Source organism: Maribacter halichondriae (assembly GCF_027474825.1).
Taxonomy (GTDB): Bacteria; Bacteroidota; Bacteroidia; order Flavobacteriales; family Flavobacteriaceae; genus Meishania; species Meishania halichondriae.
In genome coordinates, this window is sequence record NZ_CP107030.1 from 922,745 (window position 1) to 980,415 (window position 57,671).

The window sequence follows — 57,671 nt, forward strand, 5'->3', positions numbered from 1 at the left end:
CCCAAGTATCTGGCAGGGTGTTGATAAAAGAGGAATCTATGATATACCATTTTTCGGTATCGTTTTGGTATTTCTGTTCTAAAACTTTGAAAATAACTCCGCCGCTTTCTCCCACGGTAAAACTTCCAAACTCGGTAAAAATATCGGGATAGGGTATCTTGGCTTTAGTACATACAGTGCCTATCAAATCTACAATCGACTGAATTATTCCTTGGTAGTCGTAATCAAAGCCAAGGGAGTTTTTAATGGGGAGGCCTCCTCCTATGTTAAGGCTGTTTAATGACGGGCAAATCCTTTTGAGTTCCACATATATACGTAAACATTTTTTGAGTTCGCTCCAATAATAGCTGCTGTCACTGATACCTGTGTTGATAAAAAAGTGTAGCATCTTAAGTGTTACTTTATTGTTGTCTTTTATACTATACTTATAAAAAGGAACAATGTCTTGATAGCCGATTCCGAGTCTAGAGGTCCGGAATTCGAATTTTGGCTTTTCTTCGGAGGCAATTCGTAGACCAATAGATAGCTTACCAACTACCGTACGGCACAGGTGGGTCAATTCTTCAAAATTATCGAGAACGGGAATACAGCGATCATGACCACCATTGATTAAGCTGGCAATACTATTCACGTATTCGGGCTGTTTAAATCCATTGCAAATAATGTAGGTATTTCGATCTATTTTGTTCTGCCTGATCAATCGACCGACAATATCAATATCGAAATTTGACGATATTTCTATATGTACATCATTCTTTATGACCTCTTGGATTATCGGTTCAAAATGGGAACTCTTTGTACAATAGCAGTAATGGTACCTTGCACGGTAATCGGTCTTTTCAAAAGCGGTACGAAACCATGCTTTGGTTTTGTTAATGTTTTCAGGTATTTTGGGCAAAAGGGTAAATTTTAATGGACTCCCATATTGTCCGACCAAACTCATAAGGTCTATGCCATGAAACAAGAGGTTGGATCCCTTCAAGGAAATATTTTCCTGTGGAAATTCAAAGGTTTGGTCTATGAAATCTATGTATTTGGTATTCATTACCGATAGGGCTTTGAGATAGAATTGTTCTTTTCTTTAAAAGTTGGGGGAGTGGTAATTAAATGAATGCTTAATTCTTTACAACCTTCAAGCTTATTAGCTTTTTGCCATTTGCTATGACTTCAATAAAGTACATCCCGGGACTACTGTTGATGTCAAAGTCAATTTTGTCCGTTTTGTTATAGTTCGCTTTTGAAACAAGCTCTCCAGAAAAATTTCTTACATTAAGAGTTACCGTATCGTACAGTTGACCCAAATCAAGGGTTAAGTTATCTGTTGTTGGGTTTGGAAATATCAGGGGCAGACTAAGCATTTCATTTTTTGAAGGGATTGAAAGGTAATTGCTTAGTTTTTGTACAAAAATATCTGATAACCCATTGGAAAGAAGATTATCCACTCCGGTTCCAGGGTCAAAATCAGCTTCTTCTTCAAAAGATCCTGTGGAATAAACATTAAAATTAGGATCTACGGCTATGGACGACCCGCTATCATTTCCTGCTGCTCCCATGCTTTTTGCCGATTTAAAATTACCCGAAGCACTTAGTTTTGAAATGAAAATATCCAGCCCTCCCTGCGAATCAAGATTTTGGATTCCTAGCCCGGGATCAAAATCTGCGGCAATTCCCGTAAAATACCCTGTGGTATATACATTTCCCCATGGGTCAACGTTTATGGAGGACCCACTGTCCAGCCCTGAACCTCCCATGTTCTTTGCCCATTTAAAATTACCCGACTTATCCAATTTGGAAACAAAAATATCAATGGCTCCAGGATAGCCCCCGGTAACAGTGAGGTCAAAAGTTGCAACTGCATCCGGGTCAAAGTCGGCTGTTCCGTCAAAAAAGCCGGTCGTATAAATATTTCCTGCGATCCCGAGGGCAATGGAAGTCCCCTCATCATCCAATGGTCCTCCCATGCGCCTTGCTCCCACAAAATTACCTGAGGCATCCAGTTTGGAGATAAAAATATCACGGCCTCCTTCCGATTCAAGAAAATTCATTCCGGCTTTGGGGTCGAAATACGCTCTTGCTTGGAAAGAACCTGTAGTATAGATATTCCCTAATTCGTCGAGGGCTATGGAGTTACCCACATCATACAAATCTCCTCCCATTTTTCCTGCACCCACAAAATTGCCTGAGGCATCCAATTTGGAGATAAAAATATCCGTGGCTCCCGATGAACTGAGGTTGTGGATTCCTGTAATATCTGGGTCAAAGTCGGCCGTATCTCGAAAAAAACCGGTGGTATGCACATTTCCGGTGTCATCAACAGCTACGGAGTTCCCTTGATCCCCTAATATTCCACCAATTCTTTTTGCCCACACCAAATTGCCCAAGACATCTAATTTAGAGATAAATATGTCCTCCTCTCCTTCCGAAACGAGGTCCAAGACCCCGACATCATCTGGGTCAAAGTCGGCCGTACCCGTAAAATACCCTGTGATATACACATTCTCGAATACATCGACGGCTATGGAGTAACCTGCATCGGCGTCTTCTCCCCCATTTTTTTGCCCATACAAAATTGCCCGAGGCATCCAATTTGCAGACAAAAATATCATAGCTTCCTGCAGATTCAAGTTCATGGACCACTAGATCATCAGGGTCAAAGTCAACAATTCCATCAAAAAAACCAGTAGTATATATATTTCCTGAGACATCAACAGCTATGGCTTTTCCCCCATCAACTGAGGTGTCTCCCATACTTCTTGCCCAATCATAGGTTTGCAAATTAGCTGGCACCAAAGTTTGGGCAGTTAGGGTAGTTGTAAGCAAAAAGCCAAAGCAAACAAGGCTATATATTCTATATGAATTTTTCATCTTTTAAATTTTTAGGGTTTCTGAATCATTGAGACATAAAAACAGTGCATTCGTATGAATAAATTTGTATTGATTTATTTTAAGAATTAAAAACCAATATCATTTTTGGATTTAGTCAAACCATTCTATTGATGGATCCACATTAGTCCTCCATGCTTTTTCATAGATTCTCACTAACCCTTCCCCTGGGCCTCCCTCAACATTTCCCCTTCTTTCTTCTATGAAATGGTTACTTAAAATTTGATATTCAACCATTGATCCCGAGCCCATATAAATTGGTAAGGGGAAAAACCCAAGAGACGTACCATTCTCTGTAAAGAGTTCTTCTTCATTGCCAACCATATTATCCAAATAAAATGTGCAACTGCTTTGGTCGAAGTAATAATCTGCATCAAAAACATTATGAACATTATTATCAGTATACGACACAGAGGCGCCACAAAAATCTGTATTTAATATGTCCAAATTAAGAGCATTCTCACTCATCTCCCCCGAAATTTTATCTGCACTAATAAATGAGAATTCGTCCCAGGTTACTACATACGAAGATTCATAATGAAGCGATACATTGTCCGGGTTTCCGACGGGGCAAAACGGTCCATAATAACTTCCACTATCGCCACAACAACCAACAACATCACCTTCAAAAAACGAAAATTCATATGGCCCAGTATGATAATCTTCGTTTACATAAGTCCCGTCCCATCTCCAAAACGGAATATTTTTTGTACCACTAGCTATGTCAATAGCACATGCGCCGCCACCGTCGTTACGTTTTTCAATAACTACGGGTTTTTCAAATACATCAATAGGTTCTGTACCGGTATCATCGGCTGGGACAAACTTTAGATTAAATGAAAATGGTGGATCCCATGAGGTAACATCAAAATCAAAATTCAGAATAAGAATAGTGTCGTTTTCCTGTTCTTGTTCAAACTCAGCTTCTATATACGAATCACTGCCCTCCACTTGTGTCCACACTAAAGAGGAGAATATCTTTGGACTCTGGGGCTTTAAGATTTTTATGCGATTAACAATCCCTTCTACCCAAAAAATGGTATCGGTATCTATTTTTAGATCTGCTACAGCTGATTTAGCACTTTTGGCGGTAGGTAAAGTACCTTTTATAACCCGGCCATTCCGGAATTTTAAGCTTTGGGTTATTTTGTTGGCATCCAGATTCACAGGGTCTACCGGTTCTTCTGGTGTTCCCTGTTCTTCGGGGGTTGGATCGGGATTTTTGACGTCGGGGGTATCATCCTTACTGCAGGCTGCGATAATCAAAAAGATCAAAGCAAACCTTAAAATCTGAATTCCAAATTTTTGTACTGGCTTTTTCATGATAGATACATTTAAAGATTAAACTTGTTTAAATGTATTGTTCTTTTAAGCCGGCCGCTATTCGGACTTTATAACTGGGAAGTATTTCAAATAAGTGTGTGCGGGAATTTGATAAGTGGTATTATATTTTGTGTAGTAATTTTATAAAACCCTCCTTTTTTCTGCGGGATACATCCAAATGACCTCCGCCGGTCACCATAACATAGCCCCCTTCGCCCTTGATGTATTTAATTACATGATCGATATTGACAATGGTCGAGTGGTGTATTCTACAAAAATCGGATTCCGGTAACATCATTTCGAATTCCTTTAAGATTTTGGACACCATTATTTTTTTATTGTTCACTAAATGCAGAATTGTGTAACTGCCATCAGCTTCACAATAGACAATATCGTCGAGCTTTTGTACAACAATTTCATTGTCGGAAGGAATGGCCAAACGCGTCAACTTTTCATTGCCGTATTTAATATTGTTCAACAGGGACCTGTAATGAACGCTGTTGCTTTTTTGTTTCTCTTTCACTCTTTCCACGGCAGAGACCAGATCATCTACTTCAATGGGTTTTAACAAATAATCCAGGGCGCTGAATCTAATCGCTTTAATGGCATAACGGTTAAAGGCTGTCACAAAGATTACATCAAAATTAATGTCAGTAACCTTTTCCAAAAGGTCAAAACCTGACATATTGGGCATTTGTACGTCTAAAAAAACAAGGCTTGGCCCTAAGTTGTTTATTTTATCAAGTCCTTCTTCAGGCGATCCGCAAAGTGCGATGACCTCTATTTCCGGGCAAAATTTTTGAAGCGTAAGGGAAAGTACCTCCCTGGCATCTTCTTCGTCATCGATTATAATAGCCCTGATCATGATTTAATTTATGAAATTGGGATTAGGATATTCACCTGAGTACCTATAGGGTTGTTCTGACTGTCCTTTAGATCCAATATTTTAATGGCCTCGGTTATCTTTTGTTTGGTCAATAATTTTAGGCGGTCCGTGGTGATTTTTATGCCCATGGACGACTTTTTATGACCACTTTGTTTTTGAAGTTTCAGTGATTGTTCCCTTCCCACACCATTGTCCGTAATACTGCAATGTAGATTGTCATCCTCTTCTTTGATATTGATTGTCAGCAATCCTTTGGTGTCCTTATGTAGCAGGCCGTGCCAGATGGCGTTTTCTACAAAAGGTTGCAACACCATGGAAGGGATGTAGGTACTTTCCTGATCTATGGTTTTGGAAACGTTGATTTTGTATTCCATTTTATTCTTAAAACGAATCACTTCCAATTCAATATAGGATTTTAGCATTGCCAATTCATCTTTTAACGAAACCTTGGGGTTTTCAGAATTTTCAAGCATAAGCCTTACCAATTTGGAGAATTTAGTCAGGTATTTGCTCGCCATGTCGTTATCCTCACTGATGATCATCCTATTGATCGAGTTCATGCAATTAAATAGAAAATGGGGGTTCATTTGGGCACGCAGCGCTTTCATCTCCAAAGTACCCAGCCGTTCCTTTAAATTGGCCATTTTTATTTCCTCATTTTTTACAGCGAGCAATTTTTGGTTTTTTAGTCGCGCCCGCATCGAATAGAAGATCAGCCCTGCAATGATGGCCAACAAGAGTAGCCCTCCGATCAAGGCATTTCGTAGCGTAGACTCCTTTGCTGCGTTTGCCTGTTGAATCTCGTTTTCTTTGGTCAGTAAGGTTATTTCCTGGTCTTTTTGTGCGGTTTCGTATTTGGTTTGCAGTTCGACTAATTGTTTGTTTTTTTCCTCGGTAAACATGGAATCCTTAATAGCAATATATAATTTTTGATATTCAAAGGCTTCATTTTTATTATTTATTGATTCGTAGAAATTCGTTAGAGCCTTATAGTTTTCCCTAAGTAATGCTCCATTCTTTATCTCCTTAGAAATCACGAGACTTTTGTGCAAATAACTCTTCGCAAGTTCTTTTTTTTCCAAATTCAAATAGGTACTTCCAACTTTATTTAAACTTAATGCCAAATTTCTCCGTGAAGGAAGACTTTCTCGAATATTTAGAGATTCCAAATGATGCTCCAGAGCCTTTTTATAATTGCCCATTCTTCCATACAATGTTCCCAAGTTTTCCAGAACTGTAGCAATTCCATAATTTCTTTTCTCACCTTTTACAATTTCAAGTGCCTTCAGTAGATACCTTTCTGCTTCCGCATACTTTTTCATCTCTTCATAGGCGTTACCAATTCCCTCCAGAGTCATTGATTGGCCCTCTTTATCCCCTAGCTCATCCCATATTTTAAGTGCTTCCTCGTAAGTTTTAATTGCTTTATGCTTGTCAATATTTCGTTGCACGTGGCCCATAGCCAATAACACATTGGCAATGGTCGGTTTAAACTCATTTCTCCTTTCCATATGAATGGCCAATACCCGTTGATAGGCCGCTAAACTTTCGACATAATTACCCAAATTTTCATGCATTGTTGCAATTTGAAATAGTATTATTCCCACTTTCGTACTGTCTCCTCTTTTTTTATGATAGTCAACACTCTTTTGCATATGCTGGATACCTTCATGAAATTTTCCTTCAAATCTATCTGCTAATCCATAGTAAAAATGAGAGAGTACAAGACCTTTTTCATCATTGAGATCGAGGGCTAATAATTTAATGCTATCGGCATACAATCTTGATGAATCCAATTTTGTTCGAGTATCGGCATAATACCAGCTAAGATCAGCATATCCTCGATATTTGATTGAATCAGATGTAGTAGACATTAGTACCTGTTTAATACTATCTATAATTTTCTTTGGTTGAGCTGAACCCTTGTGCCAAAAGAGAAATATAAAAAGTGTGAAGAGTAATAAAGACCTATACCGTTTCATAGAAGTGTATGTTAATGGGGGAAGGTTTTATTAAATTTAAGGAATTTTCATCCAAAAACACTTGCCAGGCCAACAAACTTGGTTAGGTAGTTAAGCCCTTGCCCTTTTGCCCATAAAATAACGACTATGGCAATACATCAACAATCGAAAACATACATCTGGCGAATAGAACGCTATAAGTGGTCTTGAATTATTTTTAAATGGTAAAAAACCTAAGGGAACGTTGGCAATATAAGAGAATATAAGATTGTCCCTTAAAACGAAATATTTATGGGACATTACCAATTATTATCGGTTGTTGCTTTTAATGGCCGTTTTATGGGGCTCCAAAGATGACCTCGTATAAAACTTATATAAGTTGGATATAATCATTAACTATATATCCCTATATTAGTTAATAACTATATTCCCTTGTTGGCGGTAATTAGAAAAAACAAGAAGACTACGATTTGAACATAAGTACATCAGAATACAAACAGAGAATACAGTTAGTTCAGAAGACCATTAAAGCTAGCGGAATTGACACACTTATCATTTCGGAAGAAGAGGATATTTACTACTTAACCGGCTTGACTTATAAAAGCCTTGAAAGATTATTTTTATTAATAATTAAAGCAAATAACGTGAGTTTTATTGTTCCTAAAATGGAACTCGCTCACCTTAACAAAGTTGACAATGTCAATGAAATAAAAAGTTACTGGGAATATCCTGCGCCACAACCAGAACGTTGGCAAGATATTCTTTTAGAGCAAGTAAAGGACAGTAAACTAATTGGCATTGGTGGTAAAACGCCTTATGAAATTTCGGCTTTTTTAACTTCGGTTAATCTTAATGTTGTAGAAAATTCAATATTAGAAGAACAAAGGTGGATTAAAAGTGATGCGGAAATTGAATTAATAAAACAAGCCTCGAAATATTGTGATATTAGTATCGAGCAGTTAAATAAGAATGCCTACTTCGGAATGTCGGAATTGGAGGTTTTTTCAATTGGACGTTTTATTCAACAAAAAGTAATTAAAGAAACACCTTTTGACTATTTAGCAACAAATATTTTAGTTGCGGCTTGGCCTAGTCGAATTTCTTATCAACCACACGGAATTCCGAAAGTATCAGATGTTTTAGTTGAAGGTTCACATATTAGTTTGGCTTTTTTAAGAGTAAATGGATATTCGGCTGAACTGGAAAGAACATTTTTTACAAGCAAGCCATCAAAAGAACAAGAGGAAGCTTTTGAACTAATGATAGAAGCGAGAAGGAGAAGTTATGCTGTTTTAAAATCTGGCACAGTTGCAGAGGATGTAGATTTAGCTGCCAAACAATTTTTAATTGACCAAGGATTAAAAGAGAATTTGATGCATAGAACTGGTCACGGAATAGGTTTAGGGAATCACGAAGGTCCTTATTTAGCAGAGGGAGACAAAACAGTTCTAAAAGAAAATATGGTTGTTAGCATTGAACCTGGAATTTATATCGAAGGCGTTGGAGGTTTTAGACATTCTGACACCGTATTAATAACAAAAAACGGTTATCAGATATTAACGAACTGTCCTGATGATATAAAAAGTTTAACTTTTACAAACTCAAAACCATTGCAAAAGTTAAAGGGAAATATTATCAAGAAAATGTTTGGAATATAAATAACTACCGCCAACACGGTGTATAAGTAATAGCGGTTTAAGTGATATAACGAAAGTAAAAACATAAAACAAAGGTCTGTGCAAAACTGAAAAGTTAGTGAGTAGAAACCCGCTACTACTCATATACTAGACCGTTCTCAGCAAGCATGCATAATTTTTTAAAAAATATAATATAAAAATATGTTCTACCTAACACAAGCTGTCCATAGAAATGCCCAAATAAGAAAAGATAAGATTGCGACTATAAATGGTAATCGGCAAAGAAATTGGGCCGAATTGAAAGAAAGAGTGGCTCGATTTGCATCTGGCCTGCATTCACTTGGTGTGGATACGGGCGATCGGGTAGCAATACTTTCTCTCAACTCAGATCGTTATTTTGAATATTATTTTGGTGTGCCATGGGCAGGTGCCTGTGTGGTGCCACTTAATATTAGATGGTCACTGAAAGAGAATGCGTACTCCCTCAAAGATGCCGGCGTAAATATTTTGCTTGTTGATGACGCTTTTGCTGAAATGGCTCTTGCCCTATTATTGGAGGATCTGGAATTAGAACATATTATATACATCGGTGATAAAAATACTCCAGAGGGAATGGTAAATTATGAAGACCTGATAAGCAACAATGAAGTTGTGGAAGATGCTTACAGAAGCAATGATGATCTCGCAGGGATATTCTACACTGGTGGCACAACCGGTTTCCCGAAAGGAGTAATGCTGACCCATACCAACTTGTGGTCATCTGCCATATGCCTTTTGAACAGCATAAACTTAAAGGAGTATGCGCGTATTTTACATACCGCCCCGATGTTCCATATAGCGGATGGGGCTATGACACATGCAGGAATGCTAGCAGGATCGACCCATGTATTTATACCCATGTTCACTCCCCTAGGAACTATTGAGGCAATGGATAACCAAAAGATTACCCATACTTTGATGGTACCCATAATGATTCAAATGACCGTTAACGAACCGGCAGTTAAAAGTGCGGATTTATCACACCTTGAATTTGTAATCTATGGAGCCTCGCCTATTTCAGAGTCAGTTTTGGTTCGGGCGATGGATACATTTTCAAATGCAAAATTCTGTCAGGGTTATGGACAAACTGAATTATCTCCTTTGGCAACACTCTTGACACACGAATATCATGTTATTGAAGGACCTAATTCTGGAAAACTCAAATCTGCTGGTAAAGCAGTAACCTGTACAGAAGTTCGCATAGCCGATGTTGACGGAAAAGAAGTCGCTACCGGTATAATAGGAGAAATAATTGTAAAAGGATCCAATGCCATGGCAGGTTATTGGAACAAACCAGAGGAGACGGCCACTTCTCTCAGAAACGGATGGGTACATACCGGAGATGCCGGTTTTATGGATGAAGATGGCTTTGTCTTTTTAGTCGATAGGGTTAAAGATATGATTGTATCTGGAGGCGAGAACGTATACTCGGCAGAAACGGAGAATGCCGTGATGAATCATCCGGCGGTGCAAGAAGTGGTGGTCATCGGCATCCCCTCTGATAAATGGGGAGAACAAGTCCACGCTGAGGTCATTCTAAAGGAAGGCCACACCGCGACTGAAGCTGAAATAATTTCCAAAGCGAGTGAATATATTGCAAATTACAAGTGCCCAAGAAGCATAAAATTTAGAACCGAACCATTCCCGTTATCGGGTGCCGGCAAGCTCCTAAAAAAAGACGTTAGAAAAGTGTATTGGGAAGGGAAGGATCGACAAATAAATTAAAGTCCTGTATAGATGGTATATTTATTAGCATTTCTGAAAATTAAGGCCAGCCGAGAACATCCTGTATATTGCATATGCACCCTGAGGGATGTAAACGCATCATACACAAACACGTTGTGTTTAATTTTTTCGAATCGTAAAAGGAACGTTTTAAGACACCTTAAGGAAGCAGTGCTTACCAAACTTTCTTAAAAATCCAGATAAGAAACCTCAGCGACATCGCTGTCCTTTAAAAAATTCTCCAAAACTGTAAGGTTTCCATTGGTGCGAAAAATTGCAGTACCTTTTTTATTCGATTCGTTCAATAAATCGCGCTGTTCCAGTATCGATTTCGTCTGCCGTGCCACTGCTTCCCCAGAATCGATAATCATTACATGGTCGGGAAGCATTTTTTCGAGCATCGGTATTAGATAGGGATAATGCGTACACCCCAATACCAAATAGTCGATTCCTTCGGCCAACATTGGAGCTAGAAACTTTTTTAGAAGCTCATGCATTTCTGGGCTATCTATTTTACCTGCTTCTATCAACTCTACTAAACCACTTCCCTCTCGTTCGATAATTGTTATTCCATTAGCATGATTTTCCGAAGTACTATGAAAAAGACTGCTGGATAATGTTCCCTTTGTGGCCAAAACCCCGACTGTTTTCGATTTCGATTGTAAGGCAGCGGGCTTTATGGCAGGTTCGATACCGATAAAAGGAACATCGTAATTTTCCCTCAGGTAATCGATAGCATTTGTGGTTGCCGTATTACAGGCGACTACAATTAATTTGCAACCTTGGTCCAGTAAAAACTCGGTATTTTTAATACTAAGACGGACAATTTCGTTTTTTGATTTTTCACCATAGGGGGCATTTGCACTATCTGCCAAATAAAGTGTACTCTCTTTGGGCATTAGGGCTTGGATTTCCTTCCAAATCGAAGTTCCCCCAACCCCGGAATCAAAAATACCAATGGGATCTGCTTTCATCTAGTTCAGCGAATTATTCCAATACCTGTGGAATCGGTTTCCCGGTGGTGCCATTCGGAAAAGAAATTCCCAATAACGCCGCTAGTGTCGGTGCAATATCTGGGATTTCCGTACGCTCAACGGTACTTCCCTTTTTTATTCCCTTCCCGTAGAAAAGTAATGGAGAATGCGTATCGTATACCTGAGGGGAACCGTGTGTCGATCCAGTAGTTGCATAGGTAATAATACCAGGTCGCAATACCAAAAGGATATCTCCAGAGCGTTTTAGGTTATATCCGTTCTGCAGTATGTTTGGAATGCCCTCGGTGTATTCGTTCTGCCACATTTGATGGCCAGTATACACCCTATCGATATTATCGTAGGTCAATAGCTCTTTTGCTATGGTCTGTTGTACTTCGGCAACGTCCATATCCAAATTTTGAATAATTTTATGATCTAAGAACAATTGATAATTTGAGCTGTTTCTGATCAAATCGGTAGTGCCGAACTTATAATTTAGAAACTCGTTGAATCGGGTGACCATTGCCGCCCAATCAAAATAACCAGCAGGTATCTTTTGATCTCTTAAATAGGAGGGTACTTCAACGGCTCCGTGATCAGCCGTCAAGAAGACCGTATATTCTTCCTTGCCTACTTTTTTGTCAAGTGCCTTGAACAAACGGGCCAAATCTTCATCCAATCTTAAATAAACATCTTGCACTTCTTTCGAGTTCACACCGAATTTATGTCCGACATAATCGGTACTTGAGAAACTAATGGCCAAGAAATCGGTTATCTCATCGGCCCCAAGTTGTTCCTCTTCCAGAGCTTCAAGAGCAAAATCAGTGGTTAAACTATTACCGTACGGGGTCGCCTTTAATAAATCATACTTTCCGTTCTCGTCCCACAGATTCGGCAGGTCATGAGGAAAGGTGGTCATGGTTTCTCCAACGAAAAGGCCCTCATACGTGTTGTTGTCCAAACCGCTTTCTAGATAGGTGTTGATATCTTTTAAAGGCCTCCAAGGCTTTTTATACTGTTCTACTTTATTGGAAGCATTAAAATCGCTTACCCATTTGGGCAGGGTCGTCATATAAAAGGAACTGGTAACCCATTTACCTTCATCTTCACCGTGAAACCAGTAGGCCGCATTGGCCGTATGCCCACCGGGAATCACAGCGCCACGGTCTTTTACGGCAATAGCTATGGTTTTTCCTCGCATTTGGGTATGCAATCGTAGTTCATCTGTAATTGTAGTAACGTTCATACGATGAGGCGACATTTTACCGGCGTCGGAAACCGTGCCTACCGATGTATAGGTACTATCCGAAGCACAATAGACGGACTGGCCTGACTCCTTATCGTACCAATCGTTTCCAATTATACCATGGGTAGCAGGGGTAGCACCGGTATATACCGAAGCATGTCCGGGACCCGTGCTCGTGGGAGCATAATTGAAGTGGTTATTCTTGCAGTTGAAACCTTCGTTGACCATTCGCTTAAAACCGTCATCACCGTAATGGTTCCAAAAACGGGCCAGATAATCATAGCGCATTTGGTCTACCACTATACCTACAACCAGCTTGGGCGTAGTTTTTAATTCATTATCATCTTGAGTGTCGGATTTTTTCTGTGCAAATGAATTTTCATTGGCGAAAACCATCAAAAATCCAAACAGACAAAGGGGCAAAAATTTTCTAGACATGTCTTTTTTATTGTTGCAACAAAAATATAGAAATAAACCCTTTAAACTTTAATGAAAGGTCAAAAGACATTCATTATTGCTATTTTTACCATCAGAAATCTATCTTTAATACATGAACTACCTTGCTTCGATCGGCGCTTATGCCATTATGGTTCGAGAGGTTTTTAAAAAACCTACAAAATGGCGGATAATGCGGGCGTTGATTCTAAAGGAAATCGATGAACTCATCTACGGTTCGTTGGGTATTCTGATTTTCATTTCTTTTTTTATCGGAGGGGTCGTCGCAATTCAGACCGCACTGAACATTACTAGCGAACTCATTCCGAAATATTTGGTCGGTTTTGCCACTCGACAATCTATTATTTTGGAGTTTGCCCCCACTTTTTGCTCTATTATCATGGCCGGGAAAGTAGGTTCTTATATTACCTCAAGTATTGGTACGATGCGGGTGACCGAACAAATCGATGCCCTTGAGGTGATGGGCGTCAATGCCCTAAATTATTTGGTATTTCCCAAGATTATTGCACTGCTCTTGTACCCGTTCATTATCGCGATTGCGATGTATGTGGGTATCTTTGGAGGGTGGTTTGCAGGGGTTTTTGGTGGTTTTAGCACCAGCGCCGATTTCGTGACGGGCGTGCAACTGGACTTTATCCCTTTTCATATTACTTATGCTTTCATCAAAACGTTGGTGTTCGCCTTTATTCTGGCCACGATTCCTTCTTTTCACGGCTTTTATATGAAAGGTGGGGCACTAGAGGTCGGTAAGGCGAGTACGACCTCTTTTGTTTGGACCAGTGTCGTCATCATTATTATAAACTATGTTCTTACTCAATTAATGCTGGGCTGATGATAGAAGTAAAAGATATTTATAAATCATTTGGTGACGCACATGTTCTTAAGGGTGTTTCGGCAACGTTCGAAAAGGGCAAGACCAATCTTATTATCGGGCAAAGTGGCTCGGGAAAGACCGTGTTTCTAAAATGTCTTTTGGGGCTTTTCACTCCCGAGGAAGGAACAATTGCCTACGATGGTAAAATCTATGATGAGCTTTCAGGGGACGAAAAACGAAATCTACGCCAAGAAATGGGAATGGTATTTCAAGGCAGTGCTCTTTTTGATAGTATGACAGTAGAAGGAAATGTAATGTTTCCGATGGAAATGTTCACTAAACAATCAAGACCGGAAATGCAAGATCGCGTTGATTTTGTGTTGCGACGGGTGAATTTGGTGGATGCCCATCACAAATTTCCTTCTGAGATTTCAGGGGGGATGCAAAAAAGGGTCGCCATCGCTAGGGCCATCGTAATGAACCCGAAATATCTTTTCTGTGACGAACCGAACTCCGGACTGGATCCGAAAACGGCCATCTTGATCGATAATCTCATTCAGGAAATTACCGAAGAATACGATATCACAACGGTCATCAACACGCACGACATGAACTCGGTCATGGAAATCGGAAAGAAAATCGTATTTCTCAAAAACGGATTGAAGGAATGGGAAGGTACTAATAAAGAAATTTTCAAGACCGATAACAAGGCCGTGACCGACTTTGTCTATTCATCGGAACTTTTTAAAAAAGGTTCGCCAGATGTATATAGAGGAAAGGAATTAGAAGCGCGAAGTTTAAAAAATGAAAAATCATCCTGAATTTTTTGGATTTTTTCCTCCTAAGTAATTTCAACATCGGGCTTAAGGAACCCAGCGACTAGTACCCATTCTCGCACACCCATCAAAACCCCGCCGTTTCCCGAAGTTGTACCGTACTGTCGTTCAGTCTAATCTTTAACCAATCAAGTAATTTCTTATTATCGATCTTCTTTTTTTCCGCTTGGATGTCCTTGTTCCATTTTATCTCGAAAATGGAAAGGGTGTCCGTCTTTTTGAAATCCGTACGAACGGCGTGATCGTATTCAATGGATTCCAGATTTTCATAGTTCGCCTTGGCCTCTGCGCTGATACTACTAAACGGAATCTGTTTTCCGGCGTATCGTTTATACCGGTTCAATTCGTTTTCAAGCAATTTGATCTTATCGTCTTTGCCCAATAATACATTTTTTTGAGATTCATAAAGCTCGTTCACATACTTAAGCTGGTCAAGCTCCTCATTGCCGCCTTGGATAATTCTCAATTCGCAATCCTTCAATTTTGAAAATTCGTCCATTTGAGATTCCCAAGATGCGATGACGTTATCCGGAACGGTTTCATTGCCCATAAATACAAGTTCGATGACCGGAAGCTTACCATCGCCATATTCGATATCGGTAAAATCTTCCATAAATCTTCCTGATTCCGAAAACTGATATGGTGCGACTCTTTCGTCAATGAATTCTTGCACTTGTTTTCTGAACACCGATTCTTGAAGCGCATCCCAGAAGGTAATACTAGCGGGAATCATGACCAGAACGGCCAATAAGGATGCAATTCTTCCGATGAGCCTTCGACGTTTCGAATTGGCATAGCGCACCATCGGAAAACGTAAAAGCTTGATGACCAGAAATGTCGCCAAAGCGATAAATATCGTATTGATCGTGAAGAGGTACAGGGCACCCCAAGCGAAGTCGTAATTACCAATGGCGAGTCCGAAACCTACCGTACAAAGTGGTGGCATAAGGGCTGTAGCGATCGCCACTCCAAAAATAACGGAAGCGATTGTCCCCTTTTTTGCGCGTGCGATGACCAGGGCCAGACCACCGAAAAAGGCGATAAGTACATCACGAATGTCGGGAGCTGTACGTGCCAACAATTCTGAAGATTCGTCCTTTAACGGAAAAAGATAAAAAAATAAAAACGCCGTCAAAACACTTAAAACAACCATTACGGTAAAATTTTTCAACGAACGTCGTAGCGTGTCAATATCATTGATCGCCAATGACATGCCCAGACCCAGTATAGGTCCCATCAGCGGAGAAATCAACATCGCACCGATGACGACAGCGGTAGAATTGGCGTTCAAACCAACAGACGCAATAAAAATGGAGCATATCAAAATCCAAGAAGTATGGCCTTTAAATGGAATATCGGCGATGATTGCTTCTTTGGTAGCAGCTTGGTCCGTATTTGGGCGGATGTCCAAAAGTTCCTGCAAAAACTTTTTGGTGCTTACCAGAAGTCCTTTAAAATCTTTCTTTACCTCTTCTTTGGTTTCGATAGGTTCTTCAGACGGGGTAATTTGATCTTGATTTAGATTTTCGCTCATAATTTATGCATATTCGTCTCCGAAGGTATTCTTTACTTTGTTCAAAACCTGTTTGATGTCTTGCTCCTTTGATTTCGGATAGATAAGCAGTACTTCTTCCTTATCTACAATTATATAATCATTAAGGCCATCGACGACCACGATTTTACCTTTTGGGGAACGGATCATGTTGCCCTGCGCATCTTCGCAAATGACCATACTGTTTACCACCGCATTGTTGCTGCCATCTTTATCGAGTTTATCATAGAGCGAACCCCAAGTGCCCAAATCGTTCCAGTCAAAAGTTGCCGGAAGCACAAAAATGAATTTCGAAGGTTCTAAAATGGCATAGTCAATCGAAATGTTTTCGGCTTTTCCATAATTTTCTTGAATAAAGTCCCATTCGGCTTCGGTATTATAGAAAGCCAACCCGGACTCGAAAAGTTCATATTGTTCCGGTTGATAATGTTGAAAAGCGTTCAAAATGGTGTTTACGCTCCATATGAAAATACCGGCGTTCCAGAGGAAATTTCCTTGGCCCAAAAACTCCTTTGCAGTTTCATAATCGGGTTTTTCACGAAATTGATGTACTTTTTTCAGTTCTTCATCGCTTCCTTTTTCAAATTCGATATACCCAAAGCCTGTATTCGGAAAAGTGGGCTGAATGCCCAACGTACAGAGCACTTCTTCAGATTCACATTTTTCGAAACACAGCGTTACATCTCGCGCAAAGGCATCTTCATCTTCGATCCAGTGATCGCTAGGCGCCACGATCATCAACCCATTAGGATTCATCTTTTGAATCTTCAAGGCCGCATACAGAATACAAGGGGCCGTATTACGCATGGCAGGTTCGAGAACCACCTGTGCTTGCTTGACCAAGGGTAGTTGCTCAAGCACCAAAGCATTGTACCGTTCATTGGTCAAAATTAAGATATTCTCTGTGGGCACAAATTTATTGAGTCGCTTGAACGTTTTTTGGATCAAGGTATCACCTGTTCCCAACATGTCGTGAAACTGTTTGGGGTTTTCGGTCGTACTGATCGGCCAAAATCGCGAACCGACCCCACCGGCCATTAAAACGGCATAGTAATTCTTATTTTTCATTTAAAATGTCAATCTCAGCAGCGCGAAGGAATCTGCCTATCGCCATTGCTATGTTTTTATAACTTCTACCTCGGCATTGGGTTGAAAGAGATAAACTTTACCTGAATTCACCTCAACGCACTCATACCGTTTTACCCTTTTATTGCCTTTTTTATACAACTTTCCGTTGTATAGTCTAAAAATACTACCATGAGGTACTTCAAAAACGTATGATTTATAGGGATGTTGTTCATCGAAACGTTTCAAAGCCAATGATAAAACCGCATCAGTATCACTACTCGCTTTCGGGTTCTTGAAATGACGTGCCAAATGGGGCAACAAGCCCGATGGAAATACTTCTGGCCGTATAAAGGGAAGCATCAAATACTGAAATGTCTTCTTCCATTCAAGTCCGTGTGGCTTGATGCGCCGACCGTATTTCTCAAAAGTGACCAAATGCGCAATTTCGTGTATCAAGGTAATCAAAAATCGATATTTATTCAGGGTCGCATTAATCGTAATTTGGTGTAGGCCGTTGGGCATTTTTCTGTAATCGCCGTGTCGGGTAACACGTTGGTTTACGATTTTCAAATGGACACTAGTCTCTTTTATCAGTTGGAAACAAGGTTCGACCGCCCGTTCAGGCAAATATTTTTGAAGGGTGCTATCCATTATTACAAAAATAGGGATTAAACGATTCTATAATTGAAGGAAATCTGTAATTTGTATTTGGTAATGCTTTAAAAAGATTCATTCGAACAAATAAAGGAAAATGGTACTGGTCGAGTTTTTAAAAAAAGCAGGGGTAACAATGACCGAAGAATTACAAGCATTTCTTCTTCGTTCACTGAAGCTTGTTAAATATGAAAAGGGTGATTTTTTCTGTGAACAAGGTCATGTTTGCCAACAGTTGGGATTTCTGGTTGAAGGTCAAGCGGCCCTGCGCTATTTAACCGATGACAATGAATTTACCAGATGGGTGGGACTTCAATTTACCTTTGTGACCGCATTCGATAGTTTTATCAACGAGGTGCCGAACCAATATTCCATCTCTTTTTTATCGGATTCAACCATGGAAGTTTTTTCCAAAACAGAATTTGACAGGCTATCGAATGATTTCCCTGAGATGCGCAAATTCATTTACAAGGCGCTGGCCCATGAAGTTGTCAAATATCAACATCTTACCGATTTGTTGATTACCACAAAAGGGAAAGAACGCTATCTGAAATTTCAAGAGCGCTACCCACAAATGGTAAATGAAGTACCTCAAAAATATATTGCAAGTATTTTGGGTATGAATCCTCGTCATCTCAGTAGAATTCGAAGGCAACTAGTCAAAGGTTCGAAATAGACAAATGTCCTTGTAGCCACCTTTTTTAATTGCCAAATTTGCTTAAGTAATTGATTCTATGGCGTTTCGTCAGGCTCATAAAAATTGTGACATGAAAAAGAAGAGATTCATATCGATTTTTATCCAGGGGGTTTTCACAGTATCAATTTTGATTCTATTATCCTGCGAATCAACCCAAGTAAAGCTAGATCCACCTACAGGCGATTGCGAGTATAGCTTTCTCAATGAACCTATTAGTTTTTGCGGATTTGATTTAGACAAAGTTCCGTATTGTATTGATTGTCCGGATGAGGAGGGAAAATTAGGTACCTATAATATTTTAATCGATCAGCCCGATGATGCTTATGCCGAATCCGTGCCATTGCGCCCGACCGTTTTAGCGGTGCACGGCTATGCTCCGAATTCGGCCGACCCAAAGGATCCATATGCGGGCCTATTCTTACCCTCAATGCGTAATAATTTTTGCCAATATGGATATTCCGTCGCCACTTTGGAATATCGACAGGATATTAAAGGGTTTTCAAATCCTGTATGCGATATTTCAACAGTAGAAGTCATCAAGACCCATTATAGGGCAATACAAGATTTAAGGAAAGCAATTAATGTTTTATATCAGAATCCTGTCGAATATGGCATCGACATAGATAATCTGTTCTTATTAGGAAACAGTCAAGGGGCCATGACCATTCTAAACGGTATGCTCGCTACCGACGAAATAGAATGGCTCGAAACTTTTCCCGTTGAGTATCAAAATATTAAAGAGGACTTGGGACCTTGGGAACCTCGTCGCCCGATAAAAGGCATTATTGCCATTGCTGGACCATTGTACAGCCTAGACCTCCTTGATTCTGGGGATGACATTCCCCTCTTTTTGGGTCATGGGGTGTGCGATTCTACTGTACCTTACAAAACAGGAACCTATTTTGGATGCAACACCGATATTACGGTACATGGCGCGTATGAAATCGCCTGTAGGGCAAATCAATTGAACAAACCGTATAGCCTTCATAGCGTCAATGGGCTTGGCCATGATTGGACAGATGAAAAAAATAATGAAATAGTAATTCGCATCCGAAAATGGATCAAAGACCAAATAGTGTGCGATACGCCCCACTCGGAAGAATTTACAACAGAAGCCAACGAAATGCAATGTGTTTCAACAAGTACCAGCGTTCAGGATTGTCAATAAGTTTGAGTATTTCGTTGTATTGATCTTGGAGGATTAATTGCAAAATACGGATCCGTCGACCATAGCCCGAATTTTACACGAATCCATTACCTTAACAAAATTAAATCTAAGGGATTATCGGATTCGTAGAATTGTGTAACTTGTTTATTGAAAGGAAACGAGGCTAATGATCAAAATTCTTCGAACCAGTTCAGACAACGAACACTTTCAGAATCTGGTCGCCCAGCTCGACACAGATTTGGCCCACCGAGATGGTGAGGACCATTCCTTTTATAATCAATTCAATAGCATCGCCCGCATTAAATACGCCCTCGTCATTTATAAACATGATTTGCCCGTAGGCTGTGGTGCCATCAAAGAATTGGAACCGGACAGTATGGAAGTCAAACGGATGTACGTTTCGCCCGAACATCGTGGAAAAGGCTTGGCCACCCAACTATTAACAGGCCTTGAAACTTGGGCCAAAGAACTATCTTATAAAAAATGCGTGTTGGAAACGGGCAAACGACAACCCGAGGCCATCGCCCTTTATAAAAAGAACGGGTACAAAGTTATACCCAACTACGGACAATATATTGGAATCGAAAATAGCGTCTGCTTTGAAAAGGTGCTATCTTAGTGAGATAATCACTTTTCCTAATGAAAAAATCGATTCTTGTTTTATTCTCTATTATCCTTTTTGGTTGTAGCCCCGCAATTTTCAAGAAAAAATGGACCGAAGAAACTGCGCCCGAAAGTTATACTACCCGCTTTGAAACCAACAAAGGAAATTTTGATATCAAGGTCACCCGCAGTCTTTCGCCGAAAGCCGCAGATCGGTTTTACCAATTGGTCAAGCATAGCTATTTTGATGACGTGTTATTTTATCGGGTGAATCCGGGGTTTGTTGCCCAATTCGGCGCCAGTGATTCCCTTAAAAGACAAGCCTGGGACAACGTCAACGTGCCCGATGAAAAAACGGTTCAAAGTAATGTGAGAGGCACATTGAGCTTTGCCCGAGGCGAAAAGGATACGCGAACCACGGACCTTTTCATCAATTTAGGCGACAACAGCCGCTTGGATACAATTTACTACCAAGAAGTTACCGGATTTCCAGCTTTTGGGGAGGTGATACAAGGGATGTCGGTTGTAGATTCTTTATATTCAGGATATTCGGATACCGTAATGCAAGATTTTGGCCTGATGACTCAAGATCGCCCCAAATTTCTGATGAAATATCCCAAACTGGATAAAATCGAAAAAGCGTATCTTTTAGGGCAGTAATCTTAGAAACTGTTTTGAAATATGAAAGTGACACAATTTCTCCTATTATTCCTGATTTTATACACAATTCCATTAACTCTCGAAGCGCAGGATACGTTTAATTTATGGGAAAACGAGGCCAAGCCCTTTTATAAGGAAAATAACCTCAAGGAAATCGAAAAAGAGGCATGGGGCACCAAATGTGTTTTAAATATAACCGAGCCTACTTTGACCGTTTACAAGGCCGAAGGTAAAAATTCGGGAAAGGCTGTGGTCGTAGTACCTGGTGGTGGCTACGAAGTCGTTGCCATGTACCATGAAGGGCATGAAGTCGCCAAGGCATTATCAAAAAAAGGTATTACCGCTACGGTCTTAAAGTATAGAACTCCCCTTACGGAATCGTCTGACAAACCTGAATCGGTTCCTTTAAGCGATTTGAGAAGGGCTTTGAAAATGCTCCATCAAAAAGCGAAGGATTATAACCTCGATGTCAATAAAATCGGCGTCATGGGCTTTTCGGCCGGGAGTCATTTAGCAACCGTATCCGGTCTTTGGAAGAGTGAGGATTCGGAAGAAAATCCTGCCTTCACCGCACTCATCTACGGCGTGACCAATCTCACGGAGGGAAACCAAAATTGGCTGGAAAACAATCTATACCATAGAAGGATGACCGAAGATGAAGTCGCAAAAAACACACTTCTCAATTTGATTTCAAAAGATACCCCTCCGGCATTTCTCGTGCATTCGTACGAAGATGAAATGTGCGACGTTACCGAGACGACGTTATACGCTCAAAAACTACATGAATACGGGGTCTTGAACGAGGTGCATCTTTTTAGAAAAGGAGGTCATGGTTTCGGCGTCGGCAATTCGGCGGATGGCACCGACCTTTGGGTACCCTTGTTTGCGAATTGGTTGCAATCCAATGATTTTTAAGTAAATTCAGCCTAGAAATCCGCTCGCTGTATGAAGTTTATGAAATTCCTCCTCTCCTTATTGCTTACCGCTATTGTTTTTTATGGTTTAAATTCAAAACTAGGAAGCATTCCGCCGCTCGGGAAATTTTTAGACCCCATTCACGGTATTTGGCAAAATGATAAAACCGAGGGCCAAAATGTGGAAGCATTAGCGATTACAGGTTTAAAAGAAGAAATTACCGTTCACTACGACAAACATCTGATTCCGCATATTTTTGCACAAAACGATGCAGACCTATATTTCGCACAGGGTTACATCACTGCCAAACATCGCCTTTGGCAAATGGAATTCCAGACCCACGCCGCAGCCGGTCGAATTTCTGAACTTATCGGGGAAGCCGCTATTGAATTCGATAGGGGCCAACGTCGCAAAGGCATGGTTTTCGGGGCGGAGAATTCCCTGAAAAAAATGCGTGAGAATCCTGAAACTTTACAATTCGTTGAGGCCTATCGCGATGGAATCAACCAGTATATCGACCAATTGACGGTTGAAGACTATCCGGTAGAATACAAATTACTCGACTATAGCCCCGAACCGTGGACGCTTAAAAAAACAGCTCTTTTACTCATGTATATGACCGATATGCTGGCCGGTGGTGATTCTGATTTGGAATATTCCAACTTTTTGAACAAATACGGGAAAGAGCGTCTTGATCTGTTGTATCCCGATTTCTTTGACACTATAGACCCCGTAATTCCAAAAGAACGGGATTGGAGTGAATGGGACGTGGTCGCCCATGACGTTCCGATAAGCGAACTACCAAAGGATACCATAACGGACATTTTGGAAAAACCCGACCCCGATAATGGTAGCAACAATTGGGTGGTCGCTCCCGAAAAATCGTATTCCGGAAATCCCATTTTGGCCAATGACCCGCATCTTGGGCTTAAACTACCATCGATTTGGTTTGCCTTGCAACTTGCCACGCCCGAAAAAAATACGTTCGGGGTCAGTCTGCCAGGCGCATTGGGCATTATCATAGGCTTTAACAACGATATTTCTTGGGGCCTTACCAATGCGACCCGTGATGTCAGGGATTGGTACAAAATTGAGTTCACCGATGACCAACGAACTGCATATCGATACGACGGCGAATCGAGAAACGCGACCAAACGCATCGAAGAAATCAAGGTCAGGAATGGCAAGACCGTGTACGACACAGTGGTATATACGCATCACGGACCTGTGAGCTATGATGCAAGTTTTAAAGGGAACGACCAAAAAATAGGCTACGCCATGAAATGGACGGGACATCTTGGCGGCAACAATCAGCGGACATTCCTTGAACTCAACAAAGCCAAAAACTATGACGAATATGCGAAGGCACTGAAATATCACGTTGCCCCGGCGCAGAACTTTATATTTTCTTCGACCGAAGGTGATATAGCGCTTTGGATACAGGGAACCTTCCCGAATAAATGGGAAGGTCAGGGAAAATTTTTAATGGACGGTAGTAATCCTAATCATGAATGGAAAGGTTTTATTCCACAGGAACACAACGCACATATTAAAAATCCCGAACAGGCTTTTTTGAGTTCAGCGAACCAGCATCCGGTGGACGAATCGTATCCGTATTATGTATTCAACGATGGCTATGAAACCTATCGCAATAGGGTCATAAATGATTTTTTCAGGTCAAAGGAGAAATTCAATATTCAAGATTTCAAAGACTTGCACAACAACAACTATAATCTGATGGCTGCCGAATTGTTGCCCAATATGCTCCAGCAGATGGATGTCTCCGCTTTGGATTCCGAGGAAAAGGAACTCTTTGATCAAGTCAAAACCTGGGATTACTTTAATGATATTGAAAAGATAGGTCCGTCGATTTGGGAAGCTTGGTGGAGTGAATTGGCGCCACTGACATGGGATGAATTGGAAGCTGAAGAACTAGTGTTGGATTATCCCTTTAAATATCAAACCATCTACCTACTCAAGAACAATCCGGATGATGAATTTATGGATGTTGTCGCTACCCCGGAAAAAGAGACGGCTAAAGATTTATTCCTGATATCCTTTAAAGAGGCCGTGAAGAATTTGAAAGCATGGAAAATTGAAAATGGAGATTACAATTGGGGCGAATACAAAGCTACTTACGTTGGGCATTTGTTACAGGCCCTGCCCGCATTTTCACGATTCAATCTACCCATTGGGGGTAACGGCAGTATCGTGAACGCCACCAAAAAAGACCATGGCCCATCTTGGCGCATGATCGTTGAGATGAGTTCGCCGCCCAAGGCACTCGGTGTTTATCCCGGCGGACAATCCGGTAACCCGGGAAGCAAATACTATGACAATTTTATCGACATCTGGGCGGCAGGTGACTATCTCGAACTTGACTTCATGCAAGACAAAAACCAAACGGAAAACATTTTGTTCAGCCAAACCTTGAATCCGAAACCATGAGGAAAAACATATTGAACTTCATCATCACCATACTCGTTGCGGTAGTGCTTTCCCAATTTCTGCCCTGGTGGAGTATTATGGTCGCCGGTTTTCTTACCGGGTTTTCTATTCCTCTAAAAAGAATAGCGGTATTTCTAGTTCCTTTTTTGGCCATCGCATTGTTTTGGGCTGTTTCCGCCTATATGATAAGTTCAGGCAATGATTTTACGCTTGCCAAGAGAATAGCGGTTTTGTTCCCTTTGGATGGAAATGTGAACCTATTATTATTGATTACCGGAATTATTGGAGGGTTGGCAGCCGGCATCGCTGCCCTATTTGGCAAGCAATGTCAATTGCTATTTAAAAAATCGTGAAAAAACTTTATGGCGTACTACTGCTGACCTGAAGCAATTTACCGTTGTAGAGTCGGTTTCCGGTCAAGGCGAAATCTTTGATATACTTTGCCATTTCCAAAGCCGTAATCGGAGCCTGATAACCTGGAAAGGCCTCTTCCAACATTTCGGTCTGTACGGCACCCAGCGCCAATACATTGAACGACGGACCTTTTTCCTTAAATTCCTCCGCCCAGAGTTCGGTCATGGTAATGACCGCCGCCTTACTCGAACTGTAAGCCGACAGGCCCGGAAATTTCATACTGCCCTGCACTCCACCCATGGAGCTTATGGTAACAACATGTCCATTTCTTGACATATGGGGAAGAACCAATTTTGTAACACTGGCTACTCCAAAAACATTGACGTGATACACGTCTTCAAATTCTTGTGAAGTGGTCTCCAAAAAAGGTTTATTCAATAATTTTCCTGCGTTATTGATGAGAACATCCACCTCTGACCAATCACCTACCAAAGTATTTTGAAGCTTTTTCAAATCTGCAGAAACCGACAAATCGAAAGGAAAGGTAGTGATGTTCTTATGGCCTAGTTCTAAAATTGGTTTTTCGTTACGAGATAATGCCAATACCTGATGGCCTTCATCAGCAAAAAGTTTTGCCATTTCGAACCCAATACCCCGACTTGAACCTGTAATGATTACGTTGTCCATTAGTTATACTTGATCATTTTAGTCATTGAATTTGAAATACTTTCAATCAAAGGAATGGATTTCTTGACCACCGCGTCCATATGTCCAAAATCCATTAACTCAGCCTCGTCCCCTACTTTATGGTAGTGGTCAAAATTCGTGAAATCAAAAGTGCTAAAAGTTTGTGATGGCACATTGAAAACTTCGTGAAAAGCATAGTTATCGGATCGCTTAAAAAGATTGAACTCTTTGGCTTTGGGCAAAAATCCAATAAGATTTGAGCCTGCGTATAGATTGCCCAATCCGGCCAAATTCGATTCTTCATAACCGGTCACATACATGAAGTAATTCTTACCCACCAAAGGCACGCCTACCATCTCAAAATTTAGCATGGTGTAGAGGTCCATATTTTGTGCCTTTAATTTTTTGGCCAAGTGTTTTGCACCTAACAATCCTTTTTCCTCGCCACTGAACAAGGCGAAAATAATACTGCGTCGGTTCGATTTTGTTTTTCCAAAGTGTCTTGCTAGTTCAAGCACCGTAGTAGTGCCCGAGGCATTATCATTTGCGCCGTTGGCGATATTGTCCCCTCCTACACTTTCAATAATACCTATATGGTCATAGTGGGCCCCGATGACAACGAACTCGTTTTTGAGTTTTTTATCCGTTCCCTCTAAAAATCCAACAATGTTAAAAGCCGGTTTATCGAAATTGGAGAGGGTATCACGATACGAATAAAAATAGGGCGCAATATTGTTCGACTTAAAAATATCCTCTATATAACTGGCCGCTTTTTCAATTCCTTCGCTTCCGGTGTCACGACCTTGAAGTTCATCTGAGGTCAGATACGTCATGATTTCGGCTATTCTTTCCTTAGAAGAAAGTCCTTTAAAATCTTTAGCTGAGCTTTTTACCGATTCGAAAGAGGCATCCGGTGCATTCAACAAGGAAGCATCCTTAACATCCCCTGACATATCAACGGTTATCGAACCATCGGATTCTTTACCATTCGTTTCCTTTCCTTCGAGTTTCTCCTTCTTGTAAACCGGCCTGCTATGAAGGGTAACGTCTTCATTGACTTTTGACGGACCACAACCGATGAACAGTAAAAACACCAACAGGCCTAATAGCTTTTTCATTTCCATTTTTTTCAAAGGTAAAAAAGCATCCTGTATAAAAGGATGCTTTATATATTTAAGTCCAAAAAGTTACTTGTCTCGAATCTAATCAGTAATTAAGCTTTCCGTTAAGCTAACATAGTAACCGGGTTTTCCAAAAAGGCCCGTAAGGTCAACAAGAATTGTGATCCAGTGGCACCATCGACCGTTCTATGGTCACAGGCCAAAGTTACAATCATTGTTTTACCGACTACAATTTCCCCGTTTCTCACAACCGGTTTTTCAACAATCGCCCCAACCGATAAAATGGCTGAATTAGGCTGGTTGATAATCGAGGTGAACTCCACGATTCCGAACATACCTAAGTTAGAGACTGTAAAGGTGCTTCCTTCCATTTCTGCAGGAGTCAATTTTTTGACTCGCGACCTGCCGGCCAAATCTTTCACAGAAGCCCCGATCTGCGTTAAACTCATCTGATCCGTAAACTTCAGCACGGGAACTACCAGACCGTCATCAACGGCAACTGCGACACCAACATGTACATGATGATTGAAACGGGTGGTATCGCCATTCCAAGTCGTATTTACTTGCGGATGCTTCTTAAGGGCCATGGCACAAGCTTTGACCACCATATCGTTGAAAGAAACCTTGGTATCCGGCAAATCGTTGATTTTCACTCTTGAATCCCAGGCATTATCCATATCGACCTCTATGGTCAGATAGTAATGCGGAGCGGTGAATTTCGATTCGCTCAATCGCTTGGCGATGGTCTTTCGCATCTGCGAGTTTTTGACCTCTTCACTACCTTCTTCACCTACGGGCAAGTTTACCGGAGCCGCAATAGCATTACTTGCCAAAGCGGGTGTGTCCGCTGTTGCAGCAGGTTGTGCCGATTTCTGTTTCGGTTGATAATTTTCTACATCTTTCTTCACAATCCGCCCATGATCGCCAGATCCACTTAGCTCCGATAGCGGAATACCTTTTTCTTTGGCAATTTTTTTGGCTAAAGGAGAAGCAAATATTCGTTGTCCATCACTAACCGTTTTTGTCTCGGTGGTCGATGCCTCTGCGGAAGTTTCTTGCTTTTGTTCCACAGGTTTTTCTGCTGGAGAAGATTCGCTTTCCTTCTTGGCGGACGATCCGGCATTTAGCACCGCATCGACATTGGTGCCTTCAGGACCGATAACCGCAAGTACGGCATCGACAGGGGAAGATTCACCTTCTTGGATACCGATGTACAATAAAGTTCCTGAATAGAAGGACTCAAATTCCATAGTCGCTTTATCGGTCTCGATTTCAGCCAGTATATCACCTTCCTCGACTTTATCGCCAACTTTCTTCAACCAACTTGCCACGGTACCTTCTTCCATGGTGTCGCTCAGACGAGGCATTTTTATGATTTCCACATCTTCAGGTATTTCGGATGAAGTATTGCCGCTATCCGTTGCTTTATCAGAAGAAGCTGTAACAGCTTCTTCTTTTGGCTCAGGTGATGATTCTTCTTCGGAGGACTCATCTTCTGATGAAGATTCGGCGCCATTCAACAAACTAGAAATATCCTCACCTTCCTCACCGATTATAGCCAAAAGCGTATCAACGGGAGCACCATCTCCCTCATCGATACCAATATGCAGAAGTGTGCCTTCATGGAAAGACTCAAACTCCATAGTAGCCTTATCGGTTTCGATTTCGGCCAAAATATCCCCTTCTTCCACTTTATCCCCTACTTTTTTCAACCATTTGGCAACGGTGCCTTCCTCCATGGTATCACTTAAACGGGGCATGTTGATTACTTCTGCCATTTCTTATAATTTATGTTGTACAAATGGAAAATCTTCTTGTTCGTAAACCATATCGTACAATTGGTTCACAGGTGGATATTCAGACTCTTCGGCGAATTTCTCACATTCGGAGACCAAGCTCTTTACTCGCTTGTCGATTGTCTTGATTTCTTCGTCGGTCGCATATTTATTCTCCTTGATAATATCCAAGACTTGGGAAATCGGATCTATTTTCTTGTATTCCTCCACTTCTTCCTTTGTTCGATAGTGCTGAGCATCGGACATGGAATGACCGCGATACCGATACGTTTTCATTTCCAAGAAAGTCGGGCCTCCACCACTTCGGGCGCGTTCAATAGCTTTGCTCATTTCTTCGGCAACCGTAACAGGATTCATTCCATCGACCGGTCCACATGGCATTTCATAGCCAAGACCTAGTTTCCAAATTTCCGTGGAATATGAAGTTCTCGCGACGGAAGTTCCCATCGCATATCCATTATTTTCACAAATAAATACAACGGGTAATTGCCAGAGCATGGCCAAATTGAACGTTTCATGTAAAGATCCCTGGCGAACGGCACCATCACCCATATAACAAAGTGTCACATTATCACGACCGTGATATTTATCACCGAAAGCCATACCAGCTCCTAACGGAATTTGTCCGCCCACAATCCCGTGACCGCCATGAAATCGGTGTTCTTTAGAGAATATATGCATAGAGCCCCCCATACCTTTAGAGGTGCCTGTAACCTTGCCATAGAGCTCGGCCATTACTTTTCTCGGGTCTACACCCATACCTATAGGCTGAACATGGTTGCGATATGCCGTAATCATTCTATCCTTGGTGAGGTCCATGGCGTGCAACGCGCCCGCCAATACGGCCTCTTGGCCATTGTACAGGTGTAAAAAACCCCTTACCTTTTGTTGTATATAGACAGCAGCGAGTTTATCTTCGAACTTGCGCCAGAAGAGCATATCCTCGTACCATTTTAGGTAGGTCTCTTTGGTTATTTTTTCCATCAATTTGGTGTTTTAAGTAGATTTCAGGTCTTATAAAAATAGGCCGTCCCAGATATCGGTGACACTATACCAGAACAACAAAAATACACATATAAATCAATCGGTAAAAAAAAACGAAGTAAAAGGTCTCAGATAAAAGGAATGTCCATTATCCTTATAAATTTATGGCACAATTCTTATAAAATAAGCACGGAAATTTCTATTTCAAAAATGAGCTGTCGAAAGCTAATGGCAATATATCGCCAACAGAGTGACATTTGTAAATGAGGCCTTGCTCTCCCATTAATAATAGTGCTATAGGAGTGCCCTGCTTTGCTTCATATTCCAAAATGGATTGGCGACAATTTCCACATGGTGCTGCAGGCCTATGTACGGTATAAACCTTCGAAGCGGCACTGATGGCGATGGATTTTATAATTACTCCCGGATACCTGGCACCCGCTTGAAACATGGCAACACGTTCTGCACAAAGACCTGAAGGGTAGGAAGCATTTTCTTGGTTGTTTCCAATGACAACCTCTCCGTTTTCCAATAGCACAGCGGCACCTACCTGAAAATTACTGTAAGGAGCATAGGCATTCTTACGAGTTTCTATTGCCTTTAGCATCAATGATTTTTCTTCTTGCGAAAGTTCTTCCAACGTATCGTAAGTAATGAGTTCAAAAGAAACGGTCTGCTTTTTCATGCTTTTTTGCTTAGGAAGGGATTGTACTAAAATAATAAAACCCGCACTAGTGCGGGTTTTATTGAAATATAAATTCTTTATTATATTATTCATTATAAAACTCTTCACCTAAACTAAAGGTAAGCGAAAAGCGCAATGTATTTTCCAATGGGTTTTTAACCTGTGATGTCGAGAACAAATATGAAAGGTCGATTTGGGCGGCCTTAAATTTAAATCCGGCACCAAGGGTGAAAAATTTTCTAGAACCTTTTTCCTCGCTTTCATTAAAATATCCGGTTCGCACCATAAAGGCATCTTGGTACACATATTCTGCACCCAAAGCCCAAGTGAACTCTTTTAACTCTTCTCCAAAACCATCAGGAGCATCTCCAAATGATTTGAACAAGCCGTTAAAAAAACCGATTTGTTGGTATTCATCGTTGTCGGCACTATCAACATCTCCATCATTATCGAAATCTTGCGGTGTCGGCACCAAAAGCTTGTTGAATTCAGTAGTCAGGCCAATTACGTTATCTTGGTCAAGTATGAAATCAAAACCTAGCCCAAGTTTCATATTGGTGGGCAAAAAGTTTTCTTGGCCACCTTGGTCGTACTGAATCTTACCCCCGAGGTTCGATAGGTTGAAACCTCCCTCCAACGACCATCGAAACTATTGTAGGCTATTTCACGAGAACGGTAGAAACCGGCAACGTCAACGGCGAAAGAACTTCCTGGTTTGGAATCTACATCCCCATTTTGTGGCAATTTCAAGTTTGATCGTATATATCTACCTCCGACTGCCATGGAAAATGTTGGACTCAATTTTAAGGAGTAAGAACCATCTAAGGCCAACTCGTTAGGTTTGGCCAATGTACCCGGATCGTTGGCAAATTGTCGTAATTCGATTTCGCCCAAGGTAAAATATCGCAAGCCGATGGCAAATGCGCTGTTCTCATCGATTTTATTGTAGAAACTCGCGTTTAACAACGATATGTCGGTAATTATACTCTCCAAATACGGCGTATAACTTAACCCTATACCCATTTTTCGTTCGGCAAAGGCAAATTTTGCGGGGTTCCACTGTTGCGAAAAGGCATCCGTTGAAGTCGCCACACCCATATCGCCCATACCCGCAGACCTAGCGTCTGCTGCAATGGTCAAAAACGGCACTGCGGTCGTAATAACCCTTTCATCTTGTTGAGCGGTGGTCTTAAGGCCAATGGCCAAAATAATAAGTAATGCAAGTTTTTTCATTAGATAGAGTCTAAATTTTATTGGTCAAATTATAAATAAGTAGTATCACCAAGAACCAAAAAATTGGTCATGTTAACATGATAAACGGGCAATTCAAAAATATCTTGTATAAGGAAGGTATTATTTTTAGGTAGCTGATTTAATCCTCATATTTCATAATGGGCAAATCTATTCTTTTGCGAATAAATTAGTGGGTAATTTTTATCAAAAATAAGTTTTGATGATGGTTGTTCAAAAGATATGGGGCCATTCAATACTATAACCTTCTTTATAGCGTTATATTTTTTGAAGCCAAAGGCGCTTCGGCCATATCGAAAACGGATTTGAAAATATTTTTAAGACAACAAAATATTATATGCAAATCATCGTTTAATATGCCGAAAGTGTACTAAAATTAATCAAAATACAAATTGCGAACTACCTATTTATCGTAGTTTACTTTTTTGAACTCAAGTCCTAATTATGAAAAAACAGTTTATCAAAGTTGTACTCTCTTTTGCAGTGATAGCGGGAGGTTTTACGGTTACCAGCTGTAAGAAGTCCGGTTCTTCTTCCAAAAATGTTTCGAGAGCTACAGGTTGGAAAATAAATGCCAAAGAAGGCGGTTTTCAGTACAATACAGATTTTAAGGAGCAAGAGACCGCTCCTGGCCTTGTATTTGTTGAAGGTGGTACTTTTACTAAAGGTAAAGTACAGGATGACGTTATGCACGACTGGAACAATACCCCGACTTCCCAGCATGTTCAGTCCTTCTATATGGACGAGACCGAGGTTACCAACGTGATGTATTTGGAATATTTGGATTATTTGAAGAGTGTCTATCCTCCTGAAAATCCTAAATACACAAACATATATACGGGTGCTTTGCCAGATACTCTGGTATGGAGAAACCGTTTGGGATTCAATGAGACCATGACGAATAATTACTTGCGTCACCCAGCATATGCGGAATATCCCGTTGTTGGTGTGAACTGGGTTCAAGCTACGCAATTTGCCGAATGGAGAACGGACCGCGTTAACGAGGTCATGCTTGAAAGAGAAGGATATCTTTCTAAGGATGCTAAATACCAAGCTGCAACCGGCGAAGTTCAAGGTACTTTTAGCACGGAAGCTTATTTGAACCGACCCGAATCGGTATATAATGGTCAAATCGACTCGCTTCAGGGCAAGCAAAAGAAAGATAGCGTAAACACCTACGCCAAAAGAAGTAGTGGTGTAATCATTCCTGAATATCGACTGCCTACCGAAACAGAGTGGGAATATGCGGCTCAGGCCAACCAAGGTACACGTGAATACAATAACTATCGTGGACGAAAAAAATATCCATGGGAAGGCGACTATACCCGTAACGGACAACGTGTTGGTCGAGGAGACCAATTAGCAAACTTCAAGCAAGGTAAAGGTGACTACGGCGGAATTGCAGGATGGTCAGATGATGGTGCAGATATTACCGCCCAGGTAATGTCATACAAGCCAAATGACCTTGGGTTGTACGATATGGCGGGTAACGTGGCCGAATGGGTTGCAGATGTCTATCGCCCAATCGTTGATGATGAAGTAAGTGATTTCAACTACTACCGTGGAAATATTTACATGAAAACGGCAATCGGAGAAGATGGAAAAGTTAATATTCTAAGGGATTCTATTGTATACGACACACTTCCTAATGGGAAAATCGTAGCCATGAACCTTCCCGGGGAAATCAAAATGGTTCCTGTTGATGAGCAAGAAACTTATTTAAGAACCAACTTCTCTTCTTCCGACAATAGAGGTTATAGAGACGGTGATCCAGGATCGTCGCGGTTTTTTGACAGGTTCAGTGATGAAGAAGACGCAGCCGATGCCAAGCAAATGTATGATTCGCCACAGCACAAAGTGGAACGTGATTCTGCCGGAGCATTAGTCAGGACGTATGACCACTCTAATAACAGAAGTACTTTGATCAACGACGAGGTGCGAGTTTTCAAAGGTGGCTCTTGGAGAGATCGCGCTTATTGGTTAGATCCTGCACAACGAAGATATTTGCCACAATATATGGCTACAGACTATATAGGGTTTAGATGTGCCATGTCTAGAGTTGGTTCGAAATCCAAGACAAAGAACAAGACCGTACGTGGCAAAAAGGCCAAGTAAGTCGAATAAAACTATTCTGAAATTAAGGCCCCGATGCAATCATCGGGGCTTTTTTAATACCTTTGTTTCATGACCATTGAAACACTCCACGAGCTCTTTTTAGCGCATCCCACAGTTTCTACAGATACCCGAAAAATTACCAAGAATTGTCTTTTCTTCGCCTTGAAAGGAGACAATTTCGATGGAAATGAATTCGCCGAAGATGCGCTCGGTAAAGGTGCCTCATATGTCATCATCGATAACAAGCAATATAAGACATCGAAAAACTGTATCCTTGTTGATAGCGTATTGGCTATCCTTCAAAAACTGGCCAGCTTCCATAGAAACTACTGCCATGCGAAAATCATCGGACTGACCGGGAGCAATGGCAAGACCACGACCAAAGAATTGATTTATGCCGTACTCTCAAAAAAGTATAAGACGGTGGCTACCCAAGGTAATCTTAACAATCATATCGGAGTACCATTGACATTACTCTCCATTAAAAAGGATACTGAAATCGCTATCATCGAAATGGGGGCGAATCATCAAAAAGAGATTGAATTTCTATGTGGAATCGCACAACCTGATTTCGGGTATATCACAAATTTCGGAAAAGCCCACCTCGAAGGTTTTGGTGGCGTTGAAGGAGTTATCAAAGGAAAAAGTGAACTCTATGATTTTCTGATATCGAATGGAAAATCAATTTTTTTGAATGCCGATGATCCTATTCAATTAGAAAAATTAAGCACCTATATTAAGAAAATCGGGTTTAGTACCGACAAACTTGCCTACTACAAAATCGAGTTTTTAGGTGCTAATCCTTTCGTGACCTGTAGGGTCGAAGGGACGACGATACAGTCTCAACTCATCGGAGGATATAATTTCACGAACTGTGCGGTGGCAATTCTTATGGGAAAATATTTTAATGTGCCCATAGAAACTATTAAAGAGGGTATAGAAAACTATACGCCCCAGAACAATCGTTCTCAGATTCTTAGGCAAAATGGCAATCAAATCATATTGGACGCGTACAACGCCAACCCCACCAGTATGCAAGCCGCCTTAGAGAATTTCGCGGTAATGGACGGCGAAAAGAAAATTGCTTTTTTGGGCGATATGTTCGAATTGGGAGAAACGGCAGCTGTAGAACATCAGAATATTGCAGACCTCATCTCCAATATGAAATTCGATGATGTTTTTTTGGTGGGAAAAAATTTCTACGCGACAGAGACAACCCTAAAAAAGTTCGACACTTTCGAAAGTCTATCGGAATATGTAAAGAAAGCCAAACTCCCTAAAGGAAAAATTCTAATAAAAGGTTCGCGCGGAATGGCCTTGGAGCGGCTGTTGAACATTCTTTGATTATTGGATGGTCTGAGTAACACTGCCACAGGTCAGCATCTTATCACCAAAATAGGGGTTCAATACTTTATTCTCGAAACTCAACCAATCAGCCCCCTTGTTACCGTCGGCCATGGGGCAGTGCTGCACATATACCGGTTGATTCAAATTTTTAAGATTTGAGGCAATATTCACCATCTTCTGTGATAATGGCTTAAAATGTTGTCGCTGTTCGGCTATATCGGCCGCTTCGGAAATTGCTGCGGCATTATCAATAATGCCCTGAATATTAGAACGTGTAACGGCTTCCATACTCGTTATATCCAACGCATTTAATTCTTTTAAAAGAGCATTGGCCCTTGCCATTGTTTTTTCAGTATCGGTAGCTATCAAGGCATCCTTTATAGCAATATAACTATGAATGATTTTGGTAAACTTTGCTTGAAAGGTGCTATCAAGGTTCAAAGCTATTGGTTCTCCCTCCATGTTAGATGACGCAATATTTTTATCCTTAGCGCCCATCATCGACTTTTTACCCTGCAATTGAGCGGCGGCATCAACAGTAAAAGTTCCATTTGTGACTACCTCATCACCTGGATTCAAACCTTCTAGTATGGTATAGAAATCGCCCATCACATTCCCCAAAGTGACCTCCGCTATTTCAAAAACCGGTTCATCTGAAACTGTTTTAACGTAGACCAAAGATCGCTTTCCGGTCCATAGTACCGAGGACTTTGGCACTGTCAATACTTGACTGGCACCATCTACAGCTACAGTACCTTGAACGAACATACCCGGCTTTAAGAGCTGTTGTTTATTGTTTAAGGTAACCCTAACGGAAACCGTCCTTTTCGTCGGATCTAAAATTGGTTCTACAAATGAGATTTTCGCTTCCAGTTTTTTATCATCGAAAGCCTTGGAAGTAATCAGTATGTCCTGTCCCATATTTAGCAAGGGAAGTTGGTTTTCATAGGCATCGAAGACCGCCCAAACCGTATATAAGTTCGAAACTTTGTACAAGGGATCTCCCTCATTGTAAAATTGGCCCTCTGCAGCCATAATTTCAGTGACGGTACCCGACACATCGGCAATCAGCGGAAAATTAAACATCGGTTTCCCCGTTTGTAGCACCTCATCAATCTGCCTATCGGTCATTTTCCACAATCCCATGGTATTTCGAGTTGCGGCCCACAATTTGGGATTGGATTCCCTAAAAGAAGAAGACGTTAGCAACCTATCTTGTGCGGTGTACATTTCAGGGGCATAAATAACCCCTATCTGTTGTCCTTTTTTGACATATTCACCAACATAGTTGACATTGAGCTTCTCGATACGACCATCAAAAATGGTGGTCTGTACCGCATTGGTCTTTTCATTTGATGTTATGACTCCTGATAAAACCAGTGTATTGTTTTCCAAATCGTTGACGCCTATGGTCGTTGTTTCGATATTGGCCAATGCCATGGCATTTTCAGACATTCTAAACTGGTTTGCTTCTAGGATATCACCACCGGTATCTACAGCAATCAAATCCATTCCACATAAAGGACAATCGCCTTTTTCCGTTTTGGATATTTGGGGATGCATAGAACAAGTCCATTGGGCCTGCCTATCTTTTTCAGTTTGGGGAGTATGACCGTTTTCTTTTTCTGTTGTACCAAAAATCAGATATCCCAAAACCAGACCTGCCGCCAAAAGTGCTAGATATGTTCCGTACTTCTTGATCATAGTTCTACAACTTTAATTTTCTTCGAATATTTTAATTCGGCCTCTTTTCTCCAACTGAATAGCACCGGCACGATAAACAATGAAATCAAAGCGACCAGCATTCCTCCAAAACTAGGTATTGCCATGGGTATCATTACATCACTTCCACGGCCATTCGAGGTCAAAATAGGCAATAATGCCAAAAGTGTGGTGGCCGTTGTCATTAGACAGGGTCGAATACGTTTTACACCGGCTTCCAATACCGAAGCCCGAACACTTTTAATATCATCCGGACTATTCTTATCAAAGGTCTGTTTTAAATAGGTGGCCATTACGACACCGTCATCCGTGGCAATTCCGAAAAGGGCAATAAAACCAACCCACACGGCGACACTTAAATTTATAGTCTGAATATTGAATAGGTCGCGCATATTCATTGCGCCCAAACCGAAGTTCATAAACCATGATTGGCCATAGAGCCAAATCAAAATAAATCCTCCTGAAAATGCGACCGCAACCCCTGTAAAGACCATCATTGAAATGGACACCGACCTAAACTGTAGGTATAAAATCAAAAAAATGGCCAACAATACCAAAGGTACTATAAACGATAATGTCTTTTCAGCGTGCAATTGATTTTCATAAGTTCCGGCAAATTGATAGCTTATCCCTTGTGGAAGCTCCAATGATTTATCGGCAAGTCTTTGCTCGATTTCCCGCAGTGCGTTTTGTACCACATCGACCTCCGCAAAACCATCTTCTTTATCAAAAAGTACGTAACCGACTAAAAAACCATCTTCGCTCTTGATATTTTGTGGTCCTTTCTCATAGGCAATGGAAACGAAATCGGATAAAGGAACGGATGTACCATTATTAATATCAACATAGATATTTTCAAGATCTTCAGGACCACCCCTTAATTCACGGGGATAGCGTACACGAATTCCGTAGCGTTCACGACCTTCGACGGTTTCGGTCAATACTTTTCCACCAATGGCAATCTCAAGCGTTTCCTGCACATCGGAAATCGACAACCCATACCGTGATATCCTGTTTCTATCGATATTGATCATTAGATAGGGCTTGCCAACAATTCTGTCGGCGAATACAGCATCTTTTTTTACGCCCGCTGTTTCTTTTAATACAGACTCAAGCTGCACTCCAAAAGATTCTATTTCTGTCAGATTTTGGCCTTTTACCTTGATGCCCATGGGAGCTCGCATTCCGGTCTGGAGCATTACAAGCCGTGTTTCGATAGGCTGTAATTTAGGGGCCGAGGTAACCCCTGGGAGGTTCGTGACGGAAACAATGGCATTCCAGATATCTTCTTTGTTTTGAATTTCTTTTCTCCAATTTCTATAGAAAGTTCCGCCATCGTCGATAACAAGATCGTCTTTATCATATCCACTTCCTGCCTCGACAAAATCTCCGGATTTGGTTTCAAAAAGCCCAGAATCATTTGTTTTGAAAGAAATAGGATTTCCTTCTTCATCCAAAATAAATTCCGGTTTATAGAAAATCACGTTCTCGTACATGGACATCGGTGCCGGATCTAAAGCTGATTCTACTCGCCCTGCCTTACCCACCACAGTTGCAATTTCAGGAAGGCTGGCAACGGCCATATCCAATTGTTTCAGCACCCTTTGATTTTCACTGACACCCGCATGTGGCATCGAGGTCGGCATTAGAAGATATGAACCTTCATCTAGCGAGGGCATGAATTCCTTTCCCGTATTCCGCATAATCAAAAGGCCGAAGACCAGAAGCAGAAAAGGAACACTCAAGAATAATATTTTGTTTTCCAAGGCCCAAGTCAAAATGCGCTCATAGTACTTTCTAAAAAATATAATACCTCCTAAAATAAGTAGGCAAATGGCAGCTACAAAAAGGAGGTTGAAGATGACATGGCTATCAAAACCGAGTGGTCTCCAATATAAACCCAACAATAATACTATGGAAAACGCACCCCATATCATTTGATACCGATTTTGTGCTTCTAACCTTATATAATATAATCGTTCCAAAAGATTAACGATACCGAATCCCATTAATACGACCCCAAGAATATGGCCATAAAGAAGAATTATCAATCCTGATACTATCAAAATGGCGCTTGTTACAATTCCGAAAATCTTCTTTCTTTCACGTTTCTTAAAAAGCTGCGCCGCAAAAGGAGGTATCAAAAAGAGTGCAATGAACATCGATGCCGTTAAAGCCGCTGTTTTAGTAAAGGCCAGCGGAGAAAAAGCTTTCCTTCGGCACCTGTCAAGGTAAAAACGGGAATGAAACTGATAATCGTGGTCAACCCCGCCGTAAGAATGGCTCCCGAGACTTCAGTTGTGGCTTCATATACAATTGTATCAATATTGGTACTTTTCGTATGCATTTCGAAATGACGCATAATATTTTCGGAAAGTATGATGGCCATATCTACCATGGTACCGATTGCAATGGCGATACCTGATAAAGCAACAATGTTTGCATCGACCTTGAACAGCTTCATGGCGATAAATACCATTAAAACTGCAATGGGCATTAAGCTTGATATCAGGGCCGAAATTCTTAGATTGAACAACATTACGATAACCACAAGAATGGTAATCAGAACCTCATAGGTGAGTGCGTTACCCAAGGTACCCAACGTTTCATTGATCAATTCGGTGCGGTCGTAAAAGGGAACTATGGTCAATTTAGATGTTCTCCCATCCTTTAAAATTTTACTCGGCAATGCGGGTGAAATTTCATCGATTTTTCCCTTTACTTGGGTAATCGTTTCCATGGGGTTAACCCCATATCGCGACACCACTACCCCACCGACAACTTCTGCGCCCTCCTTGTCCAAAAATCCTCTCCGTTCCGCAGGTCCCAAGGTCACTCTGGCAATATCCTTGATTCTAATGGGTGTGAAGTCGGTGGTTCGCACCTCCGATTCCTCGATATCCTTAATGCTTTTTACATATCCCAGCCCACGAACGAAATACTCGGCTTGATTAATTTCCAGCGTTTTGGCCCCAACATCTTTATTGCTTTCCTTTACAGCCTCTACCACTTCGGACAACGATACATCATATTGCCGCATCAGTTCTGGGTCAACGTCAATTTGATATTCTTGAATATACCCGCCAATAGAAGCCACTTCGGAAACACCTTTGGCCGAGGCAAGTGCATTCTTGACGTAAAAGTCTTGAATACTTCGTATTTCATGTAAGTCCCAGCCACCTGTGACCTTACCATTTTTGTCACGCCCTTCGAGCGTATACCAAAATATCTGCCCTAAGGCAGTCGCATCAGGCCCAAGTGTGGGTTGAACACCATTAGGTAGAAGATTATTAGGTAATGCATTTAATTTCTCTAACAATCGACTTCTGGACCAATAGAATTCCACATCTTCCTCAAAAATGACATAGATACTCGAAAAACTGAACATTGACGAACTGCGAATGGTCTTCACTCCAGGAACGCCCAACAAATGTGCCGTAAGCGGATAGGTTATTTGATCTTCGATATCCTGAGGGGACTGGCCCTCCCATTGCGTGTATACTATCTGCTGGTTCTCGCCAATATCCGGAATCGCATCGACTGAAACAGGATTCTTGGGAAATAATTCATTTCCAAAATCGAAAGGAGAATGCACCATACCCCATACCAAAAAGAGCAGCAATAAAATAACTGCTACCAATTTGTTTTCAATTAAGAATTTGATGCCTTTGTTAAGCATTTTAAATTGTTGGATGAAGTAGTTCCGTTCGTCGAAAAACCCCCGTAAACCTTAACGTTCAAAAGTAGCAAATGATTGTAGGCAAAGTCGAACTATTTCTTCTAAAAAACTCAAAATTATATGGTATTAAAGGGAAGAGGTATGACTAGAGTTATACAAATCGACTATTTCGAAATGTTCAAACCGACAAAAAGAAGGGAGAAAGTCAATTTAGTGGGTTATACTGCCCCGACGCTTCGGGGGAACCTGACTTCCCGGCAGGCAGGCCAGTGAACTCGAAATTTTGTGGGTTATACTGGATTCGAACCAGTGACCTCTGCCCTGTCAAGGCAGCGCTCTAAACCAACTGAGCTAATAACCCAAAAACAGATGGCAAAGGTAAAATTAATTTTGGATTAAAAAAGATAGCTTTATCCATAATTCGGGCTAATCCATACCTAAACTTTTATTTCATGACATCGCAAGACTTTTTTGTTAAGCAGCTTTAGGCCGCACCAGTTATTCTTTTAAGAACAATAACCTTTAATTTAAAAAATGTAAATTTATCCGTATTGAAAAAGTGCGTTCCGGTTCTTCTGCTACTTCACAAAAGCCCTAAAGTATTCTTATTCGATACAAGTACAACAATTAATGAACATAGTCAAAAGTGAACATGAAAAACACCAATAGCCGAAGGAAGTTTCTTAAAAAGTCCGCAATTATAACAGGTACGGGCATAATCGCTCCCGCATATACCTTCGGAATAACGCATTCTGTAAAAAACCTCGGCGAAATAGTAGGACACGGAGACTTCACATACCGGGTAGACAAGGAATGGGGTATTCAAGACCCCGCCAAAGTTCCTATAAACGACTGTCACGAAATGGCCATGGATGGTCGAGGGCGTATTTTTATGACCACTACGGGGGCCGACAATAAAAATATCCTGATATATGACAAATCCGGAAAAGTTTTGGATTCTTGGGGGAAATTTCAAGGAGCCCATGGCCTGACCCTTACAGGCGAGGGGAACGAACAATTTCTTTTCATCACCGACCCTGACACCCATAAAGTATCTAAAACAACATTAGACGGAAAGGTTCTCTTGACTCTTGAGCGCCCAAAAGAAGTTGATGGCTATACGGAGGACAATCAATTCAAGCCCACGGAGACTGCGATAATGCCAAACGGCGATATTTATGTGGCTGACGGGTACGGTCAAAACTTTATCATTCAATATAATGCCCAAGGAGAATACATTCGTCATTTTGGCGGTACCGGGGAAGGCGATGACAAATTCAATTGCTGCCACGGTATTACCTTGGATACTAGGGATACGGAAAATCCTACGCTATTAATTACGTCTAGGGCCAGCCAAGAATTCAAACGTTTTTCTTTGGATGGAACCCATTTAGAAACCATATCATTGCCGGGATGCTCCATATGTAGACCCGTAATTCATGGAGATCATCTCTATTTTGCGGTTATAGTTACCAAAACATGGGATAGTTATGATGGCATGTTGGCGGTTTTGGATAAGGACAACAACATAGTTTCGCTTCCTGGGGGAAGCCGTCCTCAATATTCAAATGAACTGTTGACCGAACCAATGTATGATGGAAAGACCTTTAGAAATCCGCATGATGTCTTTGTGGATAACGATGAAAATCTTTATGTACCGCAATGGGCCTCAGGAAAAACGTATCCGATCAAATTACATAGAGTCTAAAATCTGAGCACCATGATCGCGTTGGAATTCACTACCTTTTTAGGGCGTTTTCATCCTCTATTGGTACACCTTCCCATAGGTTTTTTGTTTTTGGCCATCGTTTTGGAATGGTATGAAAATTTGACCAAAAAAAGAAAAAAAAAGCAAGCTCATAGCCGTCTCATGGTTTTTGGGAGGAGCGAGTGCCTTTGTTGCGGCCTTTTTTGGTTGGTGGCTGGGCGAAACCGGGCTTTATGAAGAGGATACCCTTTTTATACACCGCTGGCTTGGTATTGCCCTTGTTATAATAGCTTTCATAGGTTGGTGGATAAAACGCACCCCCGAAAATCACTCTAAATTACTACATAATGGCATCAATATTTTGTTGTTGCTAATGCTTTTTGTAGAAGGCCACAAAGGTGGGGATTTGACCCATGGTGAGACCTACCTCACAGAATATGCACCTGAGCCCCTACAAAAACTAATTGGGGTTTATGGCGAGCAGGATTCACTTCCAACGTTTGGCAACCCCGATTCTGTTTTGGTATACAATGATCTGATTTCGCCAATCTTCAAGACAAAGTGTATTGCCTGTCATTGTGCAGAAGTACAGCGGGGAGGGCTTGATATGAGCACTCCTGAAACACTTACCGAAGGTGGCGAGGGCGGTGCCATTATCGTCAGCGGAAACCCTACTGAAAGTGAGCTGTTCAGAAGGATTACATTACCACAAAGCAATGTAAAGTTCATGCCACCGACCAACAAAGTATTGACCTATGATGAGATAAAGATCGTGGAATGGTGGATACGACAGGGAGCCTCCCTCGAGGATCCGGTCGCCACCTTGGAAGTAACCGATAATATACATCCCGTATTGCTACGCAAGTATGGTCTCGATACATCGCCAAAAGCCTGGTACGAAAGAGTACGTTTGACTCCTTTAGACAGCATACAGTTGGTCACTCTATCAAAAAGCGGTTTTACGATCAAAACGTTGGGAGGCGACAACCCGCTATTGGACATCACGTATTCAGGATCCGACCTTACCGAACAACAACTACAGGAACTTGAAAAGGTAAAGGATTATGTCGCTTGGTTATCGCTAGCCCAGACAAATGTAGAGGATGAATGGCTTGGTATAATTTCGAATTTTACGAACCTGACCAGACTTGAATTGGAGAAAACAGCAATTACCGATAGAGGGGTATCCAAATTAGCCAAATTGGAACATCTCGAAGTGTTAAATCTTTATGGCACACAAGTGACCGACGCCTGTCTTTCCGAGATACAGAAATTCAAAGGACTAAAAAGAGTTTATCTCTGGGGTACGGACGTTACCACCGAAAATGCCAAAAAGCTTGAAAATGATGCCTCGGAACTACAAGTTATCATTGGCAAGAGTTAGAAATTAATTGTATCTTATTCCTTCGGATAAAAATCGGATTAGAGTCCAATTCCATCCCAAAAGAATACTTGAATATGACAAAATACAATGTTGCCGTATTAGGACCCATACCCAGGGACCATATCACCACACATCATGGGGAAGTAATCGAAAAGTATGGTTGTGCCACACACACCGCCATAGGTCTGTCACGGCTTTTGGGGGATGAGGGCACTGTACATTTGGTTTCCCATGTTAGAAAAAAGGATGAGCACGCCGTAAAAGAAATTTTGTCGGAATACCAGAACATCAATGTAGACCATATAACTTCGGATCAGGATCAAGGCGATGTCATCAGTCTAAAATTCTTGGATCAAAACAAAAGACTCGAAAAACAGACCGGGTTCATGAATCCGATTATACCGGATGATGTCAAGGAATTGTTACACTGCGATGTCTTTGTCTGTGTTCCGATTACCGACTATGAGGTACCTCTCGAAACACTTAAGTATATTAAGAAAAAAAGTGAGGGCATGATTATATTCGATGCCCACGGCCCGACCAATACGGTCACCATGACCGGAGATAGATTGATAAAATTCTGGATCGACCGTGATCAATGGCTTCCCTACATCGATGTTCTAAAAATGAACTTGGAAGAGTCAAAGTGTTGTTGGTTCGAGAAAGAGTACCACCCTGATAACCAAGTTGATCTTCACGACGAAAGTACCGAACACCTCGTGCCATTTGCGGAACACTCGCTACAAAAAGGAATAAAATCATTGATAGTGACTTTGGATTCCAATGGAGGTGCCGTTTTTAAAAAAGATGGAAAAGTCCATCATGAAATGGTCAAATCGATCAAGGTGGAACATGTCGTCGATACTACGGGTTGTGGGGATTCCTTCGCTGGAGGTTTGGGATATGGAATATTAAAAAATCCCACAGATTATATTACGGCCACCAAATATGCCAATGCATTGGGCGCCCAACGGACTCAAGGTCGTGATTTCAATGTGTTTAAATCCATTGAAGAGACCAACCAGATGATTATGGATACCTATGGGATAGTCTAACCAAAAATCAAACATAGATTTCTCAAGACTATGGCACGTATTGGGCAGAATTGAAATTAGTTCTAAATTTTCTATTTTTCTTTTGGGGAAGCCAAAAGTATTCTATATTTGCAAACCTTTTCGGGCAATTAGCTCAGTTGGTTCAGAGCACCTCGTTTACACCGAGGGGGTCGGGGGTTCGAGCCCCTCATTGCCCACAAAAGTCGTTCATTAGAACGACTTTTTTTGTTTGAAAATCTATCGAGTCATATTTCTTTGGACTAAAAACCGATTCGCACAAAATCACACCACTTCGGCCACAACAAAAGTACTTCCGCCAACAAATATGAAATCGTCTTCATTAGCTTTCTCAAGAGCCATTTTCAGTGCTTTTTCTACGGATGAATAAGAATTTCCATTAAGACCTAAATCGTTGGCGTTTCTCCGCAATAATTCCGCATCAAGTCCTCTTCTGATTTTGGGCCTCGCAAAATAATACTTAGCATTTTTTGGGAATAAGGGCAACACCGAATCAAGGTTTTTGTCCTTCACAAAACCCAATATGATATGCAGGGTATTGAACTTTTGTAACTGAATTTGTTGCAATACCAATGAGAGCCCCTCGTAATTATGTGCGGTATCGCAAACAATTTTCGGATTTTCACCCAATATCTGCCATCGTCCCATCAAACCCGTATTTTCAACAACATTTTTAAGCCCTGAAACAATATTCCGCTCTTCTATTTTAAAATTCTTAAGTTCTTTTAGGGCCGCTATAACTCCTTTGATATTCCTCTCTTGATAATTCCCGAGAAGTGAAGTCTTATACGATTTTTGAATGATGTCTTCGGCAAATACGATTTTGGAACCCTTTTTTGAGGCATTTATTATAAAAATATCTTCAACGGCTTCTTGTCGCTCACTGATAACAACTGGAATATTTTGTTTTATTATTCCCGCTTTTTCGAAAGCGATTTTTTGCAATGTATCGCCCAGCAAATCAATATGATCTAATCCGATATTGGTAATCAGTGAAACTTCGGGCAAGATAATATTGGTAGAATCCAATCGCCCGCCCAAACCGACCTCTATGATGGTGATATCGACTTTTTTAATTGCAAAATATTGAAACGCCATACCAACGGACATTTCAAAAAATGAAAGTCTTTCCTTCTCGAAAAACGATTTGTTCTTTTCGATAAAATCGATAACGAATTTCTTGCCTATTGGCTTCCCGTTTATTCTGATACGTTCGCGAAAATCCTTTAGGTGGGGAGAAGTGTATAAACCAACTTTGTACCCGGCTTCCTGTAAGATAGAGGCCAACATATGACTACTCGATCCTTTGCCATTGGTTCCGGCAACATGAATGCTCTTAAATTTCTTTTCAGGATGGTCTAAATGAGAAGCAAGTGAAAGAATATTGTCCAACTTTCCGTTAAAGGCAACTTTTCCTTTTTGTTGGTACATTGGAAGTCGGTCGAACATCCAATCCAAAGTCGCTGCGTAGGTCACTCCCCAAGTTTGAAATTGACCACTACGAAACCAACTTGTTGGCTAGGTGCATTTGAATCAAGATTCCATTTATGCTTGAAGGCGGTTTTCTTTGCCGGGTCTAAAAGACATGGGGCATTATTGGTAGTTCCTTTGACGCCAGGTGTTGCGCTGACGACATTACCATTCCGGTCTACCACAATTTTAACCACTACCCTGCCGGATTCGTTACATTCTTGTTGGACTTTTCCTTTGCTGACCAGCGATCGACCGTTTAACCCATAACCGCCCGTACCGCTTCCAGAACCTGGCGAACCATAATAACTTGTAGCATAAGGATCGCCGTCAGGAGAACCTTTATCTCCAGCCTTGTCATCATCCCCCTCACTTCCTGATGCCGTGCCATCAGACTTGTTCAGTCCACCCATCAGTTCGTCCAATTCTTTTTTCTTGGCCTCCTGTTCCTGGCGTTTTTTCTCTTCGGCCCGTCGTTGCTCATCTGCTTTTCGTTGGGCTTCGGCCTTAGCCTTTTTTGCCTCGGCATCAGCTTTACGCTTAGCCTCTTTGGCGGCGTCTTCAGCCTTTTTCTTGGCTTCGTTGGCCTGCTTTATTTTTATGGCCTCTTCATTATCTTGGGTAAGTACTTTTTCTGAAGGGGCTTCTTTGACAACTGTTTCTTCCGGCTCCTCTTCCACAGCTTCTTCTACAGCCTCCTCCACAACTTCTTCCTGTTTGGTCGGTTCAACAGGCGGAGTATCCAAAGGTTCCGATCTAATTTTCTCTTTGGGTTGTACTTGGCCACTACCAAAATCCATAGTACCAAAATTCACGGATATTCCGTTCTCGATTGGCGGATCCATATAGGTCAGCCCGATATAGAATAAAACAAGCAGGAGTACACTCAACAGTAGTGTCGTAAGTGTAAAGGATTTTTTCTTATGTCTCGTGTCTAAGAATGACATTTTGCCAATTCAGTTTTAAAATCTCGTATTATTAATTTGAATTATTTTTTGTTCAGATGATACAAAAAATATCAGCATAGCCTTAGCTACGGTTATCTTTTTTGGAGAAATATGAACGAAAAAGAAACAAATTATATGCGTTATTTTAATGCCGAACTGGCATCAATTGGGTCGCACGGCCAAAATAACCTTGTAATTGTTCCTATTGGCAATATCCATAACGTTGACCGCTTCTTTGATAGCTACGCTTTCTTCTGCCCTCAGGATGATGGTAGGTTTGTCTTGACCTTGTAGTGCCTTTTTTAATTCAATTTCTATATATTCTCCGTTGATTCTCTCGTTGTTCACAAAATATTGCAGGTTCTTGTCGATACTTACCGAAACATTTTGCGTATTGGTAGACTTCCCTTTCGCTTTGGGCAATAACAAATCCAATGCATTCGGTGAGTTCGCCGTTAGCATGAAAAATATCAATAGCAGAAAAACAATATCCGTCATCGACGACATGCTAAAATCAGGACTTACCTTATTTCTTCCTTTCAATTTCATATATCAAGGATTAAAGCGGTTCGTTCAATAAATCCAAAAACTCGACCGCATTGGCCTCCATTTTATGAACCACCTTGTCAGTTCGGTTTACTAGGTGATTATAGCCCATATAAGCAATTATACCAACGATAAGACCTGCCACCGTTGTGGTCATTGCCGTATAAATCCCTGAGGCCAAAGAGCCCATCTCGGCTTGTCCACCGCTAGTAGCCATTTCATGGAATGCCAAAATCATACCAATTACGGTTCCAAGGAATCCGATCATTGGGGCAGCACCGGCAACTGTTGCCAAAATACTAACGTTCTTCTCCAATTTATAAACCTCCAATGTGCCCGCATTTTCAATTGCGGTATTGATATCATCTAAAGGTTTACCTATTCGGGAAACTCCCTTTTCGGTCAATCGGGCCACTGGAGAATCGGTCTGGGCACACAAAATCTTGGCCGCTTCCAATTTACCATTGGTGACATGGTCACGAATTTGGTTCATAAAGTTACTGTCGATCTTTGAAGCCGCGTTCACGGCCAGCAAGCGCTCAAAGTATATATATAGGGCTACCGCAAGCATAATGAAGAGTACAGAGATAATTACTATACTTCCAGTCCCTCCACTGAAAATCAAATCCATGACCGAAAGGGTCTTCTCTTCGGAAAGTACTTCACCCGTTGTGGGATCCGTGGCAAGGTCTTGCATCAAAAACATATATTTTCTCTTATTGATTTGCCCTTATAACGGCATTTTATCGATTAAATTATGCGTTCAGCACTAAATTTCGAATTAATATGAAAGTTACCGCACCAGCTATAAATCCAAGGAATGCCAGCCATGCTATTTTCTTCAGATACCAGAAAAAATCAATTTTTTCCATTCCCATGGCAACAACTCCGGCAGCAGAGCCAATAATCAACATACTACCCCCGGTTCCTGCTGAATAGGCGATAAAATGCCAAACAGGGTCATCAATGGGTACAGAGAACATGCCCATACTGGCTGCAACCAAAGGAACATTGTCGATTACCGCCGAGCCAACACCTAATATCAAAACCACCAAATCGGAGACATGCTCCCCAATTGATTCCGTCCCCAACATGGGCATTGTAGAATCCAAGGTTTCTGCAAAATGAAATAATAGACCTAAAGATTCCATGGCGGCAACAGCGAGCAATATTCCCAGAAAGAATAAAATACTCGGCAGTTCAATTTTTGAAAGTGAGGCATGAACCGGACTGTGATGACCATGCGAATCACTCACACCCGGAACATCTACAGCGTCGGAAATAGTAAACTTTGAATTACTGTAAATCTCGGCAAAAGTGGCTACCATTGCCAAGGATAGCATCATGCCCACATAGGGAGGCAAATGTGTAATGGTTTTGAAAATCGGAACAAATACAATTGCTCCCAACCCTAGATATAACATAGTCGCACCAAACCTCGATTTTGGTTCTTCCAACGCATCAACGTCCCTATCGATATTCCCCTGAAAAGCTTTATAATTACTGGCAACCAATACAGGTACAATCATACAGGCAATCGAAGGCACCAACACATGCTCTATCAATTGTAGGGCAGTTACCTTATTACCTATCCACAACATTGTCGTGGTAACATCTCCAATAGGAGACCAAGCTCCACCGGCGTTGGCCGCGATTATGATCATACCCGCAAACCATAATCTTGTATTTCGATCATTAATGACCTTCTGCAAAATCGTTATCAAAACGATAGTTGCAGTTAAATTGTCAATGATGGCCGAAAGAATAAATGCCAATATCGAAAAAAGCCACAACAATTTACGCTTGCTTTTAGTTCTAATAAAGCCTTTTATGGTCGCAAATCCATCAAAATAATCAATGATTTCAACTATCGTCATAGCACCCAGCAAGAAGACCAGAATCTCGGCAGTCTTTCCCAAATGGTGCAGTAGCATTTCATCGATGTGGCTGGGTTCAAGCTCCTTAAGTTCTGTATTGACCTCAAAGACCGGCATATGCGTCAACGCAATGATAGCCCATAATATGGCCATCATGGCCAAGGCCGGGATTAGTTTGTCAATCTTCAGGTTATGCTCCATGGTAATCGCGAGATAACCCACAACAAATACAATGATAATAATGGTTTCCATACTCGGTCGGTTTATGTTAAATCAATTGTTTCAATGCGATTTCAAATCCTGTGCTACTCAAATTAGTCTTCGAAGGATTTTGCTTAAAGATATTCAAAATTGCTTTTCTAATTGTGTTCGATGTGTCATTAAATATTAAATCATCATCCATGCCCACTTTTTTTTCCATGAAATAGGCAAAAACACGGGCCATTCCACAATTCGAAATAAAATCGGGAATAAGGCTCACGCGTCCATCGGTATATTCCATTATCGGTCCGAAGAAAATTTCCTTATCTGCAAAAGGCACATTGGCGCCGCACGAGATGACCTCTAGACCCGTATCTATCATCTTACTGATTTGATCTTTGGTAATTAACCTTGAAGCGGCACAAGGAATAAATATTTCTGTAGGAAGCGTCCAAATCCGTTCATTGATTTCCTCAAAAGGAATCATTTGGTTCGCATCGGCCATTAGGTTGTTTCCTTTTTTATTCAGGAAAAAAGATTTGATTTCATCGAACGAGAAACCCTCTTCTTTTATAACGCCTGCCGCTCTATCGATAATACCGACAACTTTTGCACCCATCTGCGCCAAATAAAACGCCGCGGCACCACCCACATTGCCAAATCCCTGAACAACCGCTCTTTTCCCCATCACATTGCCGCCATAAATGTCGTAATAATGACGAACGGCTTCGGCAACTCCAAAACCGGTAATCATATCGGCTACGGTATATTTTCTTGAGACTTCAGGTGAATATTTCGAGCTTTCCAAAGCTTTGATAACCCCCAATCGAAGTTGTCCTATGCGATTTATTTTATCGGCTTCAGTCGGTCTAAAGTGTCCATTAAAAACGCCCTCCTGCGGATGCCATACCCCGGCATCTTCGGTAATGGGAATGACCTCATGGATTTCGTCGACGTTCAAATCGCCACCCGTACCGTAATAACTTTTCAAAAGCGGTGCGACTGCATGGTACCATCGTTCTAAAACCCCTTTTTTCCGAGGATCGTTCGGATTGAAATTAATTCCTGATTTTGCACCGCCTATTGGCGGTCCCGACACGGTGAATTTAACTTCCATGGTCTTCGCCAAAGAGAGCACCTCGTTCATATCAAGCCCTTCACGCATTCTCGTACCACCACCGGCAGCCCCTCCACGCAAGGAGTTTATAACCGTCCAACCTTCAGCCTCGGTTTCCGGGTCTTTCCAGTTGAAAACAATTTCGGGCTGTTTGTTCTCATATATCTTGAGTAATTCTTTCATCGTTCTGATTTAATTAAAAATTATGAATCCGTCCGCTTTTCAGCGACCATGTTACTACCTTTTTCTATTTTGTTTTTCCGCCTATGGCGGTTAGTGCTGTCTCATAATTTCTCGATTAAATCCGATGCTTTCGGCATAGGCGAACAAATATAAAAAAATGCTTTGGTTTAGGTATTTTTCTTTACCGTCTTACTGTTGTGTTACTCTTAAAAACAGCTCGCGAATTTTCCTGATTTTTCGAACATACCCTTATATTTGTACAACTGTTTACCAATTCCGCAATATTATGGACTTTGCCCTTTCCGAAGAACAATTGATGATCCAACAGGCCGCACGGGATTTCGCCCAGAACGAACTCCTACCTGAAGTAATCGAAAGGGACGATGCTCAACGTTTTCCTGCTGAGCAAGTCAAAAAAATGGGAGAACTCGGTTTTATGGGAATGATGGTGGATCCCAAATATGGTGGCAGTGGATTGGACACCATGTCATACGTATTGGTTATGGAGGAACTTTCTAAAATCGATGCCTCCGCTTCCGTAGTCGTATCCGTAAATAATTCCCTGGTCTGTTATGGTCTTGAGGCTTTTGGAACGGAGGAGCAAAAAGATAAATACCTAACGCGATTGGCGTCAGGGGAGATAATTGGTGCATTCTGTTTGTCGGAACCTGAAGCAGGCAGCGATGCCACTTCCCAAAAAACAACCGCTATCGACAAAGGCGAACACTATGTTTTGAACGGCACAAAGAATTGGATCACCAACGGAGGAACGGCGGAAGTTTATCTTGTCATTGCACAAACTAATAAGGAAAAAGGCCATAAAGGAATCAATGCCCTAATTGTCGAAAAAGGTATGGATGGCTTTGAAGTCGGCCCCAAGGAAAATAAGTTAGGCATCCGCGGAAGCGATACACATTCCTTAAACTTTAATGATGTTAAAATCCCCAAGGAAAACCGCATCGGGGAAGATGGCTTCGGGTTCAAGTTCGCCATGAAAACCTTGGCGGGGGGTCGAATCGGAATTGCCGCCCAGGCATTGGGAATAGCTGCAGGCGCTTATGAACTTGCCCTCAAATACTCCAAGGAAAGAAAAGCTTTTGGCACCGAAATCGCCAACCATCAGGCCATCGCCTTCAAATTGGCCGATATGCACACCCAAATTGAGGCAGCCAGACACTTGGTATATAAAGCGGCTTGGGAAAAGGATAATGACCTAAATTATGACCTATCGGGTGCCATGGCCAAACTCTACGCCTCACAAGTGGCCATGGATACAACGGTCGAGGCCGTTCAAATTCACGGTGGTAATGGTTTTGTAAAAGACTACCATGTAGAACGTCTCATGCGGGATGCCAAAATCACCCAAATCTACGAGGGAACCTCCGAAATTCAGAAAATCGTTATTTCCCGCAGTATTTTGAGGGATTAGATGCCGATTGGCATTATCAAAATCTCAATTTTAACAGCCAAAATTTTCGAAATTCAAGATTATTTAGTGTTTTATTACAATCGTTGTGTTTTTTGTTGGATAGCAGCCAATTCACTGGGAATAATTCAATAAAAATGATATTTTTATAGGCTTGGATAACCAAAAGCTAACCTGTCGGGCTTAAAAATATTTGGATTATGACATTGAAGAAACAAGGATTGTATTTACCTGAATTTGAGCATGATAACTGCGGAGCAGGTTTCATTTGTAGTTTGAAGGGGAAAAAGTCCAATGATATTATTCATAAGGCATTGGAAATCTTGGACAAACTCGAGCACCGAGGTGCCGTAAGTTCCGATGGAAAAACCGGAGATGGTGCTGGAATCCTTATCGACATACCCCATGATTTTTTTAAGGCGGAATTGGCCTTCGAAATTCCCGAACCAGGCGAATATGCAGTGAGCAACGTTTTTCTTCCCCGTAAAGAGAACCAAAGAAAATTCTGTATCGATATTTTCGAGGAAAATATTAAAAAACAAGGGCTTCAACTTCTGGGCTGGCGTGATGTTCCAGTAAATCGTTCGATTCCCGGGCGCATTGCAATGGAGACTGAGCCCTTTGTCATGCAGATATTTATTGCCAAGGAAAAACCGTCACAAGACGAGTTTACCTTCAATCTTAAATTGTTCACGGCCCGAAAGATAACCGAACATGCCATTTTAAATTCGAAGTTATCCGAAAGTGGTTTCTTCTACCTGCCAAGCCTTTCAACAAAAATTATAATTTTCAAGGGTCTTTTGATGCCTAAGGACATTAGCCTTTATTATAAAGATTTAATGGATCCCAGGGTGGTCACTCGCTTGTCATTGGTGCATCAACGTTTTTCAACGAACACCTTCCCGACCTGGGATTTGGCGCAGCCTTTCCGATATATGTGTCATAATGGTGAAATCAATACGTTGCGTGGAAATGTATCCCGCATGAAATCTAGGGAAGAGCTAATGAAAAGCGACCTTTTTGGTGATGAAATCAAAAAAATACTTCCTGTAATACTTCCCGGAAAATCGGATTCCGCTACCATGGATATGGTGGTTGAAATGCTGTTGATGACGGGACGATCCCTTCCCGAAGTGATGATGATGCTGGTACCCGAGGCTTGGGAGAAAAATCCCGATATGTCTGAGGCCAAAAGGGCTTTTTATGAATACAATTCATGCATGATGGAACCTTGGGATGGCCCGGCATCCATACCTTTCACGGATGGAAATTATATCGGTGCTGTATTGGACAGAAACGGACTAAGACCTTCGCGATATACCGTGACAAAAGATGGCTACGTCATTATGTCTTCTGAAACCGGAGTCTTGGATATTGCAGCCAAGAACGTAGAACACCATGGCCGCCTTGAACCTGGAAAAATGTTTTTGGTCAACATGGAGGAAGGTCGTATTATCAATGACGAGGAAATTAAACAGGAAATCGCCTTGCGCCATCCGTATAAAAAATGGTTGGATAAAAACTTGGTACACCTTCGAGATATACCCTATAATGACTGCCCCTTGTTTTTAGGAGAATCTTCTTTGGAAAAAAGAAAATCGGTCTTCGGATATACCTTGGAAGATATCAATACCATAATCCTCCCGATGGGGCAATACGCCAAAGAACCCATCGGATCCATGGGTTCGGATACTCCGATTGCCGTATTGTCACAACGACCACAATTGATTTACAACTATTTTAAACAATTGTTCGCCCAAGTGACCAACCCTCCTCTAGATGGTATTCGAGAGGAGATGATTACCGATATCAGTTTGACACTGGGTAGTGACCAGAACATTTTTGAAATGACCGAACTGCACTGCCGGAAGTTGAAAATACAAAACCCGGTTATTTCAAAGGAGGATCTCGATAAGATCAAGAATTATGATTCAAGTCCTGATTACAAGGTAGTCTCCATACCTATTCTTTATGAAATTGAACGCGGACACAATGGTTTGGAAGATGCCTTGGAATCGATTTTAAAACAGGCTTCACATGCTATTGATGAAGGCACTAACATTATTATTCTATCGGATAGGGATGTCGATGAAAAAATGGCCCCAATCCCTGCATTATTGGCTTGCTCGTTTGTAAACAGTGGATTGCAAAAATTGGGCAAGCGTTCCAAACTAAGTATCATTATCGAATCCGCCGAACCACGAGAAGTACATCATTTCTGCCTCTTGTTCGGGTTTGGGGCAAGCGCCATCAATCCGTATCTCGTCAATGAAATAATCGGCGAACAGATAGAGGAACACGATATCACGGAATTCACATTTGACGAAGCCGTTAAGAATTACAACAAGGCTATCGGTAAAGGCATCTTGAAAGTGATGAATAAAATCGGCATTTCGACCCTTAATTCATATCGTGGCTCACAATTGTTCGAATGTATTGGTATCAATACCAAAGTGGTCGATAAATATTTTCCGAGTACGCCGACCCGTATTCAAGGGATCGGGCTATATCAAATTGAAAAGGAAATCGCCAAAAGACATCAAAACGCATTCGCTAAGAAAGAAATTGCTGCAAACCTGGAATTAGAAATCGGTGGCGAATACAGATGGAGAAGGGACGGTGAAAAACACATGTTCAATCCGCTTTCCATTGCTAAACTCCAAAAAGCCGTTCGTGGTAATGAGCCCGATACGTACAAAGAGTTTGCCGAAATGGTGAACGAGCAATCCAAAAACTTGATGACCATTCGCGGTCTGTTCGAGTTCTCAAATTATGACCCTATTCCCTTGGAGGAGGTAGAACCTTGGACGGAAATTGTAAAACGCTTCAAAACGGGAGCCATGTCCTATGGTTCCATTAGTAAAGAAGCCCATGAAAACTTGGCCATTGCAATGAACCGTATTGGAGGTAAGAGCAATTCTGGCGAAGGGGGTGAAGACGAAGATCGTTTTTATAAAAATGCAACAGGTGATTGGCGCAACAGTGCGATAAAACAGGTGGCCTCGGGTAGATTTGGGGTAACCTCCAACTATTTAAGCAATGCGAAGGAGATACAAATAAAAATGGCCCAAGGAGCGAAACCTGGGGAAGGTGGTCAATTGCCCGGCCCGAAAGTCAATCCTTCGATAGCGAAAACAAGAAATTCAACGCCCTATGTAGGTTTGATTTCTCCCCCACCACACCATGATATTTATTCCATCGAAGATTTATCGCAACTCATATATGATTTGAAATCGGCGAATCGAAAAGCACGAATCAATGTAAAATTGGTTTCCGAAGTAGGTGTGGGGACCGTTGCTGCTGGCGTCGCTAAAGCCAAAGCCGATGTGATTTTGGTTTCTGGTTTCGACGGGGGCACGGGGGCATCTCCCTTGACATCATTAAAGCATGCCGGACTCCCATGGGAATTGGGAATTGCCGAAGCGCAACAAACTTTGGTCATGAACGACCTGAGAAATCGCGTCGTTTTGGAGTGTGATGGACAGTTAAAAACCGGTAGGGACGTTGCCATAGCCTGTCTGCTCGGCGCCGAGGAATTCGGTTTTGCGACCGCACCTCTGGTAGCCTCAGGATGTATTATGATGCGTGTATGTCATTTGAACACCTGTCCAGTTGGTATTGCCACCCAAAATCCGGAATTGCGCAAAAAGTTCGAAGGAAAACCGGAGCATGTGGTCAATTACATGTACTTTGTCGCCCAAGAGCTGCGCGAAATCATGGCGCAATTAGGGTTCCGAACGCTCAACGAAATGGTGGGGCAGGTTCAAAAGTTGGATCGAAAAAAAGCCATCGATCATTACAAGGCAAACGGAATCGATTTGACCCCCATCCTGCATCAAGTCGATGTACCGGCCGGCACCAAGTTCTACAATACTGAAAAACAAAGGCACGATGTCGATAAATCCATCGAGTTTGAGATTATTGCCAAGGCGAATCCTTCATTGTTCAGAAAGGAAAAATTGAGCCTTGACTTTCCGATACGAAATACAGATCGGGCGGTAGGGGCCATTATCAGTAATGAAATCTCCAAAGTATATGGTGCACAAGGCCTTCCTATCAATACATTGCGGTTGAACTTTACAGGGTCTGCCGGACAAAGTTTTGGTGCTTTCGCCACTCGAGGATTAACACTGACCGTAAACGGGAATACAAACGATTATCTCGGAAAAGGATTATCAGGCGCTAAATTGGTCATCAAAGTACCTGAAGGGTCGACCATCGTTCCTGAAGAAAATGTTATCACAGGTAATGTGACTCTATACGGCGCTACTGCAGGAAGAGCATACATTAATGGAAAAGCGGGCGAACGATTCTGTGTACGTAATTCAGGTGCCAAGGCGGTTGTCGAAGGTATCGGAGATCACGGATGCGAATATATGACCGGAGGTGTCGCGGTAATTCTTGGCGAGGTCGGAAGAAATTTTGGCGCGGGAATGAGCGGTGGAATTGCCTATGTCTACGACCCGAATAAGACTTTTGAAAAAAAGTGCAACACAGAGGCATTGAATTTATTAAAAGTTGAGGAGGATAATGACATCGAACAGTTGAAAGACTTGATCGAGAGCCACTATAACTATACCATGAGTCCGCTTGCACAACGTATTTTAGAAAAATGGGAAACGAGCCTGCCAAAATTTGTAAAGGTTTTCCTGAAGAATATAAGCAGGCCTTGATTCGCTTAGCAAAGGAAGCATTGGAAACAACATAAAATCGAAACATGGGAAAGATAACAGGATTTTTGGAGTTCGATAGAAAAGTGGAGGAATACGCCCCCGCAGAAGAACGCATAAAGCACTACAAAGAGTTTACAAAACCTTTAAAAGAAAAAGAACTCAAAGATCAGGTGCAAGGTGTATGGATTGTGGGATTCCTTTTTGCCACAGCGGTTGCCCGTTGGGCAATTTGATTCCCGATTTTAACGATGCCGTCTATCGTGGCAAATGGGACAAAGCCTCCGATATGCTGCATGCAACGAATAATTTTCCGGAATTTACGGGAAGATTGTGCCCCGCACCATGCGAAGAAGCCTGTGTATTGGGAATCAACGAAGATCCGGTTACGATTGAAAATATTGAAAAAAATATTGCCGAGACCGCCTTTGAAAAAGGTTGGATCGTGGCAGAACCACCAATGAACCGCACAGGTAAAAAAGTGGCGGTCATCGGTTCGGGACCCGCAGGTTTGGCAGCGGCACAACAATTGAATAGAGCGGGACACTTGGTAACCGTTTTCGAAAGGGACGAAAAACCGGGAGGATTATTGCGCTATGGTATTCCGGATTTTAAAATGGAAAAGCATGTCATTGACCGTAGGCTAAAAGTATTGGAGGAAGAAGGTATTGAATTCAAATGTGGCGTTCACGTCGGAAAATACATTAAAGCAGATACCTTGAAAGCCGATTTTGACGCCGTTGTACTTTGTGGAGGGGCGACCGTTCGAAGAAATTTGCCAAT

General features: G+C 41.5%; 39 protein-coding genes, 2 tRNA genes and 4 pseudogenes (2 of these 45 running past the window's edge). 20 read left to right on the forward strand and 25 right to left on the reverse strand.

Annotation, left to right across the window (positions count from 1 at the left end):
- From N8A86_RS04215 to N8A86_RS04235, 5 genes are all read right to left on the reverse strand, one after another.
- Positions 1–1,045, reverse strand: partial view of a type III PLP-dependent enzyme domain-containing protein gene (locus N8A86_RS04215; protein ID WP_273567925.1) — the 5' portion only. 368 nt of this gene lie to the left of the window's left edge; only the first 1,045 of its 1,413 coding nucleotides appear in the window; the start codon lies at positions 1,043–1,045; its stop codon lies off the left edge, out of view.
- 70 nt (positions 1,046–1,115) lie between these two features.
- Positions 1,116–2,630 carry a T9SS type A sorting domain-containing protein gene (locus tag N8A86_RS04220; protein ID WP_273567926.1) on the reverse strand — a complete coding sequence of 505 codons (1,515 nt, stop codon included), beginning with the start codon at positions 2,628–2,630 and terminating at the stop codon, positions 1,116–1,118.
- Between the two features lie 346 nt (positions 2,631–2,976).
- Positions 2,977–4,206 (reverse strand): hypothetical protein, encoded by a 1,230-nt coding sequence (locus tag N8A86_RS04225; RefSeq protein ID WP_273567927.1) that lies wholly within the window; start codon positions 4,204–4,206, stop codon positions 2,977–2,979.
- A gap of 121 nt (positions 4,207–4,327) precedes the next feature.
- Positions 4,328–5,071, reverse strand: a complete 744-nt coding sequence (locus tag N8A86_RS04230; protein ID WP_273567928.1) for a LytR/AlgR family response regulator transcription factor — start codon at positions 5,069–5,071, stop codon at positions 4,328–4,330.
- 8 nt (positions 5,072–5,079) lie between these two features.
- The gene (locus tag N8A86_RS04235) at positions 5,080–6,966 is read right to left on the reverse strand and encodes a tetratricopeptide repeat protein (RefSeq protein WP_273567929.1); all 1,887 of its coding nucleotides are present in this window, start codon (positions 6,964–6,966) and stop codon (positions 5,080–5,082) included.
- A 557-nt stretch (positions 6,967–7,523) separates the two neighbouring features.
- On the opposite strand from N8A86_RS04235, the gene N8A86_RS04240 reads away from it, so the two are divergent.
- Both N8A86_RS04240 and N8A86_RS04245 read left to right on the forward strand, forming a co-directional pair.
- Entirely contained in the window at positions 7,524–8,711 is a 1,188-nt protein-coding gene (locus N8A86_RS04240) for a M24 family metallopeptidase (RefSeq protein WP_273567930.1), read from the forward strand.
- Positions 8,712–8,891: 180 nt separating this feature from the next.
- Positions 8,892–10,454: a class I adenylate-forming enzyme family protein gene (locus N8A86_RS04245; protein ID WP_273567931.1), complete on the forward strand. Its 1,563-nt coding sequence runs from the start codon at positions 8,892–8,894 to the stop codon at positions 10,452–10,454.
- A 188-nt stretch (positions 10,455–10,642) separates the two neighbouring features.
- Here the strand turns inward: N8A86_RS04245 and murI are convergent, their stop codons facing one another.
- A complete protein-coding gene (murI, locus tag N8A86_RS04250; protein ID WP_273567932.1) occupies positions 10,643–11,428 on the reverse strand; it encodes a glutamate racemase in 786 nt (261 codons plus the stop codon).
- A gap of 13 nt (positions 11,429–11,441) precedes the next feature.
- The gene (gene pafA, locus N8A86_RS04255; protein ID WP_273567933.1) at positions 11,442–13,112 is read right to left on the reverse strand and encodes an alkaline phosphatase PafA; all 1,671 of its coding nucleotides are present in this window, start codon (positions 13,110–13,112) and stop codon (positions 11,442–11,444) included.
- Between the two features lie 112 nt (positions 13,113–13,224).
- Between pafA and N8A86_RS04260 the strand changes: the two genes are divergently transcribed.
- Positions 13,225–13,962, forward strand: a complete 738-nt coding sequence (locus N8A86_RS04260; RefSeq protein WP_273567934.1) for an MlaE family ABC transporter permease — start codon at positions 13,225–13,227, stop codon at positions 13,960–13,962.
- Positions 13,962–14,730, forward strand: a pseudogene (locus tag N8A86_RS04265) (ABC transporter ATP-binding protein). The gene N8A86_RS04260 and the pseudogene N8A86_RS04265 overlap by 1 nt, the downstream one beginning before the upstream one ends.
- A 117-nt stretch (positions 14,731–14,847) precedes the next feature.
- Here N8A86_RS04265 and N8A86_RS04270 read toward each other — a convergent pair.
- The 3 genes from N8A86_RS04270 to N8A86_RS04280 are packed head-to-tail and all read right to left on the reverse strand — an operon-like array spanning position 14,848 to position 18,051.
- Positions 14,848–16,314, reverse strand: coding sequence for a DUF389 domain-containing protein (locus N8A86_RS04270; protein WP_273567935.1), 1,467 nt, complete (start codon positions 16,312–16,314; stop codon positions 14,848–14,850).
- Between the two features lie 3 nt (positions 16,315–16,317).
- Positions 16,318–17,400, reverse strand: coding sequence for a mannose-1-phosphate guanylyltransferase (locus tag N8A86_RS04275; RefSeq protein ID WP_273567936.1), 1,083 nt, complete (start codon positions 17,398–17,400; stop codon positions 16,318–16,320).
- Between the two features lie 48 nt (positions 17,401–17,448).
- A complete protein-coding gene (locus N8A86_RS04280) occupies positions 17,449–18,051 on the reverse strand; it encodes a SprT-like domain-containing protein (RefSeq protein WP_273567937.1) in 603 nt (200 codons plus the stop codon).
- 100 nt (positions 18,052–18,151) lie between these two features.
- Here N8A86_RS04280 and N8A86_RS04285 point away from each other — a divergent pair, with 100 nt between their 5' ends.
- The 7 genes from N8A86_RS04285 to N8A86_RS04315 all read left to right on the forward strand — a co-directional run bounded on the left by N8A86_RS04285 (position 18,152) and on the right by N8A86_RS04315 (position 24,898).
- The gene (locus N8A86_RS04285) at positions 18,152–18,730 is read left to right on the forward strand and encodes a Crp/Fnr family transcriptional regulator (RefSeq protein ID WP_273567938.1); all 579 of its coding nucleotides are present in this window, start codon (positions 18,152–18,154) and stop codon (positions 18,728–18,730) included.
- A gap of 91 nt (positions 18,731–18,821) precedes the next feature.
- The gene (locus N8A86_RS04290; protein ID WP_273567939.1) at positions 18,822–19,919 is read left to right on the forward strand and encodes an alpha/beta hydrolase family protein; all 1,098 of its coding nucleotides are present in this window, start codon (positions 18,822–18,824) and stop codon (positions 19,917–19,919) included.
- Between the two features lie 166 nt (positions 19,920–20,085).
- The gene (locus tag N8A86_RS04295; protein ID WP_273567940.1) at positions 20,086–20,538 is read left to right on the forward strand and encodes a GNAT family N-acetyltransferase; all 453 of its coding nucleotides are present in this window, start codon (positions 20,086–20,088) and stop codon (positions 20,536–20,538) included.
- 20 nt (positions 20,539–20,558) lie between these two features.
- Positions 20,559–21,182: a peptidylprolyl isomerase gene (locus N8A86_RS04300; protein ID WP_273567941.1), complete on the forward strand. Its 624-nt coding sequence runs from the start codon at positions 20,559–20,561 to the stop codon at positions 21,180–21,182.
- Between the two features lie 21 nt (positions 21,183–21,203).
- Complete coding sequence (locus tag N8A86_RS04305) at positions 21,204–22,097, forward strand: alpha/beta hydrolase (RefSeq protein WP_273567942.1); 894 nt, start codon at positions 21,204–21,206, stop codon at positions 22,095–22,097.
- 39 nt (positions 22,098–22,136) lie between these two features.
- Positions 22,137–24,545 (forward strand): penicillin acylase family protein, encoded by a 2,409-nt coding sequence (locus N8A86_RS04310; RefSeq protein WP_273567943.1) that lies wholly within the window; start codon positions 22,137–22,139, stop codon positions 24,543–24,545.
- Complete coding sequence (locus N8A86_RS04315; protein ID WP_273567944.1) at positions 24,542–24,898, forward strand: hypothetical protein; 357 nt, start codon at positions 24,542–24,544, stop codon at positions 24,896–24,898. Before N8A86_RS04310 ends, N8A86_RS04315 begins: the two co-directional genes overlap by 4 nt.
- A 7-nt stretch (positions 24,899–24,905) precedes the next feature.
- Here N8A86_RS04315 and N8A86_RS04320 read toward each other — a convergent pair whose 3' ends face one another.
- From N8A86_RS04320 to porV, 6 genes and pseudogenes are all read right to left on the reverse strand, one after another.
- Positions 24,906–25,586, reverse strand: coding sequence for an SDR family NAD(P)-dependent oxidoreductase (locus N8A86_RS04320; RefSeq protein WP_273567945.1), 681 nt, complete (start codon positions 25,584–25,586; stop codon positions 24,906–24,908).
- Positions 25,586–26,704: a M28 family metallopeptidase gene (locus N8A86_RS04325; RefSeq protein WP_273567946.1), complete on the reverse strand. Its 1,119-nt coding sequence runs from the start codon at positions 26,702–26,704 to the stop codon at positions 25,586–25,588. Before N8A86_RS04325 ends, N8A86_RS04320 begins: the two co-directional genes overlap by 1 nt.
- Before the next feature lie 107 nt (positions 26,705–26,811).
- Positions 26,812–28,485 (reverse strand): dihydrolipoamide acetyltransferase family protein, encoded by a 1,674-nt coding sequence (locus N8A86_RS04330; protein WP_273567947.1) that lies wholly within the window; start codon positions 28,483–28,485, stop codon positions 26,812–26,814.
- Between the two features lie 3 nt (positions 28,486–28,488).
- Positions 28,489–29,487, reverse strand: coding sequence for a pyruvate dehydrogenase (acetyl-transferring) E1 component subunit alpha (pdhA, locus tag N8A86_RS04335; RefSeq protein WP_273567948.1), 999 nt, complete (start codon positions 29,485–29,487; stop codon positions 28,489–28,491).
- Between the two features lie 199 nt (positions 29,488–29,686).
- The gene (locus N8A86_RS04340) at positions 29,687–30,172 is read right to left on the reverse strand and encodes a cytidine deaminase (protein ID WP_273567949.1); all 486 of its coding nucleotides are present in this window, start codon (positions 30,170–30,172) and stop codon (positions 29,687–29,689) included.
- An 85-nt stretch (positions 30,173–30,257) separates the two neighbouring features.
- A pseudogene (porV, locus tag N8A86_RS21945) lies at positions 30,258–31,405 on the reverse strand (type IX secretion system outer membrane channel protein PorV).
- A 462-nt stretch (positions 31,406–31,867) separates the two neighbouring features.
- Between porV and gldJ the strand changes: the two are divergent.
- Entirely contained in the window at positions 31,868–33,538 is a 1,671-nt protein-coding gene (gene gldJ, locus N8A86_RS04355) for a gliding motility lipoprotein GldJ (RefSeq protein WP_273567952.1), read from the forward strand.
- Between the two features lie 69 nt (positions 33,539–33,607).
- Positions 33,608–34,882, forward strand: a complete 1,275-nt coding sequence (locus N8A86_RS04360) for a UDP-N-acetylmuramoyl-tripeptide--D-alanyl-D-alanine ligase (protein WP_273567953.1) — start codon at positions 33,608–33,610, stop codon at positions 34,880–34,882.
- Here N8A86_RS04360 and N8A86_RS04365 read toward each other — a convergent pair whose 3' ends face one another.
- The 3 genes and pseudogenes from N8A86_RS04365 to N8A86_RS04375 form a co-directional block, all read right to left on the reverse strand.
- Positions 34,883–36,589 carry an efflux RND transporter periplasmic adaptor subunit gene (locus N8A86_RS04365; protein ID WP_273567954.1) on the reverse strand — a complete coding sequence of 569 codons (1,707 nt, stop codon included), beginning with the start codon at positions 36,587–36,589 and terminating at the stop codon, positions 34,883–34,885.
- Positions 36,586–40,286, reverse strand: a pseudogene (locus N8A86_RS04370) (efflux RND transporter permease subunit). The gene N8A86_RS04365 and the pseudogene N8A86_RS04370 overlap by 4 nt, the downstream one beginning before the upstream one ends.
- A gap of 286 nt (positions 40,287–40,572) precedes the next feature.
- Positions 40,573–40,647: transfer RNA gene (locus tag N8A86_RS04375), tRNA-Val, on the reverse strand.
- Between the two features lie 291 nt (positions 40,648–40,938).
- On the opposite strand from N8A86_RS04375, the gene N8A86_RS04380 reads away from it, so the two are divergent.
- The 4 genes from N8A86_RS04380 (at position 40,939) to N8A86_RS04395 (ending at position 44,630) form a co-directional block, all read left to right on the forward strand.
- Positions 40,939–41,994, forward strand: a complete 1,056-nt coding sequence (locus N8A86_RS04380; protein WP_273567955.1) for a 6-bladed beta-propeller — start codon at positions 40,939–40,941, stop codon at positions 41,992–41,994.
- A gap of 169 nt (positions 41,995–42,163) precedes the next feature.
- Positions 42,164–43,378: a c-type cytochrome domain-containing protein gene (locus N8A86_RS04385; protein WP_273567956.1), complete on the forward strand. Its 1,215-nt coding sequence runs from the start codon at positions 42,164–42,166 to the stop codon at positions 43,376–43,378.
- A 74-nt stretch (positions 43,379–43,452) separates the two neighbouring features.
- Positions 43,453–44,433: a carbohydrate kinase family protein gene (locus tag N8A86_RS04390; protein WP_273567957.1), complete on the forward strand. Its 981-nt coding sequence runs from the start codon at positions 43,453–43,455 to the stop codon at positions 44,431–44,433.
- A 122-nt stretch (positions 44,434–44,555) separates the two neighbouring features.
- Positions 44,556–44,630: transfer RNA gene (locus tag N8A86_RS04395), tRNA-Val, on the forward strand.
- Positions 44,631–44,715: 85 nt separating this feature from the next.
- Here the strand turns inward: N8A86_RS04395 and N8A86_RS04400 are convergent.
- The 6 genes from N8A86_RS04400 to N8A86_RS04425 all read right to left on the reverse strand — a co-directional run bounded on the left by N8A86_RS04400 (position 44,716) and on the right by N8A86_RS04425 (position 50,792).
- Positions 44,716–45,927 (reverse strand): bifunctional folylpolyglutamate synthase/dihydrofolate synthase, encoded by a 1,212-nt coding sequence (locus N8A86_RS04400; RefSeq protein WP_273567958.1) that lies wholly within the window; start codon positions 45,925–45,927, stop codon positions 44,716–44,718.
- The gene (locus N8A86_RS04405) at positions 45,924–46,868 is read right to left on the reverse strand and encodes an energy transducer TonB (protein WP_273567959.1); all 945 of its coding nucleotides are present in this window, start codon (positions 46,866–46,868) and stop codon (positions 45,924–45,926) included. Before N8A86_RS04405 ends, N8A86_RS04400 begins: the two co-directional genes overlap by 4 nt.
- 162 nt (positions 46,869–47,030) lie before the next feature.
- Positions 47,031–47,417 (reverse strand): ExbD/TolR family protein, encoded by a 387-nt coding sequence (locus N8A86_RS04410; RefSeq protein WP_273567960.1) that lies wholly within the window; start codon positions 47,415–47,417, stop codon positions 47,031–47,033.
- Between the two features lie 10 nt (positions 47,418–47,427).
- Complete coding sequence (locus tag N8A86_RS04415) at positions 47,428–48,120, reverse strand: MotA/TolQ/ExbB proton channel family protein (protein WP_273567961.1); 693 nt, start codon at positions 48,118–48,120, stop codon at positions 47,428–47,430.
- Between the two features lie 49 nt (positions 48,121–48,169).
- Positions 48,170–49,543 carry a sodium:proton antiporter NhaD gene (gene nhaD / locus N8A86_RS04420; protein WP_273567962.1) on the reverse strand — a complete coding sequence of 458 codons (1,374 nt, stop codon included), beginning with the start codon at positions 49,541–49,543 and terminating at the stop codon, positions 48,170–48,172.
- Positions 49,544–49,559: 16 nt separating this feature from the next.
- Positions 49,560–50,792 (reverse strand): Glu/Leu/Phe/Val dehydrogenase dimerization domain-containing protein, encoded by a 1,233-nt coding sequence (locus N8A86_RS04425; protein WP_273567963.1) that lies wholly within the window; start codon positions 50,790–50,792, stop codon positions 49,560–49,562.
- Between the two features lie 286 nt (positions 50,793–51,078).
- Between N8A86_RS04425 and N8A86_RS04430 the strand changes: the two genes are divergently transcribed.
- The 3 genes and pseudogenes from N8A86_RS04430 to N8A86_RS04440 all read left to right on the forward strand — a co-directional run.
- Positions 51,079–52,221, forward strand: a complete 1,143-nt coding sequence (locus N8A86_RS04430; protein ID WP_273567964.1) for an acyl-CoA dehydrogenase family protein — start codon at positions 51,079–51,081, stop codon at positions 52,219–52,221.
- Positions 52,222–52,418: 197 nt separating this feature from the next.
- Positions 52,419–56,926 (forward strand): annotated as a pseudogene (gene gltB, locus N8A86_RS04435) (glutamate synthase large subunit).
- A 56-nt stretch (positions 56,927–56,982) separates the two neighbouring features.
- Positions 56,983–57,671: the start of a glutamate synthase subunit beta gene (locus N8A86_RS04440; RefSeq protein WP_273569022.1), read on the forward strand. Its footprint extends 730 nt past the window's final position; the window shows 689 of its 1,419 coding nt (coding positions 1–689); the start codon lies at positions 56,983–56,985; its stop codon lies beyond the right edge, outside the window.

Bases quoted from the DNA above. Each gene is read 5' to 3' on its own strand.
- N8A86_RS04220 (WP_273567926.1), bottom strand. From the start codon at position 2,630: ATGAACTTGAATCTGCAGGAAGCTATGATATTTTTGTCTGCAAATTGG.
- N8A86_RS04225 (WP_273567927.1), bottom strand. From the start codon at position 4,206: ATGAAAAAGCCAGTACAAAAATTTGGAATTCAGATTTTAAGGTTTGCT.
- N8A86_RS04230 (WP_273567928.1), bottom strand. From the start codon at position 5,071: ATGATCAGGGCTATTATAATCGATGACGAAGAAGATGCCAGGGAGGTA.
- N8A86_RS04235 (WP_273567929.1), bottom strand. From the start codon at position 6,966: ATGTCTACTACATCTGATTCAATCAAATATCGAGGATATGCTGATCTT.
- N8A86_RS04245 (WP_273567931.1), top strand. From the start codon at position 8,892: ATGTTCTACCTAACACAAGCTGTCCATAGAAATGCCCAAATAAGAAAA.
- murI (WP_273567932.1), bottom strand. From the start codon at position 11,428: ATGAAAGCAGATCCCATTGGTATTTTTGATTCCGGGGTTGGGGGAACT.
- pafA (WP_273567933.1), bottom strand. From the start codon at position 13,112: ATGTCTAGAAAATTTTTGCCCCTTTGTCTGTTTGGATTTTTGATGGTT.
- N8A86_RS04260 (WP_273567934.1), top strand. From the start codon at position 13,225: ATGAACTACCTTGCTTCGATCGGCGCTTATGCCATTATGGTTCGAGAG.
- N8A86_RS04270 (WP_273567935.1), bottom strand. From the start codon at position 16,314: ATGAGCGAAAATCTAAATCAAGATCAAATTACCCCGTCTGAAGAACCT.
- N8A86_RS04275 (WP_273567936.1), bottom strand. From the start codon at position 17,400: ATGAAAAATAAGAATTACTATGCCGTTTTAATGGCCGGTGGGGTCGGT.
- N8A86_RS04280 (WP_273567937.1), bottom strand. From the start codon at position 18,051: ATGGATAGCACCCTTCAAAAATATTTGCCTGAACGGGCGGTCGAACCT.
- N8A86_RS04285 (WP_273567938.1), top strand. From the start codon at position 18,152: ATGGTACTGGTCGAGTTTTTAAAAAAAGCAGGGGTAACAATGACCGAA.
- N8A86_RS04290 (WP_273567939.1), top strand. From the start codon at position 18,822: ATGAAAAAGAAGAGATTCATATCGATTTTTATCCAGGGGGTTTTCACA.
- N8A86_RS04295 (WP_273567940.1), top strand. From the start codon at position 20,086: ATGATCAAAATTCTTCGAACCAGTTCAGACAACGAACACTTTCAGAAT.
- N8A86_RS04300 (WP_273567941.1), top strand. From the start codon at position 20,559: ATGAAAAAATCGATTCTTGTTTTATTCTCTATTATCCTTTTTGGTTGT.
- N8A86_RS04305 (WP_273567942.1), top strand. From the start codon at position 21,204: ATGAAAGTGACACAATTTCTCCTATTATTCCTGATTTTATACACAATT.
- N8A86_RS04310 (WP_273567943.1), top strand. From the start codon at position 22,137: ATGAAATTCCTCCTCTCCTTATTGCTTACCGCTATTGTTTTTTATGGT.
- N8A86_RS04315 (WP_273567944.1), top strand. From the start codon at position 24,542: ATGAGGAAAAACATATTGAACTTCATCATCACCATACTCGTTGCGGTA.
- N8A86_RS04320 (WP_273567945.1), bottom strand. From the start codon at position 25,586: ATGGACAACGTAATCATTACAGGTTCAAGTCGGGGTATTGGGTTCGAA.
- N8A86_RS04325 (WP_273567946.1), bottom strand. From the start codon at position 26,704: ATGAAAAAGCTATTAGGCCTGTTGGTGTTTTTACTGTTCATCGGTTGT.
- N8A86_RS04330 (WP_273567947.1), bottom strand. From the start codon at position 28,485: ATGGCAGAAGTAATCAACATGCCCCGTTTAAGTGATACCATGGAGGAA.
- pdhA (WP_273567948.1), bottom strand. From the start codon at position 29,487: ATGGAAAAAATAACCAAAGAGACCTACCTAAAATGGTACGAGGATATG.
- N8A86_RS04340 (WP_273567949.1), bottom strand. From the start codon at position 30,172: ATGAAAAAGCAGACCGTTTCTTTTGAACTCATTACTTACGATACGTTG.
- gldJ (WP_273567952.1), top strand. From the start codon at position 31,868: ATGAAAAAACAGTTTATCAAAGTTGTACTCTCTTTTGCAGTGATAGCG.
- N8A86_RS04360 (WP_273567953.1), top strand. From the start codon at position 33,608: ATGACCATTGAAACACTCCACGAGCTCTTTTTAGCGCATCCCACAGTT.
- N8A86_RS04365 (WP_273567954.1), bottom strand. From the start codon at position 36,589: ATGATCAAGAAGTACGGAACATATCTAGCACTTTTGGCGGCAGGTCTG.
- N8A86_RS04380 (WP_273567955.1), top strand. From the start codon at position 40,939: ATGAAAAACACCAATAGCCGAAGGAAGTTTCTTAAAAAGTCCGCAATT.
- N8A86_RS04390 (WP_273567957.1), top strand. From the start codon at position 43,453: ATGACAAAATACAATGTTGCCGTATTAGGACCCATACCCAGGGACCAT.
- N8A86_RS04405 (WP_273567959.1), bottom strand. From the start codon at position 46,868: ATGTCATTCTTAGACACGAGACATAAGAAAAAATCCTTTACACTTACG.
- N8A86_RS04410 (WP_273567960.1), bottom strand. From the start codon at position 47,417: ATGAAATTGAAAGGAAGAAATAAGGTAAGTCCTGATTTTAGCATGTCG.
- N8A86_RS04415 (WP_273567961.1), bottom strand. From the start codon at position 48,120: ATGTTTTTGATGCAAGACCTTGCCACGGATCCCACAACGGGTGAAGTA.
- nhaD (WP_273567962.1), bottom strand. From the start codon at position 49,543: ATGGAAACCATTATTATCATTGTATTTGTTGTGGGTTATCTCGCGATT.
- N8A86_RS04425 (WP_273567963.1), bottom strand. From the start codon at position 50,792: ATGAAAGAATTACTCAAGATATATGAGAACAAACAGCCCGAAATTGTT.
- N8A86_RS04430 (WP_273567964.1), top strand. From the start codon at position 51,079: ATGGACTTTGCCCTTTCCGAAGAACAATTGATGATCCAACAGGCCGCA.